This is a genomic window from Streptomyces sp. SudanB5_2050 (assembly GCF_964272335.1).
Lineage (GTDB): Bacteria > Actinomycetota > Actinomycetes > Streptomycetales > Streptomycetaceae > Streptomyces > Streptomyces rochei.
Genome location: NZ_OZ186760.1, coordinates 4,308,323 through 4,363,146, shown reverse-complemented (window position 1 = coordinate 4,363,146; position 54,824 = coordinate 4,308,323). Strand labels below are relative to the sequence as shown.

The 54,824-nt window shown below is 72.9% G+C and carries 59 protein-coding genes (2 of these 59 running past the window's edge); 22 read left to right on the top strand and 37 right to left on the bottom strand.

Features of this window, described 5'->3' with window-relative positions; translation table 11 throughout:
• Positions 1–685, bottom strand: the 5' portion of a protein-coding gene (locus ACFZP7_RS19460) for an ATP-dependent Clp protease ATP-binding subunit (protein ID WP_019331032.1). The gene continues 1,841 nt to the left of window position 1, outside the view; 685 of the gene's 2,526 nt are visible here — the first part of the coding sequence; it begins with the start codon at positions 683–685; the stop codon falls past the left edge of the window.
• Between the two features lie 526 nt (positions 686–1,211).
• On the opposite strand from ACFZP7_RS19460, the gene ACFZP7_RS19455 reads away from it, so the two are divergent.
• Positions 1,212–1,925, top strand: coding sequence for an SCO3374 family protein (locus ACFZP7_RS19455; protein WP_385634979.1), 714 nt, complete (start codon positions 1,212–1,214; stop codon positions 1,923–1,925).
• Positions 1,926–1,969: 44 nt separating this feature from the next.
• On the opposite strand, the gene ACFZP7_RS19450 is transcribed toward ACFZP7_RS19455, so the two are convergent.
• The 10 genes from ACFZP7_RS19450 to ACFZP7_RS19405 all read right to left on the bottom strand — a co-directional run bounded on the left by ACFZP7_RS19450 (position 1,970) and on the right by ACFZP7_RS19405 (position 10,621).
• Entirely contained in the window at positions 1,970–2,305 is a 336-nt protein-coding gene (locus ACFZP7_RS19450) for an Lsr2 family protein (RefSeq protein ID WP_019331034.1), read from the bottom strand.
• 235 nt (positions 2,306–2,540) lie between these two features.
• Positions 2,541–3,050: an amino-acid N-acetyltransferase gene (locus tag ACFZP7_RS19445; protein ID WP_019331035.1), complete on the bottom strand. Its 510-nt coding sequence runs from the start codon at positions 3,048–3,050 to the stop codon at positions 2,541–2,543.
• A 9-nt stretch (positions 3,051–3,059) separates the two neighbouring features.
• A complete protein-coding gene (locus tag ACFZP7_RS19440) occupies positions 3,060–3,482 on the bottom strand; it encodes a BlaI/MecI/CopY family transcriptional regulator (protein ID WP_385634977.1) in 423 nt (140 codons plus the stop codon).
• Between the two features lie 184 nt (positions 3,483–3,666).
• Positions 3,667–3,846 carry a hypothetical protein gene (locus ACFZP7_RS19435; protein WP_019331037.1) on the bottom strand — a complete coding sequence of 60 codons (180 nt, stop codon included), beginning with the start codon at positions 3,844–3,846 and terminating at the stop codon, positions 3,667–3,669.
• Between the two features lie 23 nt (positions 3,847–3,869).
• Positions 3,870–4,580, bottom strand: a complete 711-nt coding sequence (locus tag ACFZP7_RS19430; RefSeq protein WP_385634975.1) for a hypothetical protein — start codon at positions 4,578–4,580, stop codon at positions 3,870–3,872.
• Positions 4,581–5,117: 537 nt separating this feature from the next.
• Complete coding sequence (locus ACFZP7_RS19425; protein WP_019329897.1) at positions 5,118–5,915, bottom strand: type III pantothenate kinase; 798 nt, start codon at positions 5,913–5,915, stop codon at positions 5,118–5,120.
• 5 nt (positions 5,916–5,920) lie between these two features.
• The gene (gene nadC, locus ACFZP7_RS19420; RefSeq protein WP_210904161.1) at positions 5,921–6,901 is read right to left on the bottom strand and encodes a carboxylating nicotinate-nucleotide diphosphorylase; all 981 of its coding nucleotides are present in this window, start codon (positions 6,899–6,901) and stop codon (positions 5,921–5,923) included.
• A gap of 5 nt (positions 6,902–6,906) precedes the next feature.
• The gene (locus tag ACFZP7_RS19415; protein WP_192342035.1) at positions 6,907–8,640 is read right to left on the bottom strand and encodes an L-aspartate oxidase; all 1,734 of its coding nucleotides are present in this window, start codon (positions 8,638–8,640) and stop codon (positions 6,907–6,909) included.
• Positions 8,637–9,644, bottom strand: coding sequence for a pantoate--beta-alanine ligase (panC, locus tag ACFZP7_RS19410; protein ID WP_385634973.1), 1,008 nt, complete (start codon positions 9,642–9,644; stop codon positions 8,637–8,639). Before panC ends, ACFZP7_RS19415 begins: the two co-directional genes overlap by 4 nt.
• Positions 9,641–10,621, bottom strand: a complete 981-nt coding sequence (locus ACFZP7_RS19405; RefSeq protein WP_109204742.1) for a Rossmann-like and DUF2520 domain-containing protein — start codon at positions 10,619–10,621, stop codon at positions 9,641–9,643. The genes panC and ACFZP7_RS19405 overlap by 4 nt, the downstream gene beginning before the upstream one ends.
• A 170-nt stretch (positions 10,622–10,791) precedes the next feature.
• On the opposite strand from ACFZP7_RS19405, the gene ACFZP7_RS19400 reads away from it, so the two are divergent.
• Positions 10,792–12,012 carry a threonine aldolase family protein gene (locus ACFZP7_RS19400; protein WP_385634971.1) on the top strand — a complete coding sequence of 407 codons (1,221 nt, stop codon included), beginning with the start codon at positions 10,792–10,794 and terminating at the stop codon, positions 12,010–12,012.
• Positions 12,013–12,033: 21 nt separating this feature from the next.
• Here the strand turns inward: ACFZP7_RS19400 and ACFZP7_RS19395 are convergent, their stop codons facing one another.
• Complete coding sequence (locus ACFZP7_RS19395; protein WP_019329891.1) at positions 12,034–12,252, bottom strand: hypothetical protein; 219 nt, start codon at positions 12,250–12,252, stop codon at positions 12,034–12,036.
• 159 nt (positions 12,253–12,411) lie between these two features.
• On the opposite strand from ACFZP7_RS19395, the gene ACFZP7_RS19390 reads away from it, so the two are divergent.
• Positions 12,412–13,518 (top strand): DUF5937 family protein, encoded by a 1,107-nt coding sequence (locus ACFZP7_RS19390; protein ID WP_046249088.1) that lies wholly within the window; start codon positions 12,412–12,414, stop codon positions 13,516–13,518.
• 15 nt (positions 13,519–13,533) lie between these two features.
• Here the strand turns inward: ACFZP7_RS19390 and ACFZP7_RS19385 are convergent, their stop codons facing one another.
• The 3 genes from ACFZP7_RS19385 to ACFZP7_RS19375 form a co-directional block, all read right to left on the bottom strand.
• Positions 13,534–14,166 carry an AAA family ATPase gene (locus ACFZP7_RS19385; protein ID WP_385634969.1) on the bottom strand — a complete coding sequence of 211 codons (633 nt, stop codon included), beginning with the start codon at positions 14,164–14,166 and terminating at the stop codon, positions 13,534–13,536.
• Between the two features lie 90 nt (positions 14,167–14,256).
• On the bottom strand, positions 14,257–14,931 hold the full coding sequence (locus tag ACFZP7_RS19380; protein WP_029394340.1) for a response regulator transcription factor: 675 nt from the start codon (positions 14,929–14,931) through the stop codon (positions 14,257–14,259).
• 73 nt (positions 14,932–15,004) lie between these two features.
• Positions 15,005–16,210, bottom strand: coding sequence for a sensor histidine kinase (locus tag ACFZP7_RS19375; RefSeq protein ID WP_019329887.1), 1,206 nt, complete (start codon positions 16,208–16,210; stop codon positions 15,005–15,007).
• Positions 16,211–16,328: 118 nt separating this feature from the next.
• Between ACFZP7_RS19375 and ACFZP7_RS19370 the strand changes: the two genes are divergently transcribed.
• Positions 16,329–17,411: an SAM-dependent methyltransferase gene (locus ACFZP7_RS19370; protein WP_385634968.1), complete on the top strand. Its 1,083-nt coding sequence runs from the start codon at positions 16,329–16,331 to the stop codon at positions 17,409–17,411.
• Here the strand turns inward: ACFZP7_RS19370 and ACFZP7_RS19365 are convergent.
• Positions 17,376–18,527 (bottom strand): NADH-quinone oxidoreductase subunit D, encoded by a 1,152-nt coding sequence (locus tag ACFZP7_RS19365; RefSeq protein WP_030978912.1) that lies wholly within the window; start codon positions 18,525–18,527, stop codon positions 17,376–17,378. The two genes, ACFZP7_RS19370 and ACFZP7_RS19365, sit on opposite strands and share 36 nt — an antisense overlap.
• A gap of 31 nt (positions 18,528–18,558) precedes the next feature.
• On the opposite strand from ACFZP7_RS19365, the gene ACFZP7_RS19360 reads away from it, so the two are divergent.
• Positions 18,559–19,080 carry a PH domain-containing protein gene (locus ACFZP7_RS19360; RefSeq protein WP_385634965.1) on the top strand — a complete coding sequence of 174 codons (522 nt, stop codon included), beginning with the start codon at positions 18,559–18,561 and terminating at the stop codon, positions 19,078–19,080.
• Entirely contained in the window at positions 19,077–20,489 is a 1,413-nt protein-coding gene (locus tag ACFZP7_RS19355) for a PH domain-containing protein (protein ID WP_385634963.1), read from the top strand. Before ACFZP7_RS19360 ends, ACFZP7_RS19355 begins: the two co-directional genes overlap by 4 nt.
• 21 nt (positions 20,490–20,510) lie before the next feature.
• Here the strand turns inward: ACFZP7_RS19355 and ACFZP7_RS19350 are convergent, their stop codons facing one another.
• Together ACFZP7_RS19350 and ACFZP7_RS19345 are read right to left on the bottom strand one after the other, a co-directional pair.
• Entirely contained in the window at positions 20,511–21,731 is a 1,221-nt protein-coding gene (locus ACFZP7_RS19350) for a hypothetical protein (protein ID WP_385634961.1), read from the bottom strand.
• Positions 21,732–21,860: 129 nt separating this feature from the next.
• Entirely contained in the window at positions 21,861–22,985 is a 1,125-nt protein-coding gene (locus tag ACFZP7_RS19345) for an alpha/beta hydrolase (protein WP_385634959.1), read from the bottom strand.
• A 169-nt stretch (positions 22,986–23,154) separates the two neighbouring features.
• Here ACFZP7_RS19345 and ACFZP7_RS19340 point away from each other — a divergent pair, with 169 nt between their 5' ends.
• From ACFZP7_RS19340 to ACFZP7_RS19315, 6 genes are all read left to right on the top strand, one after another.
• Entirely contained in the window at positions 23,155–24,960 is a 1,806-nt protein-coding gene (locus ACFZP7_RS19340) for a phosphatidylglycerol lysyltransferase domain-containing protein (RefSeq protein ID WP_385634957.1), read from the top strand.
• A gap of 476 nt (positions 24,961–25,436) precedes the next feature.
• A complete protein-coding gene (folP, locus tag ACFZP7_RS19335; RefSeq protein WP_019329879.1) occupies positions 25,437–26,297 on the top strand; it encodes a dihydropteroate synthase in 861 nt (286 codons plus the stop codon).
• Positions 26,294–26,797, top strand: coding sequence for a nuclear transport factor 2 family protein (locus tag ACFZP7_RS19330; protein ID WP_019329878.1), 504 nt, complete (start codon positions 26,294–26,296; stop codon positions 26,795–26,797). Before folP ends, ACFZP7_RS19330 begins: the two co-directional genes overlap by 4 nt.
• 236 nt (positions 26,798–27,033) lie before the next feature.
• Positions 27,034–27,393 carry a dihydroneopterin aldolase gene (gene folB, locus ACFZP7_RS19325; protein ID WP_011028954.1) on the top strand — a complete coding sequence of 120 codons (360 nt, stop codon included), beginning with the start codon at positions 27,034–27,036 and terminating at the stop codon, positions 27,391–27,393.
• Positions 27,390–28,001 (top strand): 2-amino-4-hydroxy-6-hydroxymethyldihydropteridine diphosphokinase, encoded by a 612-nt coding sequence (folK, locus tag ACFZP7_RS19320; RefSeq protein WP_019329877.1) that lies wholly within the window; start codon positions 27,390–27,392, stop codon positions 27,999–28,001. Before folB ends, folK begins: the two co-directional genes overlap by 4 nt.
• 61 nt (positions 28,002–28,062) lie before the next feature.
• The gene (locus ACFZP7_RS19315; protein WP_019329876.1) at positions 28,063–28,551 is read left to right on the top strand and encodes a DUF3180 domain-containing protein; all 489 of its coding nucleotides are present in this window, start codon (positions 28,063–28,065) and stop codon (positions 28,549–28,551) included.
• A gap of 50 nt (positions 28,552–28,601) precedes the next feature.
• On the opposite strand, the gene folE is transcribed toward ACFZP7_RS19315, so the two are convergent.
• The 6 genes from folE to dacB form a co-directional block, all read right to left on the bottom strand.
• Positions 28,602–29,207 carry a GTP cyclohydrolase I FolE gene (gene folE, locus ACFZP7_RS19310; RefSeq protein ID WP_019329875.1) on the bottom strand — a complete coding sequence of 202 codons (606 nt, stop codon included), beginning with the start codon at positions 29,205–29,207 and terminating at the stop codon, positions 28,602–28,604.
• Between the two features lie 122 nt (positions 29,208–29,329).
• Positions 29,330–31,369 (bottom strand): ATP-dependent zinc metalloprotease FtsH, encoded by a 2,040-nt coding sequence (gene ftsH, locus ACFZP7_RS19305; protein WP_029394335.1) that lies wholly within the window; start codon positions 31,367–31,369, stop codon positions 29,330–29,332.
• A 195-nt stretch (positions 31,370–31,564) separates the two neighbouring features.
• Entirely contained in the window at positions 31,565–32,125 is a 561-nt protein-coding gene (hpt, locus tag ACFZP7_RS19300) for a hypoxanthine phosphoribosyltransferase (RefSeq protein WP_019329873.1), read from the bottom strand.
• Positions 32,126–32,199: 74 nt separating this feature from the next.
• Entirely contained in the window at positions 32,200–33,246 is a 1,047-nt protein-coding gene (gene tilS, locus ACFZP7_RS19295) for a tRNA lysidine(34) synthetase TilS (RefSeq protein WP_019329872.1), read from the bottom strand.
• Positions 33,247–33,437: 191 nt separating this feature from the next.
• On the bottom strand, positions 33,438–34,565 hold the full coding sequence (locus ACFZP7_RS19290; protein ID WP_125773366.1) for a zinc-dependent metalloprotease: 1,128 nt from the start codon (positions 34,563–34,565) through the stop codon (positions 33,438–33,440).
• Positions 34,566–34,725: 160 nt separating this feature from the next.
• The gene (dacB, locus tag ACFZP7_RS19285) at positions 34,726–36,282 is read right to left on the bottom strand and encodes a D-alanyl-D-alanine carboxypeptidase/D-alanyl-D-alanine-endopeptidase (protein ID WP_385634955.1); all 1,557 of its coding nucleotides are present in this window, start codon (positions 36,280–36,282) and stop codon (positions 34,726–34,728) included.
• 124 nt (positions 36,283–36,406) lie between these two features.
• On the opposite strand from dacB, the gene ACFZP7_RS19280 reads away from it, so the two are divergent.
• Both ACFZP7_RS19280 and ACFZP7_RS19275 read left to right on the top strand, forming a co-directional pair.
• The gene (locus ACFZP7_RS19280) at positions 36,407–36,898 is read left to right on the top strand and encodes an inorganic diphosphatase (RefSeq protein ID WP_029394330.1); all 492 of its coding nucleotides are present in this window, start codon (positions 36,407–36,409) and stop codon (positions 36,896–36,898) included.
• A gap of 127 nt (positions 36,899–37,025) precedes the next feature.
• Positions 37,026–38,732, top strand: a complete 1,707-nt coding sequence (locus ACFZP7_RS19275; RefSeq protein ID WP_019329868.1) for a threonine/serine exporter ThrE family protein — start codon at positions 37,026–37,028, stop codon at positions 38,730–38,732.
• A 25-nt stretch (positions 38,733–38,757) separates the two neighbouring features.
• Here ACFZP7_RS19275 and ACFZP7_RS19270 read toward each other — a convergent pair whose 3' ends face one another.
• On the bottom strand, positions 38,758–39,657 hold the full coding sequence (locus ACFZP7_RS19270) for a VTT domain-containing protein (protein ID WP_164285058.1): 900 nt from the start codon (positions 39,655–39,657) through the stop codon (positions 38,758–38,760).
• A 132-nt stretch (positions 39,658–39,789) separates the two neighbouring features.
• On the opposite strand from ACFZP7_RS19270, the gene ACFZP7_RS19265 reads away from it, so the two are divergent.
• Positions 39,790–40,155, top strand: coding sequence for a YbjQ family protein (locus ACFZP7_RS19265; protein WP_029394329.1), 366 nt, complete (start codon positions 39,790–39,792; stop codon positions 40,153–40,155).
• A 21-nt stretch (positions 40,156–40,176) separates the two neighbouring features.
• Here ACFZP7_RS19265 and ACFZP7_RS19260 read toward each other — a convergent pair whose 3' ends face one another.
• On the bottom strand, positions 40,177–40,938 hold the full coding sequence (locus ACFZP7_RS19260) for a MerR family transcriptional regulator (RefSeq protein ID WP_019329865.1): 762 nt from the start codon (positions 40,936–40,938) through the stop codon (positions 40,177–40,179).
• Between the two features lie 99 nt (positions 40,939–41,037).
• On the opposite strand from ACFZP7_RS19260, the gene ACFZP7_RS19255 reads away from it, so the two are divergent.
• A complete protein-coding gene (locus tag ACFZP7_RS19255) occupies positions 41,038–42,462 on the top strand; it encodes a glutamate decarboxylase (RefSeq protein WP_385634953.1) in 1,425 nt (474 codons plus the stop codon).
• 8 nt (positions 42,463–42,470) lie between these two features.
• Here ACFZP7_RS19255 and ACFZP7_RS19250 read toward each other — a convergent pair whose 3' ends face one another.
• From ACFZP7_RS19250 to ACFZP7_RS19230, 5 genes are all read right to left on the bottom strand, one after another.
• Positions 42,471–43,250, bottom strand: a complete 780-nt coding sequence (locus ACFZP7_RS19250) for an ABC transporter permease (RefSeq protein WP_031019126.1) — start codon at positions 43,248–43,250, stop codon at positions 42,471–42,473.
• Positions 43,247–44,188: a daunorubicin resistance protein DrrA family ABC transporter ATP-binding protein gene (locus ACFZP7_RS19245; protein ID WP_046249461.1), complete on the bottom strand. Its 942-nt coding sequence runs from the start codon at positions 44,186–44,188 to the stop codon at positions 43,247–43,249. The genes ACFZP7_RS19250 and ACFZP7_RS19245 overlap by 4 nt, the downstream gene beginning before the upstream one ends.
• A gap of 91 nt (positions 44,189–44,279) precedes the next feature.
• The gene (locus ACFZP7_RS19240) at positions 44,280–44,921 is read right to left on the bottom strand and encodes a PadR family transcriptional regulator (RefSeq protein ID WP_031019120.1); all 642 of its coding nucleotides are present in this window, start codon (positions 44,919–44,921) and stop codon (positions 44,280–44,282) included.
• A 31-nt stretch (positions 44,922–44,952) separates the two neighbouring features.
• Complete coding sequence (locus ACFZP7_RS19235) at positions 44,953–46,413, bottom strand: aldehyde dehydrogenase family protein (RefSeq protein ID WP_385634951.1); 1,461 nt, start codon at positions 46,411–46,413, stop codon at positions 44,953–44,955.
• Between the two features lie 82 nt (positions 46,414–46,495).
• Positions 46,496–47,320, bottom strand: a complete 825-nt coding sequence (locus ACFZP7_RS19230; RefSeq protein ID WP_046249465.1) for a helix-turn-helix transcriptional regulator — start codon at positions 47,318–47,320, stop codon at positions 46,496–46,498.
• Positions 47,321–47,676: 356 nt separating this feature from the next.
• Between ACFZP7_RS19230 and ACFZP7_RS19225 the strand changes: the two genes are divergently transcribed.
• Entirely contained in the window at positions 47,677–48,177 is a 501-nt protein-coding gene (locus ACFZP7_RS19225) for an ATP-binding protein (protein WP_162602210.1), read from the top strand.
• Between the two features lie 39 nt (positions 48,178–48,216).
• Here the strand turns inward: ACFZP7_RS19225 and ACFZP7_RS19220 are convergent, their stop codons facing one another.
• The 5 genes from ACFZP7_RS19220 to rpmG all read right to left on the bottom strand — a co-directional run bounded on the left by ACFZP7_RS19220 (position 48,217) and on the right by rpmG (position 50,622).
• Positions 48,217–48,495 carry a DUF397 domain-containing protein gene (locus ACFZP7_RS19220; RefSeq protein ID WP_019329856.1) on the bottom strand — a complete coding sequence of 93 codons (279 nt, stop codon included), beginning with the start codon at positions 48,493–48,495 and terminating at the stop codon, positions 48,217–48,219.
• Between the two features lie 302 nt (positions 48,496–48,797).
• On the bottom strand, positions 48,798–49,031 hold the full coding sequence (gene rpsR / locus ACFZP7_RS19215) for a 30S ribosomal protein S18 (RefSeq protein WP_019329855.1): 234 nt from the start codon (positions 49,029–49,031) through the stop codon (positions 48,798–48,800).
• A gap of 5 nt (positions 49,032–49,036) precedes the next feature.
• The gene (locus tag ACFZP7_RS19210) at positions 49,037–50,200 is read right to left on the bottom strand and encodes a GTP-binding protein (RefSeq protein WP_062130632.1); all 1,164 of its coding nucleotides are present in this window, start codon (positions 50,198–50,200) and stop codon (positions 49,037–49,039) included.
• Positions 50,197–50,451: a type B 50S ribosomal protein L31 gene (locus ACFZP7_RS19205; protein WP_019329853.1), complete on the bottom strand. Its 255-nt coding sequence runs from the start codon at positions 50,449–50,451 to the stop codon at positions 50,197–50,199. The genes ACFZP7_RS19210 and ACFZP7_RS19205 overlap by 4 nt, the downstream gene beginning before the upstream one ends.
• 6 nt (positions 50,452–50,457) lie before the next feature.
• A complete protein-coding gene (gene rpmG, locus ACFZP7_RS19200; RefSeq protein ID WP_019329852.1) occupies positions 50,458–50,622 on the bottom strand; it encodes a 50S ribosomal protein L33 in 165 nt (54 codons plus the stop codon).
• A gap of 73 nt (positions 50,623–50,695) precedes the next feature.
• Between rpmG and rpmB the strand changes: the two genes are divergently transcribed.
• Genes rpmB through ACFZP7_RS19185 form a run of 3 tightly spaced genes read left to right on the top strand, consistent with a single transcriptional unit; the run spans position 50,696 to position 51,911 of the window.
• Positions 50,696–50,932: a 50S ribosomal protein L28 gene (gene rpmB, locus ACFZP7_RS19195; RefSeq protein WP_019329851.1), complete on the top strand. Its 237-nt coding sequence runs from the start codon at positions 50,696–50,698 to the stop codon at positions 50,930–50,932.
• Entirely contained in the window at positions 50,932–51,237 is a 306-nt protein-coding gene (rpsN, locus tag ACFZP7_RS19190) for a 30S ribosomal protein S14 (RefSeq protein WP_019329850.1), read from the top strand. The genes rpmB and rpsN overlap by 1 nt, the downstream gene beginning before the upstream one ends.
• Before the next feature lie 53 nt (positions 51,238–51,290).
• On the top strand, positions 51,291–51,911 hold the full coding sequence (locus ACFZP7_RS19185; RefSeq protein WP_385634948.1) for a hypothetical protein: 621 nt from the start codon (positions 51,291–51,293) through the stop codon (positions 51,909–51,911).
• 24 nt (positions 51,912–51,935) lie between these two features.
• On the opposite strand, the gene ACFZP7_RS19180 is transcribed toward ACFZP7_RS19185, so the two are convergent.
• Positions 51,936–53,063 (bottom strand): DUF2786 domain-containing protein, encoded by a 1,128-nt coding sequence (locus ACFZP7_RS19180; RefSeq protein ID WP_385634946.1) that lies wholly within the window; start codon positions 53,061–53,063, stop codon positions 51,936–51,938.
• A gap of 86 nt (positions 53,064–53,149) precedes the next feature.
• Here ACFZP7_RS19180 and ACFZP7_RS19175 point away from each other — a divergent pair, with 86 nt between their 5' ends.
• Positions 53,150–53,902 (top strand): Clp protease N-terminal domain-containing protein, encoded by a 753-nt coding sequence (locus ACFZP7_RS19175; RefSeq protein ID WP_385634944.1) that lies wholly within the window; start codon positions 53,150–53,152, stop codon positions 53,900–53,902.
• A gap of 126 nt (positions 53,903–54,028) precedes the next feature.
• Positions 54,029–54,824, top strand: partial view of a bifunctional 3'-5' exonuclease/DNA polymerase gene (locus ACFZP7_RS19170; RefSeq protein WP_385634943.1) — the 5' portion only. 914 nt of this gene lie beyond the right edge of the window; only the first 796 of its 1,710 coding nucleotides appear in the window; the start codon lies at positions 54,029–54,031; the stop codon falls past the right edge of the window.

Genomic DNA, 54,824 nt, shown 5'->3' with positions numbered 1-54,824 from the left:
TGGCCTGCGCGAGGCCCTCGACGACGGCGGTCTTGCCGACGCCGGGCTCACCGATGAGCACCGGGTTGTTCTTGGTACGGCGGGAGAGCACCTGCATGACCCGCTCGATCTCCTTCTCGCGCCCGATGACCGGGTCGAGCTTGGACTCACGAGCGGCCTGGGTGAGATTCCGGCCGAACTGGTCGAGGACCAGGGACGTGGAGGGCGTGCCCTCCGCAGGACCGCCGGCGGTGGCGGTCTCCTTGCCCTGGTAACCGGAGAGCAGCTGGATGACCTGCTGCCGCACCCGGTTGAGATCGGCGCCCAGCTTGACCAGGACCTGGGCGGCGACGCCCTCGCCCTCACGGATCAGGCCGAGCAGGATGTGCTCCGTGCCGATGTAGTTGTGACCGAGCTGAAGGGCCTCGCGGAGCGACAGCTCCAGGACCTTCTTGGCACGGGGGGTGAAGGGGATGTGACCCGACGGGGCCTGCTGGCCCTGCCCGATGATCTCCTCCACCTGCTGGCGGACCGCCTCGAGCGAAATCCCGAGGCTCTCAAGGGCCTTGGCGGCGACACCCTCACCCTCGTGGATCAGGCCCAGGAGGATGTGCTCGGTGCCGATGTAGTTGTGGTTGAGCATCCGGGCTTCTTCCTGAGCCAGGACGACAACCCGCCGCGCGCGGTCGGTGAACCTCTCGAACATCGTTAATCGCTCCTCAGAGCGGTCAGGCAGTAAGGGGAACTTCCCCTCCCTGTCCTTCCGCAGCTTAGTCCCGCAAGCGGGGACCGCTCATTCCAACTGCCGACACCGTCGATGGCCTCCTGACCCCTGACGCCGACATCTGCCACAACCCGATGGTGCGAGACGATGTTCCCGCAGGCCAGGCACTTACCCCACTCGCCACTACGCCGATGGCGAACGTGAGGCGGCCCGATCCGCGCGTCGCCCCCTCCCACTAGGGATGTCTTACCCGCTGGGACTGACACTCCATGCCGCGCGGCCCGGTTCCCTCCGCTACGGGCGAACAACCTTGCGCCTTCCCGCACCCCCGCGCGCCCCCTTTTCCGGCACCCTCCGCAGTTGTGACACCACTCAGCGTAACTCGGACGCCCTGGAGACTGTTGCACTTGGCATGGTTGGCACCCCACCCGCGGCACCGTCCCGGATTCCGGTCCCGGCAGTCCCGGCAGTCCCGGCGGTCCCGGCGGTCCCCGGCTCCTTGGTGCCCGTGCCCCGCCGGCCCGCCGAGGCGGCCGGGCCCGGGGCCCGGGTGCGGTGGTGGTACGAGAGTGTGCTCGGCTGGCCCACGGCGCCCGGTACGCCGGTACTGCTGCGCACGGGTGTCCGCTTCGACGTCCTGGACGTCCCGGTCCAGGTCGGTCACGCGGCACTGCGGCGGCTCGGGTCGCCTGGCGCGACTCCGCGACGGCCGGGCTTCCCGGTGGCCCTGCGGGGCGGGCGGATGCTCCTGCTCGTGGCCCCGGGCGGTGCGGAGGAGCTGCCCGGGCTGCTGGAGTGGCTGGAGTGGGGTTCCCTGCCGCTGGACCTGACGGCGGTCGGCGCCGGCGGCCTCGTGGAGGCGCCCCTGCTTCCGGCGACCGGCGCCGCTGGGGCGACCGGGTCGGCCGGCGCGACCGACGTGGCCGGTTCCGCGGCCGCGGCTGGTTCGGCCGACGTGGGCCGGGTCGGCCGCGGATCGGCCCTCCCGCCGCCGCGTTCCCGGGACCACGACGGCCGGGCCCGGCGGGGTGCCGCCGTGTGGCTGCGCCCCCCGGAGCAGGAGGGCGGGGCCGAGATCTCGTTGCCGGCGCTGTCGGCCGTGGGGGGCACCGCGGCCGCCCCCGACCTCGCCCGGCTGGTGCACACCCTCGCTACGGAGTGCCACCGGTTCCGGCTCTCGTCCCGGTGCGCAAGCCCGCGGCTCGCCCGGGCGACGCGATGAGGGCGTACGGGGCGGAGCCTGTGGCGGGTGGCGCGGCGGGGTGATCAGCCGTTGGCCTTCTCGTAGGCCTCGCGGATGATCGCGGGGACACGGCCGCGGTCGTTCACGTCGTAGCCGTTCTCCTTGGCCCAGGCGCGGATCGCCGCGGTGTCCTGGCTGCCGCCCGACGAAGCGCGCGTCTTGCCGCGACCTCCGGAAGCCCGGCCGCCGGTGCGGCGCCCGCCCTTGACGTAAGGCTCGAGAAGACCCCGGAGCTTGTCGGCGTTGGCGGTGGTGAGGTCGATCTCGTACGTCTTGCCGTCCAGCGCGAACGTCACGGTCTCGTCTGCCTCGCCGCCGTCGAGGTCGTCGACAAGAAGGACCTGAACCTTCTGTGCCACCGGATTTCCTTTCATCGATAACTTGAGGGCCGGAGGTCCGTCGGCGTCCGCCGTATCGCCGTCCCTTGTTATATGCAGTACTGCAGTACGTCGGAAAGCAAACCGCTTTTGCCGGAAAAACACAAACCCCCGGCAGAGGCCGGTAGCCCGGCCCCGGGACGGAAAGATGCGCGTTTCGGACATAGGGAACCCGCGCGCGGTCCGTCGGCCGAATAAACCTGGCGCGGCCCGGCGATCACAGGTGCAGAAGCATGCGGCTGTTGCCGAGGGTGTTCGGTTTCACTCGTTCGAGACCGAGGAACTCCGCGACGCCCTCGTCATAGGAACGCAGGAGCTCCGCGTAGACATCCGTGTCGACGGGCGTCTCCCCGATCTCCACGAAGCCGTGCTTGCCGAAGAAGTCCACTTCGAAGGTCAGGCAGAAAACTCGGCGAACACCGAGCCAGCGTGCGGTGTCCAGCAACTTCTCCAGCAGCTGGTGGCCGACGCCGTAGCCCTTCAGGCCGGGCTTGACCGCGAGAGTGCGCACTTCCGCGAGGTCTTCCCACATGACGTGCAGGGCGCCGCAGCCGACCACCTCGGCGTTGTCGTCCCGTTCCGCGACCCAGAACTCCTGGATGCTCTCGTAAAGCGTCACCATCGCTTTGTCGAGCAGGATGCGGTCGCGAACGTAGGCGTCGAGCAGCCGGCGCACGTCCGGGACATCGCTGGTGCGGGCCCGCCGGACGGTGATGGCTTTTGACATGTGGGGACGCTATCGCTCGCCCGCGTCCGGTACCGAACCGGGGTTGGGCGTAGGGGTATCCGGCGAGGTATCCGGTCCCTGCACGATGCGGATGGCGTCTCTGAGTGCCTGGCGCTGTTCCTCGCTCATCATGCCGAAGAAGGCGATGAGGGCGGCGGCGGGGTTGTCGCTCTGGGACCACGCGTCGTTCATCAGCGCGGCGGCGTAGGCGGCGCGGGTGGAGACCGCCTCATATCGATAGGCCCGGCCTTCCGCCTCGCGGCGCACCCAGCCCTTCTGATGGAGATTGTCCAAAACGGTCATCACCGTGGTGTAGGCGATCGACCGTTCCTGTTGCAGATCTTCCAGGACTTCTCGAACGGTCACCGGGCGGTTCCACTTCCACACCCGCGTCATGACCGCGTCTTCGAGTTCTCCCAAGGGGCGAGGCACGCTTCGAACGATAGTGGGGAATCCTGGACATGGCGTGCCGGAACGTGCGGGAACATGCCGGACGTGCGCTTTTGGCGCCAAACGGGCGCGGTAGGCGCGAGAGGGGAGGGCGGCCGCCTAGGGAGGAGCGGGGGCATGCGTACGACTCCCCGCGGTGGATGCGGGGAGTCGTGGGCGGGGGAGGTCAGGCCTCGGGCTGGGCGGACGGCTGACGGGCGCCCTCCGCTCGCGCGAGGGCGGCGTCGACGGCCGCGTCCTCCTTGGCCTTGTTGGCGCCGCCCTGGGTCTTCACGATCACCCTGATCACGCCGATGAAGAAGACGGCCATCACGGCCGGGGGCAGGAGCGCGGAGACGTAGTCCATGGATCCAGGGTAGCCAGGCCCCGTCAGCCGGCCGCGAGGTGGTGCCGGGACTCTGGGGCGGGCGGGGCCGGCTTGCGGCGGGGGAAGACCTCGCCCGGGGTGGGGACGGGGCGCTTGGGGGTGGCCGGCTTCCGGGCGGGCTCCTGGGCGGGTTTGCGGGCGGGCTCCCGCGGCGGGTCCTGTGCGGGCCTCTCGTCGGCCTGCCGGCCGCCGGGGAGGGCGAGGAGGAGGCGGGTGCCGGAGCTGGCGGTGGGGGCGGTGGCGTTGCCGGTGCCGGTGCCGGTGCCTCCGGCTGCGTCGGCGAGGGTGATGGTGGGGGCGGGCCTGGGGGTGCGGGCCGCGGGCAGGGTGGGCTTCGCGGTGGGCGGCTGGGGCGCGCAGCGGGCCAGGAGGGCGGCCGCGGCGGGGTTGCCGCGCAGGGCGCCGAGGGCGGCGAGGTCGTCCGCGCCCGGGCGGTGTCCGGCGGCCAGCGCCTCGTCCAGGAGCGCGAGGTAGCCGGTGGCGGTGCCGGGGAGGGCGGCGCGGTACCGGGCGAGGTCGGCCACCAGGAAGGCGCGCATTCTGGCGCTCTCCCGCATCGCCTCGTCTAGCGACTCCGCGAGGCGGAGGCAGTCCCGGGCCTCCTGGGCCGAGACGGGGCTGGGCTTGAGGGCGAGGGCGAGGGCGCGCCGGAGCACACGCAGCTCCTGAGCACCGAACGCCATGCCGCCGCGGGATCCGTAGGGCGTGGGCATGCCGTGACGATACGCGCTAATCAGACAAACTCGGCATAGGGGATGGGGTGTGGCGTGGGGGCCACTCGTATGCGGGTGCCTCCGGCGGTTGGGCGGGGGGTGCCTGCGGCGGCCTGTGCGGGTTCGTGGGTGGGGATGCCTGCGGCGGCCTGCGCGGGTTCGTGGGTGGGGATGCCTGCGGCGGCCTGTGCGGGTTCGTGGTGGGGGTGCCTGCGGCGCCGCTGCGGGTTCGGTGGGGGTGCGCGTAGCGCGATCCGTTGTGGGCTGGGACGGGGCCGCGCCGGGGGGTGTCCGTCCTCGGAACGGCGCGAAATCGGTCGGCCACAGAAGCCGGGGGCGTTGACGCGCCAACCGCTGCGGGCGGACACCCCCCGACACGACCCCTTCCCGCCGTACGCGGCTATCCCGCCGTGCAGCCTGAGCCGGCTGTCCACGCTGAGCTGCGGGCAGTCGTGCCGCTGGGGCGGCACGGGTGGGCGCAGCGGCACCCCGTCGGCGCCGGGCCGCGACACCCACCCCACTCACGCCGGGCTCGGTCTACAGGCGGGACACGTTTCGTTCGTAGACCAGGCGGAGCCCCATCAGGGTCAGCCACGGCTCGTGTTCGTCGATGACCGAGGACTCGCCCAGCACCATCGGCGCCAGCCCGCCCGTCGCGATGACCGTGACGTCGTCGGGGTCGTCCGCCAGCTCGCGGGCCATGCGGTTGACGACGCCGTCGACCTGGCCGGCGAAGCCGTAGATGATCCCGGACTGCATCGCCTCGACCGTGTTCTTGCCGATCACGCTGCGGGGCCGGGCGACCTCGATCTTGCGGAGCTGGGCGCCCTTGACGCCCAGCGCCTCGACCGAGATCTCGATGCCGGGCGCGATCACCCCGCCGACGTACTCCCCGCGCGCGCTGACCGCGTCGAAGGTCGTCGCCGTGCCGAAGTCCACGACGATCGCCGGGCCGCCGTACAGCTCGACCGCGGCGACCGCGTTGATGATGCGGTCGGCGCCGACCTCCTTGGGGTGGTCGGTGAGGATGGGGACGCCCGTCTTCACGCCCGGCTCCACGAGGACCGCGGGGACGTCGCCGTAGTAGCGGCGCGTGACCTCGCGGAGTTCGTGGAGGACGGAGGGGACCGTCGCGCAGATGGCGATGCCGTCGATGCCGTCGCCCAGCTCGTCGCCGAGGAGCGGGTGCATGCCCATCAGGCCCTGGAGGAGGACCGCCAGCTCGTCGGCGGTGCGGCGCGAGTCCGTGGAGATGCGCCAGTGCTCGACGATGTCCTCGCCGTCGAAGAGGCCCAGGACGGTGTGGGTGTTTCCTACGTCGATCGTCAGCAGCATGGGCTCTACTCCGCCGCTCGCAGGTCCAGGCCGATGTCCAGGATGCGGGAGCTGTGGGTCAGGGCTCCCACGGCCAGGTAGTCGACGCCGGTGGTGGCGTACGCCTTGGCGTTGTCGAGGGTGAGGCGGCCGGACGCCTCCAGGGCGGCCCGGCCGGCGACCAGGGCGACGGCCTCCTCGCACTCGGCGGGGGTGAAGTTGTCCAGGAGGATCAGGTCGGCGCCCGCGTCGAGGACTTCGCGCAGCTGGTGCAGGGTGTCGACCTCGACCTCGATGGGGACGTCGGGGAAGCGCTCGCGGACGGCTTCGAAGGCCGCCGCCACGCCGCCGGCCGCGACCACGTGGTTGTCCTTGACCAGCGCCGCGTCCGAGAGGGACATGCGGTGGTTGACGCCGCCGCCGCAGCGGACCGCGAACTTCTCCAGGCTGCGCAGGCCGGGGGTCGTCTTGCGGGTGTCGCGGACCTCGGCCTTCGTGCCGTCCAGGACGTCCGCCCACGCGCGCGTGGCGGTCGCGATGCCCGACAGGCGGCACAGGAGGTTCAGCGCGCTGCGTTCGGCGGTGAGGATGTCGCGGGTGCGGGTGGTGACGGAGAGGAGCTTGTCGCCTTCGTCGACGCGGTCGCCGTCCTCGACGTGGCGTTCCACCTCGAACTCGTCCGTGCAGACGACCGAGAGGACCGCCTCGGCGACCCTGAGGCCCGCCACGACGCCGGGCTCGCGGGCCGTGAAGTCGGCGGTCGCGACGGCGTCCTCGGGGATGGTCGCGACCGTCGTGACGTCCACGCCGCCCGCCAGGTCCTCCTGGATCGCCAGGTTGGCCAGGTCCTCGACCTCGATCGGGTCGAGGCCGGAGTCCAGCAGGAGCGCCGCGAGGGCCGGGTCGAGGCCGCACTCCATGTAGGTGTCTTCGTCGGTGTCCGCGCCGCAGGCGCAGCCGTCGCCGCAGCCTCCGCCGGAGGCGAGGGGAAGGTCGGGGGTGTTCACTGCTGTCACTGCTCCTGGGGACGCCGCGTCGGCTGGGGAGTGGGGATGGTCGGGGGGAATTCTGGCGTGTCCGTGGTGTGCACGGCGAGGGTGCGGTCCGGGTTCAGGCGTACGACGATGTGGCGGCGCCACGCGGTGTCGTCGCGGTCGGCGCGGTCCTCCCGCCAGTGACAGCCGCGCGTCTCCTCGCGCCGGGCCGCCGCCGCCACCAGGACGCGGGCCACGCAGAGGAGGTTGGTGGCCTCCCAGGTGTCGACGCCCGGTTCGGAGGTCTTGCCGTTCTCGTGCAGGGCGTCGCGGGCCTCGGCGTGGAGGTCGTCGAGCCGCCGCGCCGCGCGGGAGAGCGAGTCGGCCGAGCGCAGCACGCCCGCGCCCTGGGTCATGATCCGCTGGATGGCCGTCCGGGACTCGGGCGGGAGGAGGGGGTGGACGGGGTCGTCGCGGCGCGGGAGGGGGGCGGGTACGCGCGGGCGCAGGGTGCCCTCCGCGCGGGCCGCGGCGATGTGGGCGGCGATGCGCTCAGCGTAGACCAGGCCCTCCAGGAGGGAGTTGGAGGCCAGCCGGTTGGCGCCGTGCACGCCCGTGCAGGCGACCTCTCCGCACGCGTACAGGCCGGGGACCGTGGTGCGGCCCGAGGCGTCGGTGCGGACGCCGCCGGAGGCGTAGTGGGCGGCCGGGGCGACCGGGATCGGTTCGGTGACCGGGTCGATGCCGTGGGCGCGGCAGGCGGCGAGGATCGTGGGGAAGCGGTTCTCCCACATCTCGGCGCCGAAGTGGCGGGCGTCCAGGTACATGTGCTCGGCGCCCTGTTCCTGCATGCGGCGCGTGATGCCCTTGGCGACGATGTCCCGGGGGGCGAGTTCCGCCAGCTCGTGCTGTCCCACCATGAAGCGCGCGCCGTCGGCGTCCACCAGGTGGGCGCCCTCTCCGCGTACCGCCTCCGAGACCAGGGGCTGCTGGCCCTCGGCGTCCGGGCCGAGGAAGAGGACCGTGGGGTGGAACTGGACGAACTCCAGGTCGCTGACCTCGGCGCCCGCCCGGAGGGCGAGGGCCACGCCGTCGCCCGTGGAGACGGCCGGGTTCGTCGTGGCCGAGAAGACCTGGCCCATGCCGCCGGTGGCGAGGACCACGGCGGGGGCGTGGACCGCTCCCACGCCGTCGTGCTGGCCCTCGCCCATGACGTGCAGGGTGACACCGGCCGTGCGGCCTTCGGCGTCGGTGAGGAGGTCCAGGACGAGGGCGTTCTCGACGGTGCGGACGCCGCGCGCGCGGACCGCCTCGACCAGCGCGCGGGAGATCTCCGCGCCCGTGGCGTCGCCGCCGGCGTGGGCGATGCGGCGGCGGTGGTGGCCGCCCTCGCGGGTGAGGGCGAGGCCGCCCTCGGTGGACTCGTCGAAGTGCGCGCCGGTCGCGATGAGACGGCGTACGGCGTCCGGGCCCTCGGTGACCAGGAGGCGGACCGCCTCCCGGTCGCACAGGCCCGCGCCGGCGACCAGGGTGTCGTCCAGGTGCTGCTCGGGGGTGTCGCCCTCGCCGAGGGCCGCGGCGATGCCGCCCTGGGCCCAGCGGGTGGAGCCGTCGTCGAGGCGGGCCTTGGTGACGACGACCGTCCTGAGGCCCGCCGCCTCGCAGCGCAGGGCCGCGGTGAGGCCGGCGACGCCGGAGCCGACGACCACCACGTCCGCGTCCAGGGCCCAGCCGGGCGCGGGGGCGTGCAGTCGTATGCCTGTGCTGGTCACGAGGCCGCTCCGAAGGTGAGGGGTACGTTGTCGATCAGCCGGGTCGCGCCGACCCGGGCGGCGACGGCGAGGACCGCCTCGCCGGTGTGGTCGCCGCCGACCTCGGTGAAGTCGGCGGGGTCGACCAGGGCGAGGTAGTCCAGCTCCAGCGGAGGGTCGAGGCGGGCGGCGTCGTCGAGCACCAGGCGGGCGGCGGCGCGTACGGCGTCGGGGGTGCCCGGGGCCGCGTGCGAGACGGCGTGGGCGTCGGCCGCCGCGCGGGACTCGCCCAGGGCGCTGAGCGCCTCGGCCCGCGCGTGCGGGGCGGGCACCTCGCGGGCCCGGGCGCGCAGCGCCTCCTGGGCGGCGTGCCGGTCGAGGCCGGCGAAGAGGGCCCGGGAGAGGGCGAGGGCGGTGCGGCGCTCCCGGGGGGAGAGGTAGCGGTTGCGGCTGGAGAGGGCCAGGCCGTCGTCCTCGCGGACGGTGGGGACGCCGACGATCTCGACGCCGAAGTTCAGGTCGCGGACCATGCGGCGGATCAGGGCGAGCTGCTGGGCGTCCTTCTGGCCGTAGAGGGCGAGGTCCGGGCGGGTGAGGTGGAGCAGCTTGGCCACGACGGTGAGCATGCCGTCGAAGTGGCCGGGGCGGGAGGCGCCCTCCAGGCGTTCGCCCATGGGGCCGGCGGTGACGCGCACCTGGGGTTCGCCGCCCGGGTAGACCTCGTCGACGGAGGGGGCGAAGACGGCGTCGGCGCCCGCCTGCCCGGCGATCTCCAGGTCGGCGTCGAGGGTGCGCGGGTAGCGGTCGAGGTCCTCGCCGGCGCCGAACTGCAGCGGGTTGACGAAGACGGTGACGACGACCTCGCCGCTCGGGCCGACCAGGTCGCGTGCGGTGCGGATCAGCGTGGCGTGGCCCTCGTGCAGGGCGCCCATGGTCATGACGACGGCCCGGCGGCCATGCCTCTCGCGCCCGTGCAGCTCGGCGGCGGTGCGCAGCAGGACGGGCGGCGGGGTGGTGGGCGTCATCGGGCGTCTCCCTCGGGGCCGTCGGTGTCGTCGGGGCCGTCGGTGTCGGCGGGGCCGGGCTTTTCGGAGGGGCCCGGCGTCTCGGCGAGTACCCCGAGGAGGTCCTCGGCGAGTTCGGCCTTGAGCAGGCCGTGGTCCAGGGCCCGGTCGGCGGTCGCGCGGGCCATCGCGACGTAGCCGGCGACCGCCTGCGGGGCGTGTGCGCGCAGCTCCTCGATGTGGGCGGCGACCGTGCCCGCGTCCCCGCGCGCGACGGGGCCGGTGAGGGCCGCGTCGCCGGAGCGCAGGGCGTTGTCGAGGGCGGCGCCCAGCAGGGGGCCGAGCATCCGGTCGGGGGCCGCGACACCGGCCGTGCGCAGCAGCTCCATGGACTGGGCGACCAGGGTGACCAGGTGGTTGGCGCCCAGGGCGAGCGCCGCGTGGTACAGCGGGCGCCGCTCCTCGGCGATCCACTCGGGCTCGCCGCCCATCTCGATGACCAGGGCCTCGGCGGCCAGCCGCAGCTCCTCGGGGGCGGTGACGCCGAAGGAGCAGCCGGCCAGCCGCTGGACGTCCACGGGGGTGCCGGTGAAGGTCATCGCCGGGTGCAGGGCGAGCGGCAGGGCGCCGGCGCGCAGGGCGGGGTCCAGCACCTTGGCGCCGTACCGCCCGGAGGTGTGCACGAGCAGCTGGCCCGGACGCACCGACCCCGTCTCGGCGAGCCCGGTGACCAGGCCGGGCAGGGCGTCGTCGGGGACGGTCAGGAGGACCAGTTCGGCGCGCTGGAGGACTTCGGCGGGCGCCACGAGCGGCACGTCGGGCAGGAGAGCCGCGGCGCGCCGTCTGGAGGCGTCGGAGACCCCGGAGACGGCCACCGGGCGGTGCCCGGCGAGCTGGAGCGACGCGGCCAGCGCGGGGCCCACGCGTCCGGCGCCGACGACGCCTACGGTGAGCCGCGCGGGGCGGTCCTTGGGGTCTGGCTGTGGGGTTGTGTTCACGCGACGGGGGCCTTCCCGTTCCAGTCCGCTCGGGGTACCGGACGATTTCTCGTCATGTTAACGCGATTGGTTCGGGGCGCGTCCCGTCGTCCACAGGCTGTGGGTTTCCGCACGGCCGGGGACGGAAAAGCCCGGTGCCCGCGCAGGCGCCGCAGGGCATGATCCGGGGCATGAGCGATGCGGCGGGGCGGAACGAGCGGGCGGAAGAGCCGGAACAGCCGGAAGAGGCGGCACAGGGCGAGGGGACGGAGCCGCCGGGCGAGCGGGCGAGGCGGCTGCGGGAGCGGCGGGTGGCCGCCCATCGCGGGGCGCGGCGCGTCCTCGCCGGGCCGGGGTTCAGCACGAGCCTGCGCGAGCGGCTCGCCCTGCTGGACCGGGCGGACGGGCTGTACGACCTGGACGAGGCGTCCGACATGTACGGCGACGGGATCGTCGCGGCGCTGGAGGAGAAGGTCGCCGGCCTGCTCGGCACCGAGGCCGCCGCCTTCTTCCCGACCGGGACGATGGCCCAGCAGGTGGCCCTGCGCTGCTGGGCCGGCCGCACCGGCAACCCGGTGGTCGCCCTGCACGGGCTCAGCCACCCGGAGCTGCACGAGCGGGGCGCCTTCAGCCGGGTGAGCGGACTGCGCCCGGTACGGCTGACCGACGAGCCCCGGCAGCCGACGGCCGAGGAGGTGCGCGACTTCGAGGAGCCCTTCGGGGCGCTGATGCTGGAGCTTCCCCTCAGGGACGCCGGTTTCGTGCTGCCCACCTGGGAACAGCTCACCGAGACCGTCGAGGCCGCGCGGGAGCGCGACGCGGTGGTCCACTTCGACGGGGCCCGCCTGTGGGAGACCACCGTCCACTTCGGCCGGACGCCGGCCGAGATCGCGGGGCTGGCCGACAGTGTGTACGTCTCGTTCTACAAGTCCCTCAAGGGCTACGGGGGCGCCGCCCTGGCCGGCCCGCGGACGCTGGTCGAGGAGGCGAGGGCCTGGCGGCACCGGTACGGCGGCGCGGTGTTCCAGCAGTTCCCGACGGTGCTGTCGGCACTGGCCGGCCTGGAGCACGAGCTGCCCCGGCTGCCGGAGTACGTCGCCCACGCGCGCGTGGTGGCCGCCGCGCTGAGGGAGGGGTTCGCGGCGGCCGGGCTGCCCTGGGCGCGGGTGCGTCCGGAGACGCCGCACACCCACGAGTTCCAGGTCTGGCTGCCGTACGACGCCGAGGTGGTCGGCGAGGCGGCCGTCCGGCAGGGCGAGGAGACGGGGACGCTGCTCTTCTCCCGCGGCTGGCAGACCCCCGGCCCGGGGCTCGCCGTGACCGAGGTCGGGGTGGAGGCGGCGGGCCTGCGGTGGACGGCCGACGACGTCCGGGCGGCGGCGGCCGACTTCGCCGCCCGCCTGAAGGGCTGACCTCCGCCGGGCCCGCCGTCGTCAGCCGGTCGCGCGCGGGCGTGCCGAGGGCGACCGGCGGCGCAGGGCCCGGCGGAGCCGTCCCGTCGCCGGGCGGCCGGCGAGCACCGCCCGGAACCGACGGCGGTCCCGCCACGCGCGGACCACCTGGAGGTCCCGGCTGCCGGGCGCGGGCGGCACGGGCTCGCCGTGCTGCCGGGCGCGATAGGTGTCGAGGAGGTACTGCTGGGTGATGTCCATGACGGACCGCCTTCCGCAGGGGACGTAGGGGTGGGAAGTCGGGCTCCGCGGCTGCCCCGTGGCTCCACACTGCGCCTGCCGCCGGGCCCCGGTCGCGTGGATTGACGCCCGCGGTCAATCGGCGGCGGTGTTGTCGGCGGCGGGGTGCACCATGAAGGCATGAGCGTGCGCATCGACATCGCGGGGCTGCGGCCCGAGAGGGTCGCCGTCGTGCCCTCGCCCCTGGCCGAGCTGGGCATGGCGCTGCACGCCCTCTCCGAGCCGGGGCACCACCCGGGCCTCCAGGGCTGGGTGACGGGCGTGACGGCGCGGCTCGACTCGCACCTGGCCGACCGGATGTGCGAGGCCGACTTCCTGTGGCGGACGACGTTCTCGGACCTGTTCATGCCCTTCGCCGGGGTGCCGGGCGGTGGCACGCTGCCCGGGGCCACCCTCGCCGAGGACCTGGAGCTGCTCGACAAGCTCTCCGACGAGCAGTTCGTGGACGCGGCGCTGGAGTTCACCTGCGCCCTGCCCTACAGCACCAAAGGGGCCTCCGCCCTGGAGGACGCCGAGGCGCGCCGCCGTGCGCTGGACCTGGCCGCCGCGAGGGGCCCGCAGCAGCTGCGGTTCAGCGAGCGGCTGCTGGCCGACCCGCCGCGCATCCGCGACTGGCTGCGGCAGTTCGCGCAGGACTGCGACGAGGCCTTCTTCGCGGAGGCGTGGTCCCGGCTGCGCCACCAGCTCGCGGCCGACGCCCGGCACAAGACGGACCTGCTGCGCCGCAAGGGCCTGGCCGAGGCGCTGGCCGCGGTGTCCCCGGCGGTCACGCTGGACGAGGGCGCCGCGCGGATCACCGTGGACAAGCTGGGCGACGGCCGCTCGGCGACCGGGGAGGGCGGGCTGCTGCTGGTCCCGACCAGCCTGGGCTGGCCGCACCTGATGGTCCTGCACCGGCACGAGTGGCAGCCGGTGCTGCACTACCCGGTGGGCTCCCCCGAGCTGGCCTCCCCTCCGTCGGTCGAGCAGCTCACCCTCCGGATGACCGCGCTGTCCCACCCGGTGCGGATGCGGATCTGCCGCCACCTGGCCCGCAGCGCGTACACCACGAGCGAGCTGGCGCAGGCGCACGGGATGACGGCGCCCGAGATATCCCGGCACCTCGGGGTGCTGAAGAAGGCCGGTCTGATCACCACCCGCCGCCGCGGCCGGTACGTGCTGCACCAGCTCGACGTGACGGTGGTGGCCCGGCTGGGCAGCGACTTCCTGGAGGGCATACTGCGCTGATCGGCGCGGGGCGGATCAGTCGAAGCGGATGTGCCGCAGCCCCACGCCCGCCTGGCGCAGCCGGGTCCGCAGCGCGCCCTCGGTGTGGGGCTCCAGCGTCAGCCCGGCCAGCACCGCGATGCGGTCCGCCGTCTTCGGGACGGTCGTGCGGTCCGTCCACAGGTGCTCGGCGAACTCCGGCTCGCCCAGCCGCTCCAGGCAGTGGTCGAGCCGCCGTACCGCCCAGCTCTCGCGGTGCGGCCGGGCGCCCTTCCCCACGACGTACCCGAGGAGGTTCCCGACGCCGCGCTCGCGCAGCCGCCGCAGGACCGTCTCGCGCTCGGCGAGGAGGGTGAAGTGGCGGACGTCGTGGCCCAGGTCGCGCAGCCGGCCGACGGTCTCGGCGAAGCAGTCGGAGTCGGTGACCGTCATGGGCGCGATCACCACGCCGTCGTGTTCGGTGAGGGCGAGGTCGAGCACCTCCACCACGCCCTGCCGCCAGGAGGCCAGCTCCTGGAAGTCCCCGCGCAGTCCGGGCGGAAGCATCCGGTGCAGGCCGAAGCCGACGTGCTCCGGGTCGCAGATCACGCTCCCGGGCAGCCGGCGTCGTATCTCGTGCGCGGTCTGTGTCTTGCCGCCCCCGAACGGGCCGTTGATCCACAGCAGCATGCGCAGACCCTACCGACGCCCGGCCCGCGGCGGGGCGCGATCAGTCCTGCCCGTCCCGCCCGTCCCTCAGCCCTGGGTGCCGCCCGTCCCTCAGCCCTGGGTGCCGCCCGCCCGCACCAGTCCCGTCTCGTAGGCGAGGACCACCACCTGCACCCGGTCGCGCAGGCCCAGCTTGGTCAGGATGCGGCCCACGTGGGTCTTCACGGTCGCCTCGGACAGCACCAGCCGGGCCGCGATCTCCCCGTTGGACAGGCCCTGGGCGACCAGCACCATCACCTCGCGCTCCCGCTCGGTGAGCCGCTGGAGTTCCTTGTGGCGGGGCTCCTGCCCGGTGGTCGGCAGCATCGGCGCGAAGCGGTCCAGGAGCCGGCGGGTGGTCGAGGGCGCGACCACCGCGTCACCGCTGTGCACGGAACGGATCGCGGCCAGCAGCTCGCCGGGCGGCACGTCCTTGAGCATGAAGCCGGAGGCACCCGCCTTCAGCCCCGAGAAGGCGTACTCGTCGAGGTCGAAGGTGGTCAGGATCAGTACCTTCGGCGCGTTCGGGTCCACGCAGATCCGGCTGGTGGTCTCGACGCCGTCGAGCTTGGGCATGCGGACGTCCATCAGGACGACGTCCACGGCGGTCGAGCGCAGCACCTGAAGGGCCTCGACGCCGTCGCCCGCCTCCGCGACGACCTCCATGTCCGGCTGGGCGGCGAGCACCATCCGGAACCCGGTGCGCAGCAGCACCTGGTCGTCGACGAGCATTACGCGGATCGTCATCGGGGCCTCTTCCATGCGGGTCCGTGCGGGTCTTACAGGTGTCAACGCGGTACGCGCGTAAGGGCGCGGTGGTTCAGTGTGCGGGTTTCAGCGGCAGCAGCGCACTGATGCGGAATCCTCCGCCCGGCCGCGGGCCGGCGTCCAGGGTGCCGCCGACCATGCCGACCCGCTCCCGCATGCCGATCATGCCGTGGCCCTGGCCGTCGAAGCCGCCCTCCTCGTACAGCTCGTGCGGGGCGCCCTTGCCGTCGTCCTCGATGAGCAGCCCGAGCCCGTCGTCGAAGTAGACCAGCCGCACGCTGGCGCCCGCGTTGGGGCCGCCGTGCTTGCGGGTGTTGGTCAGCGCCTCCTGCACGATGCGGTACGCGGTCAGCTCCACACCGCTGGGCAGCTCGCGCGGGGTGCCCTCGACCTTGAAGTCGACGGGCAGCCCGGAGCTGCGGCACTGCTCGACGAGGTCCTCGATCTGCTGGACGTCGGGCTGCGGGACGTACTCCCCGGCCTCCTGGTGCTCGCCGGTGCGCAGCACGCCGAGCAGGCGCCGCATCTCGGCCAGGGCCTGGCGGCCGGTCGAGGAGATGGTCTCCAACGCCTTCTTCGCCTGGTCGGGGGCGGCGTCCAGGACGTAGGCGGCGCCGTCGGCCTGGACGACCATCACGGAGACGTTGTGCGCGACGACGTCGTGCAGCTCGCGCGCGATGCGGGCGCGCTCGGCGGCGACGGCGACCTTGGCCTGCGCCTCGCGCTCCTTCTCCAGCCGGGCGGCCCGCTCCTCCAGCTGCGCGAAGTAGGCGCGGCGCACGCGGATCGAGTCGCCGAGCACCCAGGCCAGGGCGAAGGGCACCGCCTGGAAGACCGTTATGGCGATGTTGGCCCCTATGCCCAGGGTCCCGTCGGCCCAGCGCAGCTGGGCGAGGGGAGCCGCGCACAGGCCCACGGCCAGCGCGGTCCGGGAGGCCCAGCGGGCGCCGGTCGCGGCGACGGTGTAGACGATCACCAGGAAGGCGAAGTCGGCCGGGAGCTGCGGGACGTCCAGCACCAGCTGCCCCGCGCCCAGGGCCAGGGCGAGCAGCAGCATCTTCTCCGGCATGCGCTGGCGCAGCGCGATCACCAGGCACAGCGGGACGGTGAAGAGGAGGAGCAGCGCCGTGCTGTCCGTGCCCTCGCTCCTCGACTGCGGCGCCGCCAGGGACACGAGCGAGATGCCGAGCAGGACGAGGGCCCAGAAACAGTCGACCCCGGTCGGGTGTCTGCGGAGGAAATCGTAGAGGCGCTGCACGTAACCCAGCGTAGGGAAGTGCGATAGGTGCAGGGGTCAACCGAAGGGCCGATCCGCAGCGCCCGCGCATACTCCGCAAGGTGGAGGCTCCGTTCCCCTGTGCCCCTAGCCTGGGTCTGTGACAGCAGGGACAAGCGGTGCCGAAGGGGCTCGCGAGGCGCATGAGGGCTGGCGGGGCTGGCGGGAGGCGACCGAGGAAGCGCTCTACGGGCCGGCCGGTTTCTACCGCGCCCGGCCCGAGGGACCGGCCGGGCATTTCCGGACGTCGGTGCACGCGTCGCCGTTGTTCGCCGGGGCGGTGGCGCGGCTGCTGTGCCGTCTCGACGAGGCGCTGGGGCGGCCCGCGTCGCTGGCCTTCGTGGACATGGCGGCCGGCCGCGGCGAGCTGGTCACCGGGGTGCTGGCGGCGCTGCCCGCCGACGTGGCCGCCCGGACCCGCGCGTACGCCGTCGAGGTGGCCGGGCGCCCGGCGGGGCTGGACCACCGGATCGAGTGGCTGGCCGAGCCGCCGGCCGGGGTGACGGGGCTGCTGTTCGCCAACGAGTGGCTGGACAACGTGCCGGTGGACGTGGCCGAGGTGGACGCCGCGGGCCTGGCCAGGCGGGTGCTCGTCCGGGACGACGGGTCCGAACGGCTCGGGGAGCCGGTGTCCGGCGCGGAGGCCGAGTGGCTGGCCCGGTGGTGGCCGCTCGGCGGCGAGGAAGGGCTGCGGGCGGAGATCGGGCTGCCCCGCGACACCGCCTGGGCGTCCGCCGTCGCGACGCTGGACGCGGGGCTCGCCGTGGCCGCCGACTACGCGCACACCCTCGGCGCCCGCCCGCCGTTCGGGACGCTCACCGGCTTCCGGGAGGGCCGTGAGACGCCGCCGGTGCCGGACGGGTCCTGCGACATCACCGCGCACGTGGCACTGGACGCGTGCGCGTCCGCCGGGAGTCGTGCTCCGGTGCACACGCCCCCGGACGCGCTGCTGCGCCCCCAGCGGGCGGCCCTGCACGCCCTCGGCCTCACCGGCGTACGCCCCCCGCTCACGCTGGCCTCCACCGACCCGGCGGCGTACGTGCGCGCCCTGGCGAGCGCCTCCGAGGCCGCCGAACTGACCGCGGCGGGCGGTCTCGGCGACTTCCTGTGGCTGCTCCAGCCGGTGGGCGCGGTGGACGCCGGCGCGCTACTTGTCGATGTCCCCGACCACGAAGAACAGTGACCCGAGGATCGCCACCATGTCCGCGACCAGCGTCCCGGGCAGCAGCTCGGTCAGCGCCTGGATGTTGTTGTACGAGGCGGACCGCAGCTTCAGCCGGTACGGCGTCTTCTCGCCCTTGCTGACGAGGTAGTAGCCGTTGATGCCGAGCGGGTTCTCGGTCCAGGCGTAGGTGTGGCCCTCGGGCGCCTTCAGCACCTTCGGAAGCCGCTGGTTGACCGGGCCGGGCGCCAGCTCGGCCAGGCGGTCCAGGCAGGCGTCGGCGAGGTCGAGGGCGTTGTGCGTCTGCTCCAGCAGGCATTCGAAGCGGGCCAGGCAGTCGCCGTCGGTGCGGGTGACGACCTTCAGGGTCTCCTGGAGTTCGCCGTAGGCCAGGTACGGCTCGTCGCGGCGCAGGTCGAAGTCGACGCCGGAGGCGCGGGCGATCGGGCCGCTGACGCCGTAGGCGTGCACGGCCTCGGGGCTCAGGGCGCCCACCCCGCGCGTGCGGCCCCGGAAGATCTCGTTGCCGAGCACCAGCTCGTCGAAGACGTCCATGCGGGAGCGCACGGCGGCGACGGCACCGCGCGCGCGTGCGGTCCAGCCCGCCGGCAGGTCTTCCTTGAGGCCGCCGACGCGGTTGAACATGTAGTGCATGCGCCCGCCGGAGACCTCCTCCATGACGTTCTGGAGGACCTCGCGCTCCCGGAAGGCGTAGAAGACCGGGGTGATGCCGCCCAGCTCCAGCGGGTACGACCCGAGGAACATCAGGTGGTTGAGCACCCGGTTCAGCTCGGCGAGCAGCGTGCGCGTCCACACCGCGCGCGTGGGGACCTCCATGCCGAGCATGCGCTCCACGGCGAGGACCACGCCCAGCTCGTTGGAGAAGGCCGACAGCCAGTCGTGGCGGTTGGCGAGCACGATGATCTGGCGGTAGTCGCGGGCCTCGAACAGCTTCTCCGCGCCGCGGTGCATGTAGCCGATCACGGGCTCCGCGCGGACGATGCGTTCGCCGTCCAGGACGAGCCGCAGACGCAGCACGCCGTGCGTGGACGGGTGCTGCGGCCCGATGTTGAGCACCATGTCGGTGCTCTCCGCGGCGCCGCCGATGCCGACCATGGTCTCCGTCGTAGGAGTCATGGACACAGTCTCCCCTACGTACGCTGGCCCCATGGAGACGGGGAGCCCGGACGACACGGGCACGGCGGGGGCGACGGAAGCGGCGCGCGCGGAGCCGGTGTGGTCCGGCCTGCCACCGGGACTGCTGCGCATGCGGCGCCTGCTGCTGGTGGTGTGGCTGGGGCTGCTCGCGCTCGCCGCGGGCCTGCTGCCCGGTCTGTTCCTGGGGCCGGCCTGGGCGTTGCTCGCGCTGCCGCCCCTGGGCCTGGCGGTGTGGGGCTGGGTGATGCTGGAACGCAACTGGCGTTCCTGGCGGTACGCCGAGCGCGCCGACGACCTGCTGATCAGCCGGGGCGTGCTGTGGCGGGAGGAGACCGTCGTCCCGTACGGGCGCATGCAGCTGGTCGAGGTGACGTCCGGTCCGGTCGAACGGCACTTCGGCCTGGCCAGCGTCCAGCTGCACACGGCCGCCGCCGCGACCGACGCGACCATCCCGGGCCTCGACCCGGCGGAGGCGGAACGGCTGCGCGACCGGCTCACCGAGCTGGGCGAGGCCCGATCGGCGGGGCTGTGACGACGCCCGGGAAGGACGAGACGGCCCGGGGCGGCGCCCCGGCCCCCGGACCGCAGGCGCCCGGCACGGCTCCGGCGGCCACCGGGACCGACGGGCCCGGCCCGCGCCCCGCGGACGGAGTCGTCGAGCGCCGGCTGCACCCGATCACACCCCTGCGGCGGGCGTGGGCGCCGGTGGCGGTGCTGGTGGGCTGGGCCGTGCACGATCCCGACCAGGCGCAGCGCCAGCTGTCCCGGCTGACCACCACCCACCTGCTGATCGGCCTCGCCGTACTGATCCCGGCCGCCGCCCTGTACGGCTTCTTGACCTGGTGGTTCACCCACTACGCAGTGACCGACACCGAGCTGCGCATCCGGACCGGGCTGCTGTTCCGCCGCACCGCCCACATCCGGCTCGAACGCGTCCAGGCGATCGACGTCACCCAGCCCCTGCTCGCCCGCGTCGCGGGGGTCGCCAAGCTCAAACTCGACGTCATAGGCACCGGCAAGAAGGACGAGCTGGCCTTCCTGGGCGCCGACGACGCCCGGGCGCTGCGGGCCGAACTGCTCGCCCGCGCGGCCGGCCTCGCCCCGGAGACCGCGCACGAGGTCGGCGAGGCGCCCTCCCGGCACCTGCTGCGCGTACCGCCGGGCGTGCTGGCCGTCTCCCTGCTGCTGACCGGCGCGACCTGGGGCACGCTGATCGCCGCCGTCCTCGTACCCACCCTGCTGTGGCTCGCCACCCACAACCTGTGGACGGTCCTGGCGACCGCCCTGCCCCTGCTGGGCGCCGCGGGCGCGAGCAGCGCGGGCCGGTTCGTCGGGGAGTACGACTGGACAGTGGCCGAGTCCCCGGACGGGCTCCGCCTCGACCACGGGCTGCTGGACCGGGCGCACGAGACGGTGCCGCCGGGCCGGGTGCAGACCGTGCGGATCGTGGAACCGCTGCTGTGGCGGCGCCGGGGCTGGGTGCGGGTGGAGCTGGACGTGGCCGGGTCGTCGAACTCCGTGCTGCTCCCGGTCGCCCCGCGCGAGATCGCGGAGTCGGTCGTGGCGCGGGTGCTGCCCGGGGTGACCGTGCCGGCGGGCCCGGCGCTGTCCCGCCCGCCGCGCCGGGCCGCACGGTGCCGGCCGCTGTGGTGGCGGGGGTACGGGCTCGCCGTCACCGACACGGTCTTCGCCGCCCGGTACGGGCTGCTGCGCCGCAGCCTGGCCCTGGTGCCGCACGCCAAGGTGCAGAGCGTCCGCCGCACCCAGGGGCCGTGGCAGCGGGCGCTGCGGCTGGCCGACGTACGGGTGGACACGGGGGCGAACAAGACGGTGACCGCGCGCCTGCGCGACGCCGACGAGGCGGCCGGGCTGCTGCGGGCCCAGGCGGAGCGCTCCCGGACCGGCCGCCGGGACGCCCTGCCGGACCGCTGGATGGCCTGAGCGCTCCCCCGGTCCGCGCGGTCAGGACACGGCGCTGCGCAGGCCCTGCACGTCGATCTGCTCCGTCTCGTCGTGGGCCGTCAGGTCGATGACCTGGCTGACGCCCTCGGACTCCGCGCCGGCCTGCTTGAAGGCGGCTTCCTCCTCCGCCTTGTGCAGGGCGAGGGCCTCCTGGCCGACCACGTCGGCGAGGTCCTCGTTCTGGACGGTCTCCAGGGCCTGGAACGGCGAGGAGTCCTCCTGGTCGTTCTTGGTGCCGAAGAAGTCGAAGCCGCCCTCGACCGCGGGGCGCCGCGCCGGGGCCGACGGTACGACGGCCACCGCGGGCGGCACCGTGAAGTGACCGGTGCCCTGTCCGGTGGGCCTGGTGGGCTGCGCGGGCCCCTCGTCGGGCCGGTCCGTCGGGGAGGCGGCGGCGGTGTGCCCGTGCCCGTCGGCCGCCTCGGGCTTCCCCTGCGCCTCGTCCTCCCGCGCGGCGCCGCCGTCCGGGACGCTCTCGGCCTCGGCGGCCCGCTCGCCGCCGCCGTTCCCGTCGTCACCGCCGCCGTCACCGGAGTCGCGCTCGCCGGAGCGGGCGTCACGGGTGGACGCGTCCCCGGCCAGGCGCGCCAGCGCCGCGTCGGCCCGCAGGAACAGACGGGAGCCCTCGGCAGAGAACACGGCGGGAACGCTCTCGGTGCCCCCGTCCGCGGTCTCCTCGACCGGCGCCTCCTCGGCCGGCGGGTCCGCGGCGGGCGTCTCCTGCGCCGGGGCGGGCCGGGCGGCGGGCAGCGCGGGCGTCTGCGGCACGGCCTCGATCTCCAGCAGCCGGCGTCCCTCCAGCGCGCTGGCCCGCTCGGTCTCGGCCGTGGCGTAGCGCCGCAGCAGGGCGGCGTGTTCGTTGCGCAGCCCGGCCAGTTCGGTGCGCTTGGCCCGCAGCCGGTGCTCCAGCTTCTGGCGCAGCTCGCGCGACTCCTCCAGGTCGGACTCCAGTTCGGCGACCCGTTCCTCGTAGCGCCATTCGTCGCTCGCCCGGGCGCGCGTCAGGTCCGCGACGCGCTTGCCCGCCTGCGCGTCCCAGTGGCGCATGACGACCGCGCCGACGACGGCCGTCACCGCGGCGGCCGCGGCCAGTGCGCGCAGGACCGTCGCTTCGCTGAACACCCAGGGCCCGAGGGCGCAGACGACGGAGACGCCTGCGATCGCCGACGGAGGAAGCAGCCTGTGCAGGGGCGGGGAATGGCGGTGACGTCCACGTGGCATGGCCAGAAACTTACCGCGCGTAGGCGTTTCATGGCGCCCCGCCCCGCAAAAACACAGCCGTCTCCGAGGTGTTCACACTCCACCGGCATTCCACAAGGCCGCCGACGGCCGAATTACCTCAAGATCATTTCAGGACCGCCCGCCGATCCGCCCGCTCAGCCACTCCAGCGTCGCCGGGATCTCCCGCCGCCAGGTATTGAAGTTGTGACCGCCGCTTTCCAGGATGATCGACGAGATCCGGGTCGGCTCGCGTTCCTTCACCAGATCGATGAACTTCACCGTGTCCCGGTAGTTCGTCTCACCGGACTTGCTGCTGCTGACCAGCAGCGAAGTGTCAGGCGCGGGAAGGTTCTTGAGGCACCACCACAGGCTGGCCCGGTTTTCCGTCTCCGCGTCCCCCTGGAAGAGATCACCCGTGGTGGGATCGGTGGGCGCGTCGTAGTACGCGGACAGCCCGGCACCCGCTCCGAACACCTCGGGATGATGCATGGCGAGCTTCAGCGCGCAGTAGCCACCGGTGGAATTGCCCACCACGCCCCAGCTGCCCCTCCCCTTCTTCACGCGATAGTGGGAACTCACCGCTTCCGGAAGGTCCTTGGCGAAGAAGGACTCCGTCTGCGGACCGCCCGGCACGTCCACGCACTCCGTGTCGCGCGGCGGCGCCACCGTCGGCCGGAGCATCACCAGGATCATCGGCCGCATCCGTCCCGCCCCGGCCAGATCGTGCGCCGTACGCGGATAGCGGAGCTTGTCCACCAGCGCCGAGGCGGTCCCCGGATAACCCGTCAGCACGACGGCCGCGGGAAACGTACGGGCGCGGTGCGCCGCCTGGAAGTACTCGGGCGGCAGATAGACGTACGCGGGTGACGCTATCCGCGTCGTACGGCCGACGACCTGGATCTCCTGCACCCGCCCGGCGACCTCCGGCCGCCCCGCGCCCGCCGGCGTCACCCGCCGCTCGCCGACGACCTTCAACGGGCCCCCGCCACCGGCGGAGTGGTCCACGACGACCCCCTGGCCGTCCTCCCGCCCGAACAGGTCGGCCCAGCTGCCGTAGAACCCGAAGGCCTGGTTGGCGGCGAGTCCCACCGCCGCGAACACCGCCACCTGGGTGGCCAACAGCAGCCCCACCCTCCCCAGCACGGCGCGCACGCTCCGCCGCCCCAGCCGCGGCCACAGCCACACCGTGCCGGCGAACAGCAGCACGCCGGACAGAACCGCCAGCGCCAGCACCTTGTCGCTCGTGAGACCCATGCGTTGCTACCTGCCCGCGCTTTCCGTGAGGCTTTCGACAGGCGGAGTGAACCTCTCCACCTGAGACACCGTCCTAGAGGGCGCAATATCGCCGGATGCCCGGAACGGGCCCGGATCCACGATCTCTCGCAGAACCACAGGTGCGATGTCTGTCAGGACAGATGAGGAAATGTCGGGCGAGGTTCCGGCCAAGCACAGCGGCCTACGACGCGTACTGCGCGGCCCCCGTCCGGAGAACGTCCCCCTCCTCGTCGGCCGGGCCTGCGCACTCGTGGGCCTGCTCGACATCGCCGCCGGCGTCTTCCCCCGCTTCCGGCACAGCCGCATGCACGCCCTCGCCGAGGTGCTCCCCGGCTCCTTCGGCCCCTTCGCCGCGGCCCTCTCCCTCAGCGCCGGCGTCCTGCTCCTCCTGCTCGCCCACGGCCTCAAGCGCCGCAAGCGCCGGGCCTGGCGAGCGGCCGTGGCCCTGCTCCCCCTCGGCGCCGTCGCCCAGTTCTCCTACCGCCACTCCCTGCTCGGCGTAGTCATCTCCCTCGCCCTGCTCGCGCCGCTCCTGCGCCACCGCGACCAGTTCGCGGCGCTCCCCGACCCGCGCAGCCGCTGGCGGGCGCTGGCCAACTTCGTCCTCATGTCCGCCGGCTCCCTCACCCTCGGACTGCTGGTGGTCAACGCCCACCCGCACCGCATGATCGGCGATCCGAGCCTGGCCGACCGCATCACACACGTCCTGTACGGCCTCTTCGGCGTCGAGGGCCCGGTCGACTACCGCGGCAACACCTCCTGGACGGTCGCCTTCTCCCTCGGCGCCCTCGGCCTGCTGACCGCCGTCACCACCGTCTACCTGGCCTTCCGCCCCGAGCACCCGGCGGCCCGTCTCACCGAGGACGACGAGACCCGGCTGCGCGCCCTGCTCGCCCGGCACGGCGGCCGGGACTCCCTCGGCCACTTCGCACTCCGCCGCGACAAGGCCGTCGTCTTCTCCCCCAGCGGCAAGGCCGCCGTCACCTACCGCGTCGTCTCCGGCGTGATGCTGGCCAGCGGGGACCCGATCGGTGACGTGGAGGCGTGGCCGGGCGCCATCGAACGCTTCATGGACGAGGCCCGCGCCCACTCCTGGACCCCGGCCGTCATGGGCTGCTCCGAGACCGGCGGCGAGGTCTGGACCCGCGAGACCGGGCTCGACGCCCTCGAACTCGGCGACGAGGCGGTGGTGGACGTAGCGGATTTCTCCCTGGCCGGCCGCGCGATGCGCAACGTGCGCCAGATGGTCAAGCGCATCGAGCGCGCCGGTTACGAGACCCGCGTACGGCGCGTGGCTGACCTCTCCGACGCGGAACTGGACCGGGTCCGCCGCGCCGCCGACGCGTGGCGCGGCACGGACACCGAGCGCGGCTTCTCCATGGCCCTGGGCCGCATCGGCGACCCTTCCGACGGGGACTGCCTGATAGCGACGGCCCACAAGCAGGACCCCGAACCCGGCGAGTTCGGCGACCTCAAGGCGATCCTGCACTTCGTGCCGTGGGGCACCGACGGGGTGTCCCTCGACCTGATGCGCCGCGACCGCGCGGCCGACCCCGGCATGAACGAACTCCTGATCGTGGCCGCGCTCCAGGCCGCGCCGCGGCTGGGCATCGCCCGCGTGTCCCTGAACTTCGCGATGTTCCGCGCGGCGCTGGCGCGCGGCGAGAAGATCGGGGCGGGCCCGGTGCTCCGTGTCTGGCGGGGGCTGCTGGTGTTCCTCTCCCGCTGGTTCCAGATCGAGTCGCTGTACAAGTTCAACGCCAAGTTCCGTCCCCGCTGGGAACCGCGCTTCGTCGTCTACCGCGCCTCGGCGGACCTGCCCCGCATCGGCTTCGCCGCGATGCAGGCCGAGGGCTTCGTCACGCTGACGCTCCCGCGCTTCCTGCGCCGGGGGGCACCGGCACGGCGACCGTGCGCGCACGGGGTGTCGGAGCGGGGGGCGAGAGCGGCGTAGCGGCGGGCTCCCCGCCCGGCACCTGCTTCGCGCCCGGCGCGGGTGCGGGCGCGGGGGTGGGTGCGCAGCCCGGCGCCGACGGGGTGCCGCTGCGCCCACCCGTGCCGCCCCAGCGGCACGACTGCCCGCAGCTCAGGTGGCATGGCGGGGTAGCCGCGTACGGCGGGAAGGGGACGTGTCGGGGGGTGTCCGCCCGCAGCGGTTGGCGCGTCCGCGCCGTTCAGATCTGTGGCCGACCGATTCCGCGCCGTTCCGAGGACGGACACCCCCCGGCGCGGCCCCGCCCCCCAGACAACCGAACGCGCTACGCGCACCCCCACCGAACCCGCACCGGCGCCGCAGGCACCCCCACCCCGAACCCGCACAGGCCGCCGCAGGCACCCCACCCACACACCCGCACAGGCCGCCGCAAGCATCCCCGCACCACCGCCGGAGGCACCCGCAGACATCCCCGCCCATGGGCCTACGCTGAACACATGAGCAAGCAGACCGCCCGCCGCCACCTCGCGGGACTGACCGCATGGGACCGCTGCGCGGTCATGGGGGTCGTGAACGTGACCCCCGACTCCTTCTCCGACGGCGGCCGCTTCTTCGACACCACGGCCGCCATCAAGCACGGCCTCGACCTGGTGGCCGAAGGCGCCGACCTCGTGGACGTCGGCGGCGAGTCCACCCGCCCCGGCGCGACCCGCGTCGACGAGGACGAGGAGCTGCGCCGCGTCGTCCCCGTCGTGCGCGGACTGGCCTCCGAGGGCGTCACCATCTCCGTCGACACCATGCGCGCCTCCGTCGCCGAACAGGCCCTCGCCGCCGGCGCCGCCCTGGTCAACGACGTCAGCGGCGGCCTCGCCGACCCCCGCATGATCCCCGTCGTCGCCGACGCCGGCGCCCCCTTCGTCGTCATGCACTGGCGCGGCCTCCTGGAGGGCGGCAACGTCAAGGGCACCTACACCGACGTCGTCACCGAGGTCGTCGACGAACTCCACGCGCGCGTGGAGGCCGTCCTGGCGGGCGGCGTCTCCCCCGAGCGCATCGTCGTCGACCCCGGCCTCGGCTTCTCCAAGGACGCCGAGCACGACCTCGTCCTCCTCGCCCACCTCGACCGTCTGCACGCCCTCGGCCACCCCCTCCTCGTCGCCGCCTCCCGCAAGCGCTTCCTCGGCCGGGTCCTCGCCGGCCCCGACGCCACCCCGCCCCCCGCCCGGGAGCGCGACGCGGCCACCGCCGCCGTCTCCGCCCTCGCCGCGCACGCCGGCGCATGGGCCGTACGCGTGCACGAGGTCCGCGCCACCGCCGACGCCGTACGGGTCGCCCGCGCCGTCGAAGGAGCCCGGTGAACGCCCCGCACACCGACGTCGAGCAGGTGGAGGCGGCCAACACCGCCTTCTACGAGGCGGTGGAGCAGGGTGACTTCGAGAAGGTCTCCGAGTTCTGGCTCACCCCCTCCGACCTGGGCGTCGACGAGTCGTACCACGACCCGGCCGACGTCGGCGTCGTCTCCTGTGTGCACCCCGGCTGGCCGGTCCTCACCGGCCGCGGCGAGGTCCTGCGCTCCTACGCCCTGATCATGGCGAACACCGACTACATCCAGTTCTTCCTCACCGACGTGCACATCTCCGTGACCGGCGACACCGCCCTGGTGACCTGCACCGAGAACATCCTCAGCGGCGGCCCCGCCCCCGAGGGCGACGACGAGCTGGGCCCGCTCGTCGGCCAGCTCGTCGTCGCCACCAACACGTACCGGCGCACGCCCTCCGGCTGGAAACTCTGGTCGCACCACGCCTCACCGGTGCTCGCCGAGACCGAGGGCGAGGAGGGCGAGGACCCCACCCCCTGACCCGCCCGAACCAAGAAGTGGTTGGAATCACGGACCGCCGGGTAGGGGCGGCTACCGAGCCGTGATCGACCGGGGCCGCCAGGGCAAACGCTGGATGAAACCTCCCGGTGCCCGCCCGCCGCCGCACACCCCGTGGCCCGGCGCTGTCGGTGTCCACGGGTAGATTCGACTGAGGCCGCCGTTCCGCCCGCACGCGGCGCGGCCGGCCGAGACCGACGACTGCAGGAGTGATTCGCGTGGATCGTGTCGCGCTGCGCGGCCTGAAGGCCCGCGGGCACCACGGTGTGTTCCCCAAGGAGCGCGAGGACGGCCAGACCTTCCTCGTGGACATCGTCCTGGGCCTGGACACCCGGCCGGCCGCGGCCGACGACGACCTGGCGAAGACCGTGCACTACGGCATCGTCGCCGAGGAGGTCGTGGCCGTCGTCGAGGGTGAGCCCGTCAACCTCGTCGAGACGCTCGCCGAGCGCATCGCCCAGGTCTGTCTGAAGCACGAAGGGGTCGAGGAGGTCGAGGTCTGCGTCCACAAGCCGGACGCGCCGATCACCGTCCCCTTCGACGACGTGACCGTCACCATCATCCGGAGCCGTGTATGAGCGTCCCCTTCGCCGAGGGTCCCAGCGACCCGACCGTACAGCCGGTGCCCGCCTCGGTCATCGAGCAGGTGGACGCGGCCGACACCACGCTGTCCAACCCCAAGCGCGCCGTGGTCGCCCTCGGCGCCAACCTCGGCAACCGGCTGGAGACCCTCCAGGGCGCCATCGACGCCCTGGAGGACACCCCGGGCGTCCGCGTCAAAGGGGTCTCGCCGGTCTACGAGACGGAGCCCTGGGGCGTGGCCCCGGACAGCCAGCCCTCGTACTTCAACGCGGTCGTGATCCTCAAGACCACCCTGCCCCCGTCCTCCCTGCTGGAGCGGGCGCACGCGGTCGAGGAGGCGTTCCACCGCGTCCGCGACGAGCGCTGGGGCCCGCGCACCCTGGACGTCGACATCGTCGCCTACGCGGACGTCGTCTCCGACGACCCGCACCTCACCCTCCCGCATCCGCGGGCCCACGAGCGCGCCTTCGTCCTCGCCCCCTGGCACGACGTGGACCCCGACGCCCAGCTGCCCGGGCACGGCCCGGTCGCCGGTCTCCTGGAGGCCGTCACCCGTGACGGCGTCGCGCCCCGCGCCGACCTGGAACTCAGGCTGCCCGAGTAGTCGTTAAGGTCGACGAGGTCAGGACGACCACGCTGGGGAACCGAAGGGACACCGGGACACCGTGAAAGAGCTGCGCATCAGGGTGCTGGCCGGTGTGTTCTTCGTCGCCGGAATCCTGTCCTGGGCGGGCGCCCGCCTGTGGAACTCGGTCGGGAGCCTGCCGAGCGTCCCCCTGGCCGCCCCCGTCGTCCTCGCGCTGATCGCGGTGATCCTGCTGGCCACCGCGCTCTCGCTGCGGGCCCGTCTGAAGGCCCAGCGGGAGCGGGTGCCGGGCGCCAAGGGCGTCGACCCGATGATGGCGGCCCGCGCGGTCGTCTTCGGCCAGGCCAGTGCCCTGGTGGCCGCCCTGGTCGCCGGGATGTACGGCGGCACCGGCGTCTTCCTGCTCGAATATCTCGACGTCCCGGCCCGCCGCGATCAGGCCGTCTACGCCGGCTTCTCGGTCGTGGCGGGCATCGGCGTGATAGCGGCCGCCCTCTTCCTGGAGCGCGTCTGCCGCCTCCCGGAGGACGAGGACGACGACCACCCGGGCACGGCCGCGGCGGCCTGAGGCGCCCCGCGCACACCGCCGCCCGCGACTCCGGGCAAGCCGAGCCGGTGTCAGCGAGCCATGATCAGGCTCATCGCCTCGTTGCGCGTGGCGAGGTCGCGCAGCTGCCCCCGCACCGCCGAGGTGATGGTCTTCGCGCCGGGCTTGCGGATGCCGCGCATCGACATGCACATGTGCTCGCACTCCACCACGACGATCACGCCCCTCGGCTCGAGGATCTCCATCAGCGAGTCGGCGATCTGCGTGGTGAGACGTTCCTGCACCTGCGGGCGGCGGGCGTAGACGTCCACCAGACGGGCCAGCTTGGACAGCCCGGTGATCTTGCCGTTGTTCGACGGGATGTAACCGACGTGCGCGACCCCGCGGAACGGGACGAGGTGGTGCTCGCAGGTGCTGAACACCTCGATGTCCTTCACCAGCACCATCTCGTCGTGCCCGAGGTCGAACGTCGTCGTCAGCACGTCCTCGGGCTGCTGCCACAGCCCCGCGAATATCTCCTTGTACGCCCGCGCCACCCGTGCCGGCGTCTCCTTCAGCCCTTCGCGGTCCGGGTCCTCGCCGACCGCGATCAGCAGTTCGCGTACGGCGTTCTCGGCCCGCTTCTCGTCGAACTCGCCGATCTGGCCCTCGCCGTCCAGCGTCACGGGGTCGGTCATCTGGTGCCTCGTTCCTGATCCTCTACTGCGGTCGGCATACGGGAATGCCGCGCCCCCCAAGGCTAGAACCTGGGGGGCGCGGCATGCATTCCGGCCCTGGTGGGGCCGCAGGGAGGGCCGGATCAGCTCTCCGGACGGTCCTCCGGGGCCCGCTCCGGGGCCGGGGCGGGCTCCGCCGTAGTGCTCTTGGCGGTGGAGATCGCCGCCGTGGCGCCGTTGGCTCCGTTCGTCAGGGCCAGCTCCTTGGGGGAGAGCACCGGCGGACGGGTCGACGGCGTGCGGCGCGAGGAGCCGGTCCAGGCGGGCCGGGAGGGACGCTTGACGATCTGCGAGAAGATCTCCGCGATCTCCTCCTTGCCCAGCGTCTCCTTCTCCAGCAGCGCGAGGACGAGGTTGTCGAGGACGTCGCGGTTCTCGACCAGGATCTCCCAGGCCTCGTTGTGCGCCGTCTCGATGAGCTTCTTGACCTCCTCGTCGACCAGCGCGGCGACCTCTTCCGAGTAGTCGCGCTGGTGGGCCATCTCACGGCCGAGGAAGGGCTCGGTGTTGTCGCCGCCGAACTTGATGGCGCCGAGGCGCTCGGTCATGCCGTACTGCGTGACCATCGCGCGGGCCAGGCCGGTGGCCTTCTCGATGTCGTTGGCGGCACCGGTCGTCGGGTCGTGGAAGACCAGCTCCTCGGCCGCGCGCCCGCCCAGCATGTAGGCGAGCTGGTCGAGCATCTCGTTGCGCGTGGTCGAGTACTTGTCCTCGTCCGGGAGCACCATCGTGTAGCCGAGGGCGCGCCCGCGGGACAGGATGGTGATCTTGTGGACCGGGTCGGAGTTCGGTGAGGCCGCCGCGACCAGGGCGTGACCGCCCTCGTGGTACGCGGTGATCTTCTTCTCCTTGTCCGACATGATCCGGGTCCGCTTCTGCGGGCCCGCGACCACACGGTCGATCGCCTCGTCCAGCATGTGGTTGTCGATCAGCTTCTGGTCGCTGCGGGCCGTCAGCAGGGCGGCCTCGTTCAGCACGTTGGCGAGATCGGCACCGGTCATGCCGGGCGTACGGCGGGCGACGGCCGAGAGGTCGACGTCCGGGGCGACCGGCTTGCCCTTCTGGTGGACCTTGAGGATCTCCAGCCGGCCCTGCATGTCCGGGCGGTCGACGGCGATCTGGCGGTCGAAGCGGCCGGGGCGCAGCAGCGCCGGGTCGAGGATGTCGGGCCGGTTCGTCGCGGCGATGAGGATCACGCCGCCCTTGACGTCGAAGCCGTCCATCTCGACGAGGAGCTGGTTCAGGGTCTGCTCGCGCTCGTCGTGACCGCCGCCGAGGCCGGCGCCGCGGTGGCGGCCGACCGCGTCGATCTCGTCGACGAAGACGATCGCCGGGGCGTTCGCCTTGGCCTGCTCGAACAGGTCACGGACTCGGGAGGCACCGACACCGACGAACATCTCGACGAAGTCGGAACCGGAGATCGAGTAGAACGGCACGCCCGCCTCGCCCGCGACGGCGCGCGCGAGCAGCGTCTTGCCGGTACCGGGCGGGCCGTACAGCAGCACACCCTTGGGGATCTTGGCGCCGACGGCCTGGAACTTGGCCGGCTCCTGGAGGAACTCCTTGATCTCGTGGAGCTCCTCGACGGCCTCGTCCGAACCGGCGACGTCCGAGAACGTCGTCTTCGGGGTGTCCTTGGTGATGAGCTTCGCCTTGGACTTGCCGAAGTTCATGACCCGGGAGCCGCCGCCCTGCATCTGATTCATCAGGAACAGGAAGACGACCACGATCAGGACGAACGGCAGCAGCGAGAGCAGGATCCCGACGAACGGGTTCTGCTTCGACGGCGACACGGTGTAGCCGTCGGGGATCTGCTTGTCCTGGTACTTGTTCTGCAGGGTGCCGGCGAGGGTCTCGCCCTGGTCGCCGATGTAGCTCGCCTGGATCTTCGAGCTGCCCTCGACCTTCTGGCCGTCCTTGAGCTGAACCTGGATCTTCTGCTCGTCGCCGGTGGTCAGCTTGGCCGACTCGACCCTGTTCTCGTTGATCGCCTGGACGACCTGGCCCGTGTCCACCGTCTTGTAGCCGCCGGACGAGCCGACGACCTGCATCAACACGACCACGGCAAGGACGGCCAGCACGATCCACATGATTGGCCCACGGAAGTATCGCTTCACGTCCATCCACACGGAGCGGTGGCGCCCCGTCCCTCCTGCCATAGTGAGTTTGATAAGACAGTTCTTCTGACGGTACCCCAGCGGGGCGGCCTCCAGCCGCACGGGACCGCTGACGTCACGTCTGCATGCTCCAACGGCGCGGGGGCCTCCGGGGTTCCCGGCCGTCCCCCGAAACGCCGCGGAGCGCGCTACGGGGCCGTGTCAGCCGCCGTAGACGTGGGGCGCGAGCGTACCGACGAACGGCAGGTTGCGGTACTTCTCGGCGTAGTCGAGGCCGTAGCCGACGACGAACTCGTTGGGGATGTCGAAACCGACCCACTCCACGTCGATGGCGACCTTCGCGGCGTCGGGCTTGCGCAGCAGCGTGCACACCTTGAGGGAGGCGGGCTCGCGCGAGCCGAGGTTGGAGATCAGCCAGGACAGGGTCAGGCCGGAGTCGATGATGTCCTCGACGATCAGGACGTGCTTGCCCTTGATGTCGGTGTCGAGGTCCTTGAGGATCCGCACCACGCCGGAGGACTGGGTGCCCGCGCCGTACGAGGACACCGCCATCCAGTCCATCGTGACGGGGGTGGACAGCGTGCGCGCCAGGTCGGCCATGACCATCACGGCGCCCTTGAGCACGCCGACGATGAGCAGGTCCTTGCCCGCGTACTCCGCGTCGATCTTCGCGGCCAGCTCGGCCAGCTTCGCGTCGATCTCTTCCTTGGTGATGAGTACCTTCTCGAGGTCGGCACCCATGTCGTTCGCGTCCACCCGCATCACTTTCGGTCGTCCCACCGGCCACTCCGGAGCGCCCCGGCGATCCGTGCGCGGATCGGTGGGAGGGTCCGGATTCAGCCTTGCCGAATCACCAGTCTGCCACCCTGGCGCCGGGCGACGACTTTGCCGGGGAGGTTGATGGCCCCCTGACCGCGCCAGCCGGTGATCAGCCGGTCGACTTCCTCGATGTGGCGGGCGAACAACGCGCCCGCGGGAGCACCGGCCTCGATGGCGGCACGGCGCAGGATGCGGCGGCGTACGGCGGGCGGCAGGGCGTAGAGCTTGGCGCACTCCAGTACGCCGGAGGCGTCACGGACGCCGGCCTCGGCCTGGCGGGCCCAGGTGTCGAGGGCGTCGGCGTCGTCCCGGGAGAGCTGGGCCGTACGGGCGAGGGCTTCGACTACGCCCTTGCCGAGCGCCTTCTCCAGGGCGGGCAGGCCCTCGTGGCGCAGCCGGGAGCGGGTGTAGGCGGGGTCGGCGTTGTGCGGGTCGTCCCAGACGGGCAGGGACTGGACCATGCAGGCCTTGCGGGCGGTCTGCCGGTCGACCTGGAGGAAAGGCCGCCGGTAACGGCCGCCGGCCCCCGAGACCGCGGCCATGCCCGACAGGGAGCGGATGCCGGAGCCGCGGGCGAGGCCCAGCAGGACGGTCTCGGCCTGGTCGTCGCGGGTGTGGCCGAGCAGGACGGCGGCGGCCCCGTGCCGGGCGGCGGCGGCGTCCAGCGCGGCGTAGCGCGCGTCGCGGGCGGCGGCTTCGGGCCCGCCTTCGCGGCCGACGGTCACGGCGGTGGCCTCGACGGGGTCCAGGCCGAGTTCGCGCAGGCGCAGGACGACCTCTTCGGCGCGCAGGTCGGAGCCGCTCTGCAGGCCGTGGTCGACGGTGACGCCGCCGGCCCGGATGCCGAGGCGGGGGGCCTCGAAGGCGAGGGCGGAGGCGAGCGCCATGGAGTCGGCGCCGCCGGAGCAGGCCACCAGCACGAGCGGCGCGGGCGGGCGCTCGGGCAGGCGCTCGGCGGCCGTCGCGGCGGGAACGCCGGCCGTGGTGTTCAGTTCGGTGAGGATGTCGTGGAGGACGCGGCGGACCGCCAGGCGTATCGCCGCGACCGCAGGATGGGGACCCATGTCCGGTGCCCTTCATGAAGTTGTCGGGGGGTGAGCCCGAGTTCGGTCACGCAGAGTGTGTAGATGGTGACAGAAGCGGGCCGTTCCCCGAGCATCGCACGCCTGTCGAGGGCCCACGGTCCCTCGGACGGGTGATTGGAGGGGCGTTCGACTGCCGTCGGCCGGATTCGTTCACGCCCGATCCGCGGGGCTCACGACTCCGTCTTGCGGTGCACCCGCGCGATCCAGTCCGCCGGTTTGGAGATCTCCGACTTGGTCGGGAGGGTGTTGGGCGAGGTCCAGACGCGGTTGAAGCCGTCCATGCCGCACTCCTCGACGACGGCCCGCACGAAGCGCTCGCCGTCCCGGTACTGGCGCAGCTTGGCGTCCAGGCCGAGCAGCTTGCGCAGCGCCAGATCGAGGCGGGAGGCGCCCTTGGCGCGGCGCTGCTGGAACTTCTCGCGGATCTCCCCGACGCTCGGCACGACGGACGGCCCGACGCCGTCCATCACGAAGTCGGCGTGCCCCTCCAGGAGCGACATCACGGCGGTGAGCCGGCCGAGGACCTCGCGCTGGGCCGGGGTCTGCACCAGCTCGACCAGCGACCGGCCGCCGTCGTCCTCCTCGCCCTCGGGGCGTCCCCCGGCGAGGGTCTGGGCGGCCTCGCGGACCCGCTCCAGCACGGTCATGGGGTCGACGTCGGTCTCCGCGAGGAACGACTGGATCTCGCCCTCCAGGTGGTCGCGCAGCCAGGGCACGGCCGTGAACTGGGTGCGGTGCGTCTCCTCGTGCAGGCACACCCAGAGGCGGAAGTCGTGGGGGTCGACGTCGAGTTCGCGCTCGACGTGCACGATGTTCGGCGCGACGAGGAGGAGCCGGCCGCCGCCGTGGGCGCCTGCGGGCAGCTCGCGGGTGGCCGGAGCGAAGGTCTCGTACTGGCCGAGGACCCGGGAGGACAGGAACGACAGCAGCATGCCCAGCTCCACGCCGGTGACCTTGCCGCCGACGGCGCCGAGGACCGCGTTGCCCGCGCCGCCGCCGCGGCGCTCCTCCATCTTCTCCAGCAGCGGCTTGAGGATCTCCCGGAAGCCGGCGACGTTCGCCCGGACCCAGCCGGGGCGGTCGACGACGAGGACGGGGGTGTCGTGGGTCTCCTCGGTGGCCAGGCGGGTGAAGCCGCGGACGTGCTCCTCCGAGGACTTGGCGTGGCGGCGGAGTTCCGCGACGACGGCCCTGGCCTCGTCGCGGCTCACCTCGGGGCCCGGCCGTACGAGCCGGGTCGCGGTGGCCACCGCGAGATTCCAGTCGACCATGCCGGAAGATGCGCCGATGCTCGTCATTCCTCAACCGTACGTGAGCGCTGCCGCTGGGGGCAGGCTGTGGCGGGCGGTGGGGTGGAGGGCCGGGCGGCGGCCGGCGGTGGCGCGCGGCGGGGAGGGGTCCGCGGCCCGGCGGTGGCGCGCGGCGGGGACGGGGGCGCGGCCCGGCGGTGGCGCGCGGCTACGGCGCCGAGGACGCCAAGGTCGTGGCCAGTCTGTCCAGGGCCGTCTGGGCCTCCCACGCGTTCGTCGTGTCCGAGGCCAGGAAGGCGAAGCCCAGGAGGCGCCCGTCGGGGGTGGCCACCGTGCCGGCGAGGGTGTTGACGCCGGTCAGGGTGCCGGTCTTGGCGCGTACGACGCCGGCCGCGCCATCCGTGTAGCGGCCGCTGAGCGTGCCGGTGAAGCCGGCGACGGGCAGGCCGGTGAGGACCGGGCGCAGCTCCGGCCGGGCCGGGTCGGCGGCCTCGGCGAGCAGCGCGGTGAGCAGGCCGGCGGTGATGCGGTCGGTGCGGTCCAGGCCGCTGCCGTCGTGGAAACGGGCGCCGCGCACGGGCAGGCCCAGCTGCTTCAGGCGGGCCGTGATCGCCGCCGCGACGCCCTCGAAGTCGGCGGGCTCTCCGCTCGCCACGGCGGTGTGGCGGGCCAGGGCCTCGGCGAGGTCGTTGTCGCTGTGGGTCAGCATGCGCTCGACCAGCGCCCACAGCGGGGGTGAGGAGACCGTGGCGAGGGTGTCCGCGCGGTCGGTGGCCTTGGAGGGGCCGGGGGCCGAAGCGGTGACGCCGTGCTGTTCCAGGAACCCGGCGAAGGCGCGGGCGGCGTCGGCGGCCGGGTCCGGCACGCGCGGGGCGGGGCCGGCGGTGGAGTCGTCCGTGCGGCCCTCGTCGGCCATCAGGGCGGTGACGGGGGCGAGGTTCTCGTTGACCCCGATCGGGTGCGCCTCGTCGCCGGCGTAGAGCGTGGTGTCGTACGACAGCGTCACCCGGCGCACGTCCCGCTTCTTCAGGGCGGTGGCGGTCCTCTCGGCGAGGGTGCGCAGGCTCGCGAGGCCCTGGGCGTCCTCTCGGGCGGTGAGGGTGGGGTCGCCGCCGCCGACCAGGACGAGTTCCCCGGTGTCGGCCTCCAGGGCCGTGCGGGTGGTGAGGCGGTGGTCGGGGCCGAGGGCGGTGAGCGCGGCGACGGCGGTGGCGACCTTGGTGGTGGAGGCGGGGGTGAGGGCCGCGTCGGCGTCGAGGGCGTGCAGGCGCTTGCCGGTGGTGAGGTCGACGACGGCCGCCCCGCGGGTGCCGCCGAGCGCCGGGTCGTCCAGGAGGGGGCCGAGGAGGTCGGCCAGGGCGGTGCCGCCGGGCGCGGCGTCGGCTCCCCTCGGGACCCCGCCGTCGGTGCCGCCCAGGCCGGTGAGGACGGACGGGGCGCTGGGTGCCGGGCGGGGCGAACCGGCCGCCGCGCCGGAGCCGCCCGGTCCGCCGTGATCTGCGCCACCCGTGTGCTCCAGTGCGACGGCCCGGTCCCGCTCGGCCGTACGCTGACCCGTGGAGTCCCAGGGTCCGGCGGCGGTCACCGCACCGGCGGCGAGCGCCAGTCCGGCCGTGGCGGCACCGGCGGTGTACTGCCAGGTCTTCGGCCGGGTGACCCGGTCGAGCCGCGGCGCCGTGGCCCGTGCGAACCGTGCGACCCGCGGTCGGACGGCCCGCGCGGCGCGTGCGAGACGCGGTCGGACGGCACCCGCGGCCCGCGCCACACGCGGTCCCGCGGCCCGCCAAGGCCTCAGCTCCGGCACCGTCACCAGCCCCTTTCGCGATCACACACCTGCGTGAGGGACACTTAACCACCAGAACTATGTGCTGATCATGGAGGAGCGTCCGGTGGAGTTCGACGTCACGATCGAGATCCCGAAGGGTTCGCGGAACAAGTACGAGGTGGACCACGAGACCGGTCGTATCCGCCTGGACCGCCGCCTGTTCACCTCGACCGCCTACCCGACCGACTACGGCTTCGTCGAGAACACCCTCGGCGAGGACGGCGACCCGCTGGACGCGCTGGTCATCCTGGACGAGCCGACGTTCCCGGGCTGCCTGATCCGCTGCCGCGCGATCGGCATGTTCCGGATGACGGACGAGGCCGGCGGCGACGACAAGCTGCTGTGCGTCCCGTCGACCGACCCGCGTGTGGAGCACCTGCGTGACATCCACCACGTCTCGGAGTTCGACCGTCTGGAGATCCAGCACTTCTTCGAGGTCTACAAGGACCTGGAGCCCGGCAAGTCCGTCGAGGGCGCCAACTGGGTCGGCCGCACCGACGCCGAGGCCGAGATCGAGCGCTCCTACAAGCGTTTCAAGGAGCAGGGCGGCCACTGAGCACGCCTCCTGAGTCCCGAACGTGAACGGGCCGCACGCGCACGCGTGCGGCCCGTTCACGTTTGGGTGCGCATACTGAGGGCTACAGGAGGGTGTGTCGTACGAGGGCTCAGGGAGCGTTGCGCAGGTGACGGAGGCGGAGGACCGCAAGCCGCAGTCGGACGAGGCGCGCAGTGCCTTCCGGCCGCCCAGCGGGGTCGCGGCGTCGATCGACGGTGAGTCGTCGACGACGTCCGAGTTCGAGATCCCGCAGGGCCTGGCGGTCCCCCGGAGCACCGGCTCGGAGTCCGAGACGACCTCGGAGTTCGCACTGCCCGAGGGGCTGGACGCGCCGACGGGGGCGCCCGCGGAGACCGAGGGTTCGGCGTTCAGCATGCCGAGCACGCACCACGCGTGGTCGCCGGCCGCCTTCACCCCGGCGAGCGGCTTCCCGGCGGTGAACCTGACGGACGTGCCCTGGCAGGACCGGATGCGCGCCATGCTGCGCATGCCGGTGGCCGACCGGCCCGCGCCCGAACCCTCCCAGAAGCACGACGACGACACCGGCCCCGCCGTGCCGCGCGTGCTCGACCTGACGCTGCGCATCGGGGAGCTGCTGCTGGCGGGCGGCGAGGGCGCCGAGGACGTGGAGGCGGCGATGTTCGCGGTCTGCCGCTCCTACGGCCTGGACCGCTGCGAGCCGAACGTCACCTTCACCCTGCTGTCGATCTCCCACCAGCCGTCCCTGGTCGAGGACCCGGTGACGGCCTCGCGGACGGTACGCCGCCGGGGCACCGACTACACCCGGCTCGCGGCCGTGTTCCATCTGGTGGACGACCTCAGCGACCCGGACACGCACATCTCCCTGGAGGAGGCGTACCGGCGCCTCGCGGAGATCCGCCGCAACCGGCATCCGTACCCCACCTGGGTGCTGACCACGGCCAGCGGCCTGCTGGCGGGCGCGGCGTCGGTGCTGGTCGGCGGCGGTCTGACGGTGTTCGTCGCGGCCATGCTGGGCTCGATGCTGGGCGACCGGCTCGCCTGGCTCTGCGCCGGGCGCGGGCTGCCGGAGTTCTACCAGTTCGCGGTGGCCGCCATGCCGCCGGCCGCGATGGGGATCGTGCTCACGCTGATCCACGTCGACGTGAAGGCGTCGGCGGTGATCACCGGTGGTCTCTTCGCGCTGCTGCCCGGGCGGGCGCTGGTCGCCGGGGTGCAGGACGGCCTGACCGGCTTCTACATCACCGCCGCGGCACGCCTGCTGGAGGTCATGTACTTCTTCGTCAGCATCGTCGCCGGGGTGCTGGTGGTGCTGTACTTCGGCGTCCAGCTGGGCGCCGAACTGAACCCGGACGCCCAGCTGGGCACCGGCGACGAGCCGCTCGTGCAGATCGGCGCGTCGATGCTGCTGTCGCTGGCCTTCGCGATCCTGCTCCAGCAGGAACGGTCCACCGTGCTGGCGGTGACCCTGAACGGGGGTGTCGCCTGGAGCGTGTACGGCGCCATGCACCTCGTCGGCGACATCTCGCCGGTGGCCTCCACGGCCGCCGCGGCGGGGCTGGTGGGGCTCTTCGGGCAGCTGATGTCCCGGTACCGGTTCGCGTCGGCGCTGCCGTACACGACCGCGGCGATCGGGCCGCTGCTGCCCGGTTCGGCGACGTACTTCGGCCTGCTGGCGATCGCGCAGAGCGAGGTCGACCGGGGGCTGGTGTACCTGTCGACGGCGGTGGCCCTCGCCATGGCCATCGCCATCGGGGTGAATCTCGGTGGGGAGATCTCGCGGCTCTTCCTGCGGGTGCCCGGCGCGGCGAGTGCGGCGGGCAGGCGGGCGGCCAAGCGGACGCGAGGGTTCTAGCGCCGGGCCGGCGAGCCGGGGTGGCTCAGTTCCCCTGGTTGTACGGGTACTGGCCGCCCTGCCGGCCGTAATCCTGCTGCGGGTACTGCGGGGCGTACGGCTCCTGGTACTGCGGGGGCTGCTGGTACTGCTGCGGCGACTGCGGCTGCGGCTGGTACTGCTGCGGCGACTGCGGCTGCGGCTGGTACTGCTGCGGCTGCTGGTACGGGTCCACCCTGCGGAGCTGGGTGGTGGCGTCGTCCATCACCGGGTACGAGGGCTGCGGCTGCTGGACCTGGGGCGCCGGGGGCCGGCCCGCCGGGGCCTGCTTCTTCTTCCTGCGCTCGCGCAGGTACTCGACGGCGATCGGGACGACCGAGACGACGACGATCAGGACGAGGATGGGCTCGACGTTGGTCCGGATGAACTCGATCTGGCCGAGCCAGTAGCCCGCCAGGGTGACGCCCGTGCCCCAGGCCACACCACCGATGACGTTGTACGTGAGGAAGGTGCGGTACTGCATGCGGCCGGCGCCCGCCACGATGGGGGCGAAGGTGCGCACGATCGGCACGAAGCGGGCCAGGACGATCGCCTTGGGCCCGTACTTCTCCATGAACTCGTGGGCCTTGTCCAGGTTCTCCTGTTTGAAGAGCTTGGAGTTCGGGCGGTTGAAGAGCTTGGGGCCGAGGAACTTCCCGATCATGTAGCCCACTTGGTCGCCGATGACGGCGGCCAGCACGATCAGGGTGCACACCAGCCACAGCGGCTGGCTGATGTACTCGCCCTGGGCGACGAAGAGCCCCGCGGTGAACAGCAGCGAGTCACCGGGCAGGAACGCGAAGAGTCCGGACTCGGCGAAGACGATGAGCAGGATGCCCGGCAGAGCGAACGTCTCGATCAGGTAGTCCGGGCTCAGCCACTCGGGGCCGAGCGCAAGCGTGGTCACGGGATTGTGGCTCCTGCTGCTGGGGGGCGGGCGGGACCTGGCTGCCCAAACGTACAACGCAGCCGTCGGGTTCCAGGTTCCAAGGGGTTCCTCGGGGTGCACTGTGCCCTCGCCCGGGGAAGCCTGAGAACCATGGGTATTGAAGAATACGGCGGCGGACAGGGGCCTCGACCCGAGGTGCTCGTCGTGACCACGAACGACCTGCCGGGCCACCGGGTGCAGGAGGTGCTCGGGGAGGTCTTCGGGCTGACCGTGCGCTCCCGGCACCTGGGGAGCCAGATCGGCGCCGGGCTGAAGTCACTGGTCGGCGGTGAGCTGCGCGGACTCACGAAGACGCTGGTGGAGACCCGGAACCAGGCGATGGAGCGGCTGGTCGAGCAGGCCCGTGCGCGCGGGGCCAACGCCGTGCTGGCGTTCCGCTTCGACGTGACGGAGGCGGCGGACGTGGGCACCGAGGTGTGCGCGTACGGGACGGCGGTGGTCGTGGCCCGGGAGTGAGACCCGGGCCACGACCACCGCTCAGGAGGTGTGCCGGACGGCGTTGGCGAGGATCGCGTCGCGCATGTAGGCGGCGAGCCCCGGCTTGGCGGCGTCGATGTTTCGCGTGAAACGTTCGTCCGAGACGTACATCTCGCCCAGGCACGTGTGCATCTCGTAGCCGCAGTCGTAGTGGTTGCGGGCGATGCCCTGCCGGTGGTCCTCGGCGACGTCCATGGCCGCCTCGGAGTCGGCGGGCTCGCCGGCCTCCATCAGGGCGACGAAGCGCCGGGTGAGGGCGTCGGCCTCGTCCTGGACGCGCTGCCAGTCCTCCTTGGTGTACGAGGCGGTCTTCTCCTTGGACTGGCGGTAGGCGTCGGTGTCGCCCCAGCGCTCCCGGACCTCCTCCTCGTACTGATCGGGGTCGAAGTCGCCGAAGACCTCGAACTTCTCCTCGGGCGTGAGGTTGATGCCCATGCTGCGTGCCTCCATGGCGTGCTCCACGGCCGCCGCCATCTTCTCCAGCTTCTCGATCCGGGCGGTCAGCAGCTCGTGCTGGCGTCGCAGGTGCGCACGCGGGTCCGCGTCCGGGTCGTCGAGCAGGACGGCGACCTCGTCGAGCGGGAAGCCCAGCTCCCGGTAGAACAGGATCTGCTGCAGCCGGTCGAGGTCGGCGTCGTTGTAGCGCCGGTGGCCCGCGCGGCTGCGCTCGCTGGGTACGAGCAGGCCGATGTCGTCGTAGTGGTGCAGGGTGCGCACCGTCACTCCGGCGAAGCCGGCCACCTGTCCCACGGAGTAGCTCACTTCCGCTCCCTTCTCTGACGCCCTCCACGCTGCCGCCTCACGCGACGTGAGGTGCAAGCCCGAGTGCGGGGGCCGGTACCCGGACCTACCGTCGACTGCATGCCACTGCACCAGGGCCCCCACGCGTCCCAGGACGACCATGACCGGCGGCGGCTCGCCGTCAACCCGTTCCACGGCGCGACCAATCCCCTCGGCGGCATGACCGAGGCCCCGCCCACGCACCGCCTCCCCGACGCCCCGCTGCCGCCCCAGACCGCGTACCGGCTGGTCCACGACGAGCTGATGCTGGACGGCAACGCGCGCCTCAACCTGGCCACCTTCGTCACCACCTGGATGGAGCCCCAGGCCGGGGTCCTGATGAGCGAGTGCCGCGACAAGAACATGATCGACAAGGACGAGTACCCGCGCACCGCCGAGCTGGAGCGGCGCTGTGTGGCGATGCTCGCCGATCTGTGGCACGCGCCGGACCCGTCGGCGGCCGTGGGCTGCTCGACGACCGGGTCGAGCGAGGCGTGCATGCTGGCCGGGATGGCGCTGAAGCGGCGCTGGGCGCTGCGCAACGCCGACCGGTACCCGGCGAAGGACGCCCGGCCCAATCTGGTGATGGGCGTCAACGTCCAGGTCTGCTGGGAGAAGTTCTGCAACTTCTGGGAGGTGGAGGCGCGGCAGGTCCCCATGGAGGGCGACCGCTTCCACCTCGACCCGCAGGCCGCCGCCGAGCTGTGCGACGAGAACACGATCGGGGTCGTCGGCATCCTCGGCTCCACCTTCGACGGGTCCTACGAGCCGATCGCCGACCTGTGCGCCGCCCTGGACGCCCTCCAGGACCGGACCGGCCTCGACGTCCCGGTGCACGTCGACGGGGCCTCCGGCGGCATGGTCGCGCCCTTCCTGGACGAGGACCTGGTGTGGGACTTCCGGCTGCCGCGGGTCGCCTCCATCAACACCTCGGGGCACAAGTACGGGCTCGTCTACCCGGGCGTCGGCTGGGCCCTGTGGCGGGACGCGGACGCGCTCCCCGAGGAGCTGGTCTTCCGGGTCAACTACCTGGGCGGCGACATGCCGACCTTCGCGCTGAACTTCTCCCGGCCCGGCGCGCAGGTGGTCGCGCAGTACTACACCTTCCTGCGGCTGGGCCGGGAGGGCTACCGGGCGGTGCAGCAGGCGTCGCGGGACATCGCGCGGGGGCTCGCCGAGCGGGTGGCGGCGCTCGGCGACTTCCGGCTGCTGACCCGCGGCGACCAGCTGCCGGTGTTCGCGTTCACCACGGCGGACGACGTGACGGCGTACGACGTGTTCGACGTCTCACGGCGGTTGCGGGAGGGCGGCTGGCTGGTGCCCGCGTACACCTTCCCGCCGCACCGCCAGGACCTGTCCGTGCTGCGTGTGGTGTGCCGCAACGGCTTCTCGGCCGACATGGCGGACCTGCTGGTCCAGGAGCTGGAGCGGCTGCTGCCGGAGCTGCGCCGGCAGCCGCACCCGCTGACCCGGGACAAGGGCGCGGCCACCGGTTTCCACCACTGAGGCCGCGATCACCGGCTCAGCCGGGCGAAGCGGCGCACCGCCAGCGGGAAGAACACCGCCAGGATGACCAGCGGCCACACCACCGCCGCCCCCACGTGGCCGCTCTCGCCGCCGGGGCTGCCGAACAGGTCGCGCACGGCGGTGGCGGTCTGGGACATCGGGTTCCACTGGACGAGCGTGCCCAGCCAGCCCGGCATCGCCTCGGGGGCGGCGAAGGCGTTGGAGAGGAAGCCGACCGGCCAGACCAGGATCTGCACCGCCTGCACCATCTCCGGCTTCCCGGCGACCAGCGCCAGGTGGATGCCGACCCACAGCATCGCGAACCGGAAGAGCAGGAGCAGGCCCACCGCGCCCAGGAAGGCACCGGCGCTCCCGTGCGCCCGCCAGCCGAGCGCGTACCCGACGGCGAGCAGGACCGCGAGGCCGAGCACCGACTGGAGCATGTCGGCGGCCGAGCGACCCACCAGTACCGCGCCGTTGGTCATGGGCAGCGAGCGGAAGCGGTCGACGACGCCCCTCTCCAGGTCACGGGTGACGGCGACCATGGTGCCCTCCAGGCCGAAGGCCATGGTGAGGGCCAGCATTCCGGGGATCAGGTAGTCGAGGTAGTCCCCGCTCACCCCCCGGCCGCCGCCGACCAGGTAGCCGAACATCAGCAGCATCATGACCGGGAAGGCCAGATTGACGGCCACCGCGACCGGCTGCCGCGCCCAGCGGGCCAGCTCGCGGCGGGTCATGGTCCAGGAGTCGGTCAGGGCGTAGGACGCGGCGTGCGCGGTGTCGCTCATACGGCCTCCTCGGCGCGGTCGGTGAGGTGCAGGAAGACCTCGTCCAGGGTCGGGCGGCGCAGCGCCACGTCCTCGGCCTCCAGACCGGCCTCCTCCAGTGCCCGTACGACACCGGAGAGCGCCGCCATCCGGTCGGTGACCGGCGCGCTGAGCAGCCGGCGGTCGGCGTCGACGCGGGCGCCGGTGAGCGGCAGCAGGGCGAGGGCGGCGCCGAGCTGACCGGCGTCGCGCAGGACGACGTCGACGCGGTCGCCGCCGGTGGCGGCCTTCAGCTCGTCCGCCGTGCCGTCGGCGACGACCCGGCCGGCGTCCACGACCGAGATGCGGTCGGCGAGCTGGTCGGCCTCCTCCAGGTACTGGGTGGTGAGCAGGACCGTGGTGCCGCCGCCGACCAGGGTGCGGACGGAGGACCACACCTCGGCGCGGCCCCGCGGGTCGAGGCCGGTGGTCGGTTCGTCCAGGAAGAGCACCTCCGGTTCGGTGATGAGGGACGCGGCCAGGTCCAGCCGGCGCCGCATGCCTCCGCTGTAGGCGCTGACCGGTTTGCGGCCGGTGTCGGCGAGTCCGAAGCGGGCCAGGAGTTCGTCGGCCCGCGCGCGTGCCCGCCGGGCGCCCAGGTGGTGCAGGCGGCCGAACATCTCCAGGTTCTGCCGGCCGCCCAGTTCCTCGTCGAGCGCCGCGTGCTGGCCGAGCAGGCCGATGCGCTGCCGTACGTCGTACGCCCGGGTGACGACGTCGTGGCCGGCCACCTCGACGCGGCCCGCGTCCGGGCGGAGCAGGGTGGACAGGACGCGGACCAGGGTGGTCTTGCCCGCGCCGTTCGGCCCCAGCACGCCGTGCACCGTGCCCCGCGCGACCGTGAGGTCGAGTCCGTCCAGCGCGTGTTTGTCGCCGTACCTCTTGCGTGCTCCTTCGACGGTGATCGCCGCGTCGGTCACTGAGACTCCCCAATTAGTCAAACTTGACTACCAGCGAAGGAGCGTATGCCCGTCGACTCGATTAGTCAAACTTGATTAGCTGAGGGATTCCTCAGCCGCGGTCCCCGGGGTGGGGCTCACCCGTTCCGAAGGGGTTCTCCTCGCCCTCGCCCAGGACGCCGACGAACGGCTCCCCCTCCCCCGCGAAGGTGTACGCACCGCCCCGGATGCGCTCGACCAGCTCCCGGGTCCACTGCGCGCCGGTGTCGGCGGAGTGCACCCAGAAGTTCATGATCTCGCCGATGTGGCCGAGCTGCCCGGGGCCCTCCTCGGGCGTGTAGTACTCGGTGACGGACCTGCGCCACTTCTCGATGGCACGGATCCGCTCCTCCAGGAGGCCGAGCACCTCCTCGCGCCCGAGGTCGACCATGAGGCCGAGCCCGGCGGAGAGCACGTCGGGCTTCTGGTCGTACGCGGTCAGGGACTCCCGCAGCAGCGTGAAGTACTCCTCGGTGCCCTGCTCGGTGATCTCGTACTCGGTGCGCGGCGGGCCGCCGGCGGGCGACGGGGCGATCTCGTGCGCGAGCAGCAGGCCCTGCTTGGCCATCTGCTTGAGCGCGTGGTAGATCGAGCCGGGCTTGGCGTTGGACCACTCGTGCGCGCCCCAGTACTCCAGGTCGTTGCGCACCTGGTAGCCGTGGGCCCGCCCGTGCTGGCGGACCGCGCCGAGCACCAGGAGTCGGATCACTGACATGGGACCAGCCTAGGCCGACCCGGGATCGGGACTAGAACGGGAACCCGCTGCGCCCGTGCTGCACCGAGATCCACTTCTGGGTGGTGAAGGCGTCCAGCATGGTGTCGCCGTTGAGGCGGCCGATGCCGGAGTGCTTCTCGCCGCCGAAGGGCACGATCGGCTCGTCGTGCACGGTGCCGTCGTTCACGTGGAACATGCCGGTGTCGATCCGCTTGGCGAAGCCGACGCCGCGCTCGACGTCCCCGGTGTGCACGGCGCCGCTGAGCCCGTACGGGGTGTCGTTGACCAGGCGCACGGCCTCCTCCTCGCCGTCGAAGGTGACAAGGAAGACGACCGGACCGAAGACCTCCTGCCGGAGCAGGGCGGAGTCGGCGGGCAGGCCGGTGAGGACCGACGGCTCGACCAGATTGTCCGTGACCGAGCCGCGGACCAGGGCGGTGGCGCCCTCGGCCAGGGCCTGCTCGACGACGCCCGAGAGGGCGTCCGCCTGCGAGGAGTTGATCACCGGGCCGATGACCGTCGACGGGTCGCGGGGGTCGCCCGCCTTGAGGCCGGCGACCTTGGCGACGAACTTCTCGGTGAACTCGTCGGCGACCGCCCGGTCGACCAGGACGCGGTTGGCCGCCATGCAGACCTGCCCCTGGTGCACGAACCGGCTGAAGACGGCGGCGTCGACCGCGTAGTCGACGTCGGCGTCGTCGAGGACCACCAGCGCGCTGTTGCCGCCGAGTTCCAGTACCGAGCGCTTGAAGTTCGCCGCGCAGACGGTGGCCACGTGGCGGCCGACCTTGTCCGAGCCGGTGAAGGAGATGACCTTGGGGACGGGGTGCTCCAGGAAGGCGTCGCCGATCTCCGCGATGTCGGTGACGACCACGTTCAGCAGGCCGCCCGGCAGCCCGGCGTCCTCGAAGAGCTTCGCCACCAGGGTGCCGCCCACGATCGGCGTGTTCTGGTGCGGCTTGAGGACGACGCCGTTGCCGAGGGCGAGGGCCGGGGCGACGGACTTCAGGGAGAGGAGGAAGGGGAAGTTGAAGGGGCTGATGACGCCCACGACACCGACCGGCACCCGGTAGACGCGGTTCTCCTTGCCGTCGACCGGCGAGGGGATGATCCGGCCCTCGGGGGCCAGCGCCAGGTGGACGGCCTCGCGCAGGAACTCCTTGGCGAGGTGCAGTTCGAAGGCGGCCTTCAGGCGGGTGCCGCCCAGCTCGGCGACGATCGCCTCACTGATCTCGGCCTCGCGCTCCTCCACCAGGCGCAGCACCTTCTCGAACACCGCGCGGCGGGCGTACGGGTTGGTCGCCGCCCACTGCTTCTGCGCGCGCTCGGCGGACCGGTAGGCGGCGTCGACCTCGTCGACCGTGGCTATGGTGATCGAGGCCAGCTTCTCGTTGTCGTACGGGTTGAAGTCGATGATGTCCCAGGAGCCGGTGCCCGGGCGCCACTCGCCGTCGATGTACTGCTGGGCGAGGTCGGTGAAGTACGACGACATGTGATCCCTCAATCCCCATAGCTGCCGCCGGCCGCCACATCCGCGAGCCGACGGCCTGATTGAGCGTCATCGTACTGACGTTTCAGGAGAGTTGGAGAAGCCCGCGCAGAAGGTCCCGGCTCTCGTCCGGGCCGGGGCTGTCGTGCTGGAGTTCCTTCAGCGCGGTCTCGTACTGGGTGACGTCCTCGCGCTTGTCCAGGTACAGGGCGCTGGTCAGCTGCTCCAGGTAGACGACGTCGGAGAGGTCGGACTCCGGGAAGCTGAGGATCGTGAACGCGCCACTCTCGCCGGAGTGCCCGCCGAAGCCGAACGGCATCACCTGGAGGCGGATGTTGGGGCGTTCGGACATCTCGATGAGGTGCTGGAGCTGTCCGCGCATCACCGCGCGGTCGCCGTAGGGGCGGCGCAGCGCGGCCTCGTCGAGGACGATGTGGAACTCGGGCGCGTTCTCGGCGACGAGGTGCTTCTGCCGCTCCAGGCGCAGCGCCACCCGCCGCTCGACGTCCGCCTCGCCGGCGCCCTTCATGCCGCGCCGGACGACCGCGCGGGCGTACTCCTCGGTCTGCAGCAGTCCGTGCACGAACTGCACCTCGTAGACCCGGAGCAGGGAGGCGGCGCCCTCCAGGCCCACATAGGTGGGGAACCAGCTGGGCAGCACGTCGGAGTAACTGTGCCACCAGCCCGCGACGTTGGCCTCCTTGGCGAGGGAGAGCAGCGAGGCGCGCTCCTGCTCGTCCGTGATGCCGTACAGCGTCAGCAGGTCCTCGACGTCCCTGGTCTTGAAGCTCACCCGGCCCAACTCCATCCGGCTGATCTTCGATTCGGAGGCGCGGATCGAGTAGCCCGCCGCCTCTCGCGTGATCCCCCGCGTCTCACGCAGTCGCCTGAGTTGTGATCCGAGCAGCATGCGCCGCACCACCGATCCGGGCTCTCCCGCGCTCACGTTCGCCAGCCTCCCCAACCGTCTTCAGGGGCCGAAGTCTGCCACTAAAACACTTCGAGCAGTACTCGTCCGGTTACGGAAACGGAATCGAGCCAAAGGAAACGCACAGGATCATGCACGGGACCGCTCGGAACCGGCCGCCGAGGGAGGTGAAGAGGAGGCGAAGAGGGCGGAAAAATTGACCAACAAGCGGTACGGGCAGGTCCATTTCGGTCACGTGCACGTGCATCTGCCCTTGCATCTGCGGTACGCATCCGAAACCATGGTCCCGCACCACCGCGCCGCATCGCTACGGACCGCGAATTTCGGGAGTGCCTCGCATGGGGACGAATGGATCGACCATGCTCGAGCCGTTACGGCAGGGCCTTCCGCCACTCGACCCCGCGGCCGTCTCCAACGCCGCCTCCTGCGCCCTGCCGCCGAGATTCGAGGCGGTGCGCGAGGCCCGGGGGTTCACCCGCAGGACGCTCGACGGGTGGGACATGGGCGACCGCTTCGACGACGTCTGTCTGGTGGTCTCCGAACTCGTCACCAACGCCCTGCGTCACGCGCTGCCCGCCTGCACCCCGCGTACCGGGGAGCACAACGGCCCCGTCCGGCTGCACCTGATGCGCTGGCCCGAGCGGCTGGTGTGCGCGGTGCGCGACCCCAGCCACGACAGCCCGGTGGCCCGCGACACCGACGACTTCTCGGCGGAGTCGGGCCGGGGACTGTTCCTCGTCGACTCCTTCAGCGACAGCTGGGGATGGCACCCGCTCGCCGGGACGCTCGACGGCAAGGTGGTGTGGGCGCTGTTCCGGCTGCCGCAGCCCGGCGCGTGACGCGCCCCGGCGCCTTCGCGCGCCGCGGGTCTACGCGTGTCAGCCGGCGACCAGGTGGTCGAACTCGCCGTCCTTGACGCCCAGCAGCATGGCCTCGATCTCGGCACGGGTGTAGACGAGCGCCGGGCCGTCGGGGAAGCGGGAGTTGCGCACCGCCACCGCGCCGTCGGGCAGCCGCGCGAACTCCACGCAGGAGCCCTGCGAGTTGCTGTGCCGGCTCTTCTGCCAGGCCACGTCGTGCAACTGCGTGGCGGCCATGCCGTTGTACACGCCGGGGGCGTCGTCAGCGGCGTACACGTCGTACACGTCGTGGTCCACAGGTCGCTCCCCGGTGGTGCACTGGCTGATGTGGCCATTGATGCAGTGGTCAACTGATCCGGATCATAACCTTGTTCACGTGCAGATGCATGAGCAAATGCACGTGCACGCGCGGTGGTCCCGCGGTTACAGCGACGACCGCTTTACCGAGTCCTGCATTCTTTGACGCCCGCTCCGGCGAACTCGTTCCCCCGTATGCCCCCGAATCAGATGAACATGCAACAACATTCAACAGCGCCGGGGGCCCGCTCGGTCGAGCGGGCCCCCGGGTCCCGGCGCCGGTGGACGGCCGGCGGCGCGGGTCAGCGCGTGGAGTACGGCAGCAGCGCCATCTCCCGCGCGTTCTTGATCGCCCTGGCCAGCTGCCGCTGCTGCTGGGAGGTCACCCGGGTGACGCGGCGGCTGCGGATCTTGCCGCGGTCGGAGATGAACTTCCGCAGCAGCTCGGTGTCCTTGTAGTCGATGTACGTCACTCCGGCCTGGTCCAGCGGGTTGGGCCGCTGCTTGGCGGGCTTGCGGTCGTTCTTGCGGGGCATGGGGGTCAGACCTCCAGGAGGGTGTCGAAGGCGGACGGCAGGCGCTCCCAGGCGGCCCGGCCCGCGGCGTACTCGGCGTCGGTCAGCAGGCAGGACTCCAGGAGCCGTTCCAGGCCGTCGCGGTCGAGGCCGGGCGAGGTGAAGACCAGGTGCTGACAGCGGTCGCCGTGTTCGGGGTGCCAGTCCAGCGCGGCGGCGGCGCGGCGCACCGGCGGGACCATCTCCCACGCGGCGTCGGGCAGTGAGGCGAGCCAGGGCCCCGCGCTCTCGACGCACAGCGCTCCCCCGGCGGCGTCCCAGTGCAGCAGCGTGTCCGCCTTGTCGGCGAGCCAGAACCGGCCGCGGCTGCGGGCCGCCGCGCAGGTCAGGTCCTCCAGCGCCGCGTAGAGCCGCTCCGGGTGGAAGGGCCGGCGGCTGTGCCACACCAGGGTGGCGACGCCGTGCGCGTCGGCCTCGGCCGGCAGCAGGGCGCAGGCCGGGTGCTGGGCGGCGGCCGCGGCCTCCACATCGAAGCCCGCCCGCGCCGCCCGCGCCAGCGGGGAGGAGCCCGCCGGGTCGCCGTGGCCGATCGGGACCCGGCGGGCCGTCGGGTGGAGCTGGGCCAGCAGCTCGCGGTCCTCGTCGTCGGCCTCCGGGGAGTCGGCGAGGGCGAGGACGGGGGCGTACTCCAGCTGGCGCGCGAAGGTGTCCGCGACGGTGCGCTGGTCGGTGGCAGCGGCGGCGAGGCCGCCCTCGGCGAGGTCGTCGCCGTTGCCGAGGTACGGCAGCACCAGGGCCGGGTCGACGGCGGTGATCACGCCGGTGACGGTGAAGCCGCCGGCGGTCACCACCTCCGCCATGGCCTTGGGCTCGACGGAGTCCCACAGCTCGACGACGGCCAGCGGGGTGCCCCCGGCCCGGGCGAGCCGCTCCAGCTCGGGGACGAGGTCCTCGCGCAGGGCGCAGCAGGCGCAGTCGTTGACCAGGGGCGCCTCACCGGAGGAGAGGACGCCGGTGGCGTCGCGCACGGTCCGCACGACCGTGCCCGCCGCGGCCGTGGCGAGGTCGTGGTGGAGGACGACGCTGCCGGGCACATCGGCGAGGAGCCGGGCCACGGCCGCCCTGCGCGCGTCGGCGTGCAGACCGCCGACGATCACCACGGGCAGGTCCGGGCGCCCGTGCCCGCTCACGCCCCGCCCCGCTTCCCGTACCGGCGCTCGAAGCGCTCCACGCGGCCGGCGGTGTCCAGGACGCGGGCGGTGCCGGTGTAGAAGGGGTGGCTGACGTTCGAGATCTCCACGTCGACGACCGGGTAGGTGTTGCCGTCCTCCCACTCGATCGTGCGCTCGCTCGTCATGGTCGAGCGGGTGAGGAAGGCGTAGTCGGCGGCGCGGTCACGGAAGACGACCGGGCGGTAGGCGGGGTGGATGCCCTTGCGCATGACGGATCAGCGCTCCTCTCGGAAGTCGACGTGCCGGCCGGCGACCGGGTCGTACTTGCGCAGGACCAGCCGGTCCGGGTCGTTGCGGCGGTTCTTGCGGGTGACGTAGGTGAAACCGGTCCCGGCGGTGGACCGGAGTTTGATGACCGGGCGGAGTTCGTTGCGTGCCATGGCTGCTATCTTACTGAAAATGAATTCCATTAACAGCTAGGGGTCGTCCGACCCGAAGGAGAGGTACGTCACCGTGTCCGCCCACTGCATGCTGACCGGCGCCCGGCCCGGTTTCGGCAACCGCATCTCGCACTCCCACCGGCGGACCTCCCGCCGCTTCGACCCCAACGTCCAGACCAAGCGCTACTGGCTGCCGAGCGAGAACCGGCACGTCCGGCTGCGGCTGAGCACGAAGGGGATCAAGACCGTCGACGCGATCGGCGTCGAGGCGGCCGTGGCGCGCATCCGTGCCCGGGGAGTGAGGATCTGATGGCGAAGAAGAGCAAGATCGCGAAGAACGAGCAGCGCCGGCTCGTCGTCGCCCGGTACGCCGCGCGCCGGGCCGAGCTGAAGGAGATCGTCCGCCGGCCGTCCTCCACGGAGGCCGAACGGCTCGCCGCCCAGCGGGAACTGCGCAGGCAGCCGCGCGACGCCAGCCCCACGCGGGTGCGCAACCGCGATCAGGTCGACGGACGGCCCCGCGGTTACCTGCGCACCTTCGGACTGTCCCGGGTGAACCTGCGCGAGCAGGCACACGCCGGTCATCTTCCCGGAGTGCGCAAGGCGTCCTGGTAGCTTGCGGCTGACTCGGGGCCGAACGGCCGTCCGGCAACAGCTTGGAGCTTCCGGTGACATGGGTGACTGTGGACAGTACGGCGAGCACGGCGAACGCGACGAGCCCGGCCGAGGGCGGGGCCGCGAACCCGCCCGGGGGCGCCCGGCGCCGGCGGGGGCGGCCGGGACGGCGCCCGGCGCGGGCCGTGGCGGTCGCCGTCGGGCTGGTGGGCGCGCTGGCGCTGACCGCGTGCACCGACGGCGGTGACTCGGACGACGGCGGCTCCGGCGGCTCCGGCGGCGACAAGGCGTCGGCGGCCCCCAGCGCCTCCGCGAGCGCGGAGACCGGCGGCGCCACGGGCGGATCACCCTCCGCCGCCGGGGAGCTGGAGGGCAGCTGGCTCGCCACCGCCGACGGCCAGGCGGTCGCCCTGATGGTCACCGGCGACAAGGCCGCCCTCTTCGCCACCGGCGGGACCGTGTGCAGCGGCACCGCCGACGACGTCTCCGGCACCCGGACGATCCGCCTGAAGTGCACCGCCGGCGGGGACGACCGGGCGACCGGCACCGTCGAGTCGGTCGACGACACCACGCTCAGGGTGACGTGGGAGGGCGGCGTCGGCGAGGAGACGTACACCAGGTCCGAGGGCGGTTCGCTGCCGCCCGGGCTGCCGACCGAGGGGCTCGGCTCCTGATCGGCGCCCGCACCCCGGGGCGGGCTACCGCAGCGGCCGCCGGCGTTCGACGCGGGCGTCGTCGGCCGCGCGGGTGCCCTCCGTCCAGCCCGCCGCGTCGGAGGCACCGCGCAGCCGGGTCGTGGTGGTCTGCGGGAACAGGCGCTCCAGCCGGTCGGTGACCGCGACCTGCCGGGAGGCCAGCACCGGCAGGAGGTCCACCCCCGCCGCCGCACCGCCCTCGGCGGTGGCCGCCTCGGCCGCCGCCCGGAGCCGGGTGCCCGCGCGGTGCGCGTACGCGGCGAGGAACGACTGACGGAAGGTCTTGGTCCGCTTGCGGCCGCCGGCCCGCTGCGCCGCCTCCGCCTTCGCCATCGCGGTCTCGGCCTGCACCAGCAGCGAGGTGTAGAGGAGTTCGACCGCCTCCAGGTCGCCCTCGAAGCCGACGACGGTGGAGAACCCCAAGGGCTCGTTCCACACCGCGCGGCAGTGGTTGGCGTCGGCCACCGCGTCCAGCAGCACCGCCTTGGCCTGCTCGTAGGGCGGCTCCACGCCGATCCGGCAGGCCCCCGGCGCGTCGGGCGAGGGGGCGCCGGCCGCCAGCAGCGCCTCGTCGACGCTGTGCCGGGCCATCAGCTCCTGCGCCTTGGCGCTCAGCGCCTCCGCCTCCTGCGGGTACCCGGTCGCCTCCGCCTTGGCGAGCAGCGCCCGGATGCGGGCGAGGGCACGGGACTCCGGCCGCGCCTCGCCGCGGGGCGTCCCCGGCTCCAGCGGTTCGAGCACGGGCAGCCGCAGCAGCAGGCGGTACAGCTCCAGTACGGCGGTGGCGTGCGAGAACCGGTCGGTGCGGGGCGATGCCTGCTCGGGTACGGCGTCGAGCTGGGCCGCCCAGCGGGGACCGCGCGGTCGGTCACCGGGCGCCTGGGCCCGGATGAGCGCCGCCACCAGCCGCACGTGCGCCTCGTCCAGCTCACGCCGCACGATCCGCACCAGGTCGGCGGGCTGCCAGCCGCGCCGCCAGGCGGTCGCGACGAACTCCTCGCCCCGCCGGGCCAGTTCCGCGTCCGCCGCCGGGTCGGCCGCCAGCAGCGAGGCGGCGGTGTCGAGGGCGGTGTCGTCGGTGTCGTACAGGGCGGTCTCGAAGGCACGGTCGACGGTGCGGGGCGTACTCACCCGGCGATGGTGCCACGGCCGCCGGAATCCCGTGGCACTGTCAACCATCGGTTGACAGCCCTGTGGGCGCAACCTACGGTTGACACATGACGACGAACCCGAGCATCACGTCCTCCGTACGTCTCGACGAACTCATCACCGCGATCAAGAAGGTGCACGCGGAGCCGCTCGAACAGCTCCAGGACGCCGTCCTCGCCGGTGAGCACCTCGGTGAGGTGGCCGACCACCTCATCGGCCACTTCGTGGACCAGGCCCGGCGTTCGGGCGCGTCCTGGACGGACATCGGCAAGAGCATGGGCGTCACCCGTCAGGCGGCGCAGAAGCGGTTCGTGCCGAAGGAGTCCGCCGACCTGGACGCGAGCCAGGGCTTCAGCCGCTACACGCCCCGGGCGCGCAACGTCGTGATGGCCGCCCACAACGCGGCCAAGACCGCCGGCAACGCCGAGGGGCTGCCCGAGCACCTCGTCCTCGGCCTGCTCACGGAGAACGAGAGCCTCTCCGCCAAGGCGATCGCCGCGCAGGGCGTGACCCCGGACGCGGTCCGGGAGGCCGCGCTCGCCGCGCTCCCGGCCGCGAGCACCGAGGTCCCCGAGCTGGTGCCCTACGGCCCCGCCGCCAAGAAGGTCCTCGAACTCACCTTCCGCGAGGCCCTGCGCCTCGGTCACAACTACATCGGCACCGAGCACATCCTGCTCGCCCTGCTGGAGCACGAACACGGCGAGGGCGTGCTCAGCGGGCTCGGACTCGACAAGGAGGCCACCGAGCGGTTCGTCACCGAGGCACTGAAGCAGTTCATCGCGGTGACCGAGGAGACGGAGACCGGTCAGCGGGAGGAGTGAGGGGGGTCTGGGCGGGTGCCGGTGCCGGTGCCGGTCAGGGTTTCGGCTGCGGTCGCGGTGCCGGTCGCGGTCCCGGTCGCCTCACGGCGAGGGGCCGTTGTCAGTCCCGGCTGCGACACTCGCGACATGGCCGACCGGTGGGCACTCGCCGTGGCCGAGGACGGTGGCGTGGAGGTCGCCCCCCTCGGCCCCGACGGGATGCCCGTGGGACCGGTGCGGCGGGAGCCGGGCCCGGCGGAGGCCGTCCGCGCCCGGCCGGACGTCTCGCGCTGGGTGTGGCGGTCCACCGCCGAGGTCTGTCCGCGCCTGCTCGCCGCGGGGGTGCGAGTGGAGCGGTGCTACGACGTGGAGGTCGCCGAGACCCTCCTGCTGGGCCATGAGGGCCACCACGGGCAGCCGCGCTCGGCCGCGGCCGCCCTGGCCCGGCTGCGGGGCGACCCGGTGCCGCCCGACCCGCCGCAGCGCTCGGCCGAGCCCGGCGCGCAGTCCCCGCTCTTCGAGCCCCAGGCGGTCCACCTGCCCCTGGCAGACCTGCTCTCCGTCTACGCCGAGCAGCAGCGCAGACACGAGCGGTCGGCGCACCCCGACCGGATGCGGCTGCTCACGGCCGCCGAGTCGGCGGGCACACTCGTGGCCGCCGAGATGAACCACGCGGGGCTGCCCTGGCGCGCCGACGTGCACCGCGAGGTCCTGCACGACCTGCTCGGCGAGCGGTACGCGGGCGGCGGCGAGCCGCGCCGCCTGGCCGAGCTGGCCGAGGAGGTCTCCGCCGCCTTCGGGCACCGGGTGCGGCCGGACCTGCCCGGGGACGTCATCAAGGCGTTCGCGCGGGCCGGGATCAAGGTCGCCTCCACCCGCCGGTGGGAGATCGAGTCCGTCGACCATCCCGCCGTGAAGCCGCTGATCGAGTACAAGAGGCTGT

Bases quoted from the DNA above. Each gene is read 5' to 3' on its own strand.
- rpsN (WP_019329850.1), top strand. From the start codon at position 50,932: ATGGCGAAGAAGAGCAAGATCGCGAAGAACGAGCAGCGCCGGCTCGTC.
- ACFZP7_RS19445 (WP_019331035.1), bottom strand. From the start codon at position 3,050: ATGTCAAAAGCCATCACCGTCCGGCGGGCCCGCACCAGCGATGTCCCG.
- folK (WP_019329877.1), top strand. From the start codon at position 27,390: ATGAGCGTCCCCTTCGCCGAGGGTCCCAGCGACCCGACCGTACAGCCG.
- ACFZP7_RS19425 (WP_019329897.1), bottom strand. From the start codon at position 5,915: ATGCTGCTGACGATCGACGTAGGAAACACCCACACCGTCCTGGGCCTC.
- ACFZP7_RS19230 (WP_046249465.1), bottom strand. From the start codon at position 47,320: ATGCTGCTCGGATCACAACTCAGGCGACTGCGTGAGACGCGGGGGATC.
- ACFZP7_RS19265 (WP_029394329.1), top strand. From the start codon at position 39,790: ATGGGTATTGAAGAATACGGCGGCGGACAGGGGCCTCGACCCGAGGTG.
- ACFZP7_RS19175 (WP_385634944.1), top strand. From the start codon at position 53,150: ATGACGACGAACCCGAGCATCACGTCCTCCGTACGTCTCGACGAACTC.
- ACFZP7_RS19385 (WP_385634969.1), bottom strand. From the start codon at position 14,166: ATGCTGCTGTGGATCAACGGCCCGTTCGGGGGCGGCAAGACACAGACC.
- ACFZP7_RS19365 (WP_030978912.1), bottom strand. From the start codon at position 18,527: ATGACTCCTACGACGGAGACCATGGTCGGCATCGGCGGCGCCGCGGAG.
- tilS (WP_019329872.1), bottom strand. From the start codon at position 33,246: ATGGGTCCCCATCCTGCGGTCGCGGCGATACGCCTGGCGGTCCGCCGC.
- ACFZP7_RS19430 (WP_385634975.1), bottom strand. From the start codon at position 4,580: ATGCCCACGCCCTACGGATCCCGCGGCGGCATGGCGTTCGGTGCTCAG.
- ACFZP7_RS19225 (WP_162602210.1), top strand. From the start codon at position 47,677: ATGGGGACGAATGGATCGACCATGCTCGAGCCGTTACGGCAGGGCCTT.
- ACFZP7_RS19390 (WP_046249088.1), top strand. From the start codon at position 12,412: ATGAGCGTGCGCATCGACATCGCGGGGCTGCGGCCCGAGAGGGTCGCC.
- hpt (WP_019329873.1), bottom strand. From the start codon at position 32,125: ATGCGGGTGGACGCGAACGACATGGGTGCCGACCTCGAGAAGGTACTC.
- ACFZP7_RS19400 (WP_385634971.1), top strand. From the start codon at position 10,792: ATGAGCGATGCGGCGGGGCGGAACGAGCGGGCGGAAGAGCCGGAACAG.
- rpsR (WP_019329855.1), bottom strand. From the start codon at position 49,031: ATGCCCCGCAAGAACGACCGCAAGCCCGCCAAGCAGCGGCCCAACCCG.
- folP (WP_019329879.1), top strand. From the start codon at position 25,437: ATGAGCAAGCAGACCGCCCGCCGCCACCTCGCGGGACTGACCGCATGG.
- ACFZP7_RS19235 (WP_385634951.1), bottom strand. From the start codon at position 46,413: ATGTCGTCGTACTTCACCGACCTCGCCCAGCAGTACATCGACGGCGAG.
- panC (WP_385634973.1), bottom strand. From the start codon at position 9,644: ATGACGCCCACCACCCCGCCGCCCGTCCTGCTGCGCACCGCCGCCGAG.
- ACFZP7_RS19435 (WP_019331037.1), bottom strand. From the start codon at position 3,846: ATGGACTACGTCTCCGCGCTCCTGCCCCCGGCCGTGATGGCCGTCTTC.
- ACFZP7_RS19360 (WP_385634965.1), top strand. From the start codon at position 18,559: ATGGAGACGGGGAGCCCGGACGACACGGGCACGGCGGGGGCGACGGAA.
- ACFZP7_RS19340 (WP_385634957.1), top strand. From the start codon at position 23,155: ATGTCGGGCGAGGTTCCGGCCAAGCACAGCGGCCTACGACGCGTACTG.
- ACFZP7_RS19205 (WP_019329853.1), bottom strand. From the start codon at position 50,451: ATGCGCAAGGGCATCCACCCCGCCTACCGCCCGGTCGTCTTCCGTGAC.
- ACFZP7_RS19250 (WP_031019126.1), bottom strand. From the start codon at position 43,250: ATGAGCGACACCGCGCACGCCGCGTCCTACGCCCTGACCGACTCCTGG.
- ACFZP7_RS19240 (WP_031019120.1), bottom strand. From the start codon at position 44,921: ATGTCAGTGATCCGACTCCTGGTGCTCGGCGCGGTCCGCCAGCACGGG.
- ftsH (WP_029394335.1), bottom strand. From the start codon at position 31,369: ATGGACGTGAAGCGATACTTCCGTGGGCCAATCATGTGGATCGTGCTG.
- folE (WP_019329875.1), bottom strand. From the start codon at position 29,207: ATGACCGACCCCGTGACGCTGGACGGCGAGGGCCAGATCGGCGAGTTC.
- ACFZP7_RS19290 (WP_125773366.1), bottom strand. From the start codon at position 34,565: ATGACGAGCATCGGCGCATCTTCCGGCATGGTCGACTGGAATCTCGCG.
- ACFZP7_RS19350 (WP_385634961.1), bottom strand. From the start codon at position 21,731: ATGCCACGTGGACGTCACCGCCATTCCCCGCCCCTGCACAGGCTGCTT.
- rpmG (WP_019329852.1), bottom strand. From the start codon at position 50,622: ATGGCACGCAACGAACTCCGCCCGGTCATCAAACTCCGGTCCACCGCC.
- ACFZP7_RS19255 (WP_385634953.1), top strand. From the start codon at position 41,038: ATGCCACTGCACCAGGGCCCCCACGCGTCCCAGGACGACCATGACCGG.
- ACFZP7_RS19380 (WP_029394340.1), bottom strand. From the start codon at position 14,931: ATGACGATCCGCGTAATGCTCGTCGACGACCAGGTGCTGCTGCGCACC.
- ACFZP7_RS19395 (WP_019329891.1), bottom strand. From the start codon at position 12,252: ATGGACATCACCCAGCAGTACCTCCTCGACACCTATCGCGCCCGGCAG.
- ACFZP7_RS19345 (WP_385634959.1), bottom strand. From the start codon at position 22,985: ATGGGTCTCACGAGCGACAAGGTGCTGGCGCTGGCGGTTCTGTCCGGC.